Annotated in this window: 43 protein-coding genes and 2 pseudogenes; 18 read left to right on the top strand and 27 right to left on the bottom strand. The window is 51.2% G+C overall.

All coding sequences use genetic code 11. From position 1 onward, the window contains the following. The first annotated feature begins 452 nt into the window (after window positions 1–452). The gene (locus tag C2M29_RS13375) at window positions 453–911 is read left to right on the top strand and encodes an RNA recognition motif domain-containing protein (RefSeq protein ID WP_105190276.1); all 459 of its coding nucleotides are present in this window, start codon (window positions 453–455) and stop codon (window positions 909–911) included. A gap of 50 nt (window positions 912–961) precedes the next feature. Here the strand turns inward: C2M29_RS13375 and C2M29_RS13380 are convergent, their stop codons facing one another. The 5 genes from C2M29_RS13380 to C2M29_RS13400 form a co-directional block, all read right to left on the bottom strand. Continuing rightward, on the bottom strand, window positions 962–1,702 hold the full coding sequence (locus tag C2M29_RS13380; RefSeq protein WP_105190277.1) for a phosphoadenylyl-sulfate reductase: 741 nt from the start codon (window positions 1,700–1,702) through the stop codon (window positions 962–964). A 21-nt stretch (window positions 1,703–1,723) separates the two neighbouring features. After that, on the bottom strand, window positions 1,724–3,439 hold the full coding sequence (gene cysI, locus C2M29_RS13385) for an assimilatory sulfite reductase (NADPH) hemoprotein subunit (RefSeq protein ID WP_105190278.1): 1,716 nt from the start codon (window positions 3,437–3,439) through the stop codon (window positions 1,724–1,726). Between the two features lie 33 nt (window positions 3,440–3,472). Next, on the bottom strand, window positions 3,473–5,284 hold the full coding sequence (locus C2M29_RS13390) for an assimilatory sulfite reductase (NADPH) flavoprotein subunit (protein WP_105190279.1): 1,812 nt from the start codon (window positions 5,282–5,284) through the stop codon (window positions 3,473–3,475). 325 nt (window positions 5,285–5,609) lie between these two features. After that, window positions 5,610–5,990 carry a hypothetical protein gene (locus C2M29_RS13395; protein WP_105190280.1) on the bottom strand — a complete coding sequence of 127 codons (381 nt, stop codon included), beginning with the start codon at window positions 5,988–5,990 and terminating at the stop codon, window positions 5,610–5,612. Window positions 5,991–6,186: 196 nt separating this feature from the next. Beyond that, complete coding sequence (locus tag C2M29_RS13400; RefSeq protein ID WP_105190281.1) at window positions 6,187–7,071, bottom strand: LysR family transcriptional regulator; 885 nt, start codon at window positions 7,069–7,071, stop codon at window positions 6,187–6,189. Window positions 7,072–7,197: 126 nt separating this feature from the next. On the opposite strand from C2M29_RS13400, the gene C2M29_RS13405 reads away from it, so the two are divergent. Continuing rightward, the gene (locus C2M29_RS13405; RefSeq protein ID WP_105190282.1) at window positions 7,198–7,767 is read left to right on the top strand and encodes an NADPH-dependent FMN reductase; all 570 of its coding nucleotides are present in this window, start codon (window positions 7,198–7,200) and stop codon (window positions 7,765–7,767) included. Here the strand turns inward: C2M29_RS13405 and C2M29_RS13410 are convergent. Genes C2M29_RS13410 through C2M29_RS13420 form a run of 3 tightly spaced genes read right to left on the bottom strand, consistent with a single transcriptional unit; the run spans window position 7,756 to window position 9,341 of the window. Further along, window positions 7,756–8,253: a YgjV family protein gene (locus C2M29_RS13410; protein WP_105190283.1), complete on the bottom strand. Its 498-nt coding sequence runs from the start codon at window positions 8,251–8,253 to the stop codon at window positions 7,756–7,758. The genes C2M29_RS13405 and C2M29_RS13410 overlap by 12 nt on opposite strands. Window positions 8,254–8,308: 55 nt before the next feature. Further along, on the bottom strand, window positions 8,309–8,872 hold the full coding sequence (locus C2M29_RS13415) for a Crp/Fnr family transcriptional regulator (protein WP_105190284.1): 564 nt from the start codon (window positions 8,870–8,872) through the stop codon (window positions 8,309–8,311). A gap of 10 nt (window positions 8,873–8,882) precedes the next feature. Then, window positions 8,883–9,341, bottom strand: a complete 459-nt coding sequence (locus C2M29_RS13420; RefSeq protein WP_105190285.1) for a tellurite resistance TerB family protein — start codon at window positions 9,339–9,341, stop codon at window positions 8,883–8,885. Between the two features lie 69 nt (window positions 9,342–9,410). Between C2M29_RS13420 and C2M29_RS13425 the strand changes: the two genes are divergently transcribed. After that, window positions 9,411–9,755 (top strand): hypothetical protein, encoded by a 345-nt coding sequence (locus tag C2M29_RS13425; protein ID WP_105190286.1) that lies wholly within the window; start codon window positions 9,411–9,413, stop codon window positions 9,753–9,755. On the opposite strand, the gene C2M29_RS13430 is transcribed toward C2M29_RS13425, so the two are convergent. The 6 genes from C2M29_RS13430 to fabR all read right to left on the bottom strand — a co-directional run bounded on the left by C2M29_RS13430 (window position 9,752) and on the right by fabR (window position 16,084). Continuing rightward, window positions 9,752–10,348 carry a hypothetical protein gene (locus C2M29_RS13430; RefSeq protein ID WP_199774885.1) on the bottom strand — a complete coding sequence of 199 codons (597 nt, stop codon included), beginning with the start codon at window positions 10,346–10,348 and terminating at the stop codon, window positions 9,752–9,754. The genes C2M29_RS13425 and C2M29_RS13430 overlap by 4 nt on opposite strands. Window positions 10,349–10,418: 70 nt before the next feature. Then, window positions 10,419–11,018, bottom strand: a complete 600-nt coding sequence (leuD, locus tag C2M29_RS13435; RefSeq protein ID WP_105190287.1) for a 3-isopropylmalate dehydratase small subunit — start codon at window positions 11,016–11,018, stop codon at window positions 10,419–10,421. Continuing rightward, on the bottom strand, window positions 11,015–12,418 hold the full coding sequence (leuC, locus tag C2M29_RS13440; RefSeq protein ID WP_105190288.1) for a 3-isopropylmalate dehydratase large subunit: 1,404 nt from the start codon (window positions 12,416–12,418) through the stop codon (window positions 11,015–11,017). Before leuC ends, leuD begins: the two co-directional genes overlap by 4 nt. Before the next feature lie 21 nt (window positions 12,419–12,439). Then, window positions 12,440–13,516, bottom strand: a complete 1,077-nt coding sequence (leuB, locus tag C2M29_RS13445) for a 3-isopropylmalate dehydrogenase (RefSeq protein WP_105190289.1) — start codon at window positions 13,514–13,516, stop codon at window positions 12,440–12,442. Then, window positions 13,513–15,060: a 2-isopropylmalate synthase gene (gene leuA, locus C2M29_RS13450; RefSeq protein ID WP_105190290.1), complete on the bottom strand. Its 1,548-nt coding sequence runs from the start codon at window positions 15,058–15,060 to the stop codon at window positions 13,513–13,515. The genes leuB and leuA overlap by 4 nt, the downstream gene beginning before the upstream one ends. 409 nt (window positions 15,061–15,469) lie before the next feature. After that, window positions 15,470–16,084, bottom strand: a complete 615-nt coding sequence (gene fabR / locus C2M29_RS13455) for an HTH-type transcriptional repressor FabR (protein ID WP_105190291.1) — start codon at window positions 16,082–16,084, stop codon at window positions 15,470–15,472. A gap of 98 nt (window positions 16,085–16,182) precedes the next feature. Here fabR and C2M29_RS13460 point away from each other — a divergent pair, with 98 nt between their 5' ends. The 3 genes from C2M29_RS13460 to C2M29_RS13470 all read left to right on the top strand — a co-directional run bounded on the left by C2M29_RS13460 (window position 16,183) and on the right by C2M29_RS13470 (window position 20,276). Beyond that, a complete protein-coding gene (locus C2M29_RS13460) occupies window positions 16,183–17,313 on the top strand; it encodes an acyl-CoA desaturase (protein ID WP_105190292.1) in 1,131 nt (376 codons plus the stop codon). Between the two features lie 24 nt (window positions 17,314–17,337). Next, entirely contained in the window at window positions 17,338–18,768 is a 1,431-nt protein-coding gene (gene sthA / locus C2M29_RS13465) for a Si-specific NAD(P)(+) transhydrogenase (protein WP_105190293.1), read from the top strand. Between the two features lie 131 nt (window positions 18,769–18,899). Beyond that, complete coding sequence (locus C2M29_RS13470) at window positions 18,900–20,276, top strand: TonB family protein (protein WP_105190294.1); 1,377 nt, start codon at window positions 18,900–18,902, stop codon at window positions 20,274–20,276. 72 nt (window positions 20,277–20,348) lie between these two features. Here the strand turns inward: C2M29_RS13470 and hemE are convergent, their stop codons facing one another. Beyond that, complete coding sequence (gene hemE, locus C2M29_RS13475; RefSeq protein ID WP_105190295.1) at window positions 20,349–21,413, bottom strand: uroporphyrinogen decarboxylase; 1,065 nt, start codon at window positions 21,411–21,413, stop codon at window positions 20,349–20,351. 438 nt (window positions 21,414–21,851) lie between these two features. On the opposite strand from hemE, the gene rsd reads away from it, so the two are divergent. Beyond that, window positions 21,852–22,319 (top strand): sigma D regulator, encoded by a 468-nt coding sequence (gene rsd / locus C2M29_RS13480; protein ID WP_105190296.1) that lies wholly within the window; start codon window positions 21,852–21,854, stop codon window positions 22,317–22,319. 98 nt (window positions 22,320–22,417) lie between these two features. Here rsd and fkpA read toward each other — a convergent pair whose 3' ends face one another. Beyond that, complete coding sequence (fkpA, locus tag C2M29_RS13485; RefSeq protein ID WP_105190297.1) at window positions 22,418–23,170, bottom strand: FKBP-type peptidyl-prolyl cis-trans isomerase; 753 nt, start codon at window positions 23,168–23,170, stop codon at window positions 22,418–22,420. 227 nt (window positions 23,171–23,397) lie between these two features. Here fkpA and C2M29_RS13490 point away from each other — a divergent pair, with 227 nt between their 5' ends. Together C2M29_RS13490 and C2M29_RS13495 are read left to right on the top strand one after the other, a co-directional pair. After that, window positions 23,398–24,384 carry a WD40 repeat domain-containing protein gene (locus C2M29_RS13490; protein WP_105190298.1) on the top strand — a complete coding sequence of 329 codons (987 nt, stop codon included), beginning with the start codon at window positions 23,398–23,400 and terminating at the stop codon, window positions 24,382–24,384. Then, a complete protein-coding gene (locus tag C2M29_RS13495) occupies window positions 24,381–24,593 on the top strand; it encodes a SlyX family protein (RefSeq protein ID WP_105190299.1) in 213 nt (70 codons plus the stop codon). The genes C2M29_RS13490 and C2M29_RS13495 overlap by 4 nt, the downstream gene beginning before the upstream one ends. A gap of 12 nt (window positions 24,594–24,605) precedes the next feature. Here C2M29_RS13495 and C2M29_RS13500 read toward each other — a convergent pair whose 3' ends face one another. Then, entirely contained in the window at window positions 24,606–24,806 is a 201-nt protein-coding gene (locus C2M29_RS13500) for a YheV family putative zinc ribbon protein (protein WP_105190300.1), read from the bottom strand. 121 nt (window positions 24,807–24,927) lie between these two features. Here C2M29_RS13500 and C2M29_RS13505 point away from each other — a divergent pair, with 121 nt between their 5' ends. The 8 genes and pseudogenes from C2M29_RS13505 (at window position 24,928) to C2M29_RS13535 (ending at window position 30,434) form a co-directional block, all read left to right on the top strand. Next, entirely contained in the window at window positions 24,928–26,841 is a 1,914-nt protein-coding gene (locus C2M29_RS13505; RefSeq protein WP_105190301.1) for an ATP-binding cassette domain-containing protein, read from the top strand. Beyond that, window positions 26,828–27,301, top strand: a complete 474-nt coding sequence (locus C2M29_RS13510; RefSeq protein ID WP_105190302.1) for a TIGR02444 family protein — start codon at window positions 26,828–26,830, stop codon at window positions 27,299–27,301. The genes C2M29_RS13505 and C2M29_RS13510 overlap by 14 nt, the downstream gene beginning before the upstream one ends. An 85-nt stretch (window positions 27,302–27,386) precedes the next feature. Then, window positions 27,387–27,533, top strand: a complete 147-nt coding sequence (locus C2M29_RS16615; RefSeq protein ID WP_158677986.1) for a DUF3149 domain-containing protein — start codon at window positions 27,387–27,389, stop codon at window positions 27,531–27,533. Between the two features lie 181 nt (window positions 27,534–27,714). Then, entirely contained in the window at window positions 27,715–28,689 is a 975-nt protein-coding gene (locus C2M29_RS13515) for a hydrolase (protein WP_199774432.1), read from the top strand. Then, the gene (locus C2M29_RS13520; RefSeq protein WP_105190304.1) at window positions 28,686–28,949 is read left to right on the top strand and encodes a YheU family protein; all 264 of its coding nucleotides are present in this window, start codon (window positions 28,686–28,688) and stop codon (window positions 28,947–28,949) included. Before C2M29_RS13515 ends, C2M29_RS13520 begins: the two co-directional genes overlap by 4 nt. Window positions 28,950–29,067: 118 nt before the next feature. Then, window positions 29,068–29,385 (top strand): antibiotic biosynthesis monooxygenase family protein, encoded by a 318-nt coding sequence (locus C2M29_RS13525; RefSeq protein WP_105190305.1) that lies wholly within the window; start codon window positions 29,068–29,070, stop codon window positions 29,383–29,385. Between the two features lie 27 nt (window positions 29,386–29,412). Next, a complete protein-coding gene (locus C2M29_RS13530) occupies window positions 29,413–30,075 on the top strand; it encodes a hypothetical protein (RefSeq protein WP_105190306.1) in 663 nt (220 codons plus the stop codon). Window positions 30,076–30,218: 143 nt separating this feature from the next. Beyond that, window positions 30,219–30,434, top strand: a pseudogene (locus tag C2M29_RS13535) (antibiotic biosynthesis monooxygenase family protein). Between the two features lie 8 nt (window positions 30,435–30,442). Here C2M29_RS13535 and C2M29_RS13540 read toward each other — a convergent pair. Then, a complete protein-coding gene (locus C2M29_RS13540; protein ID WP_105190307.1) occupies window positions 30,443–30,658 on the bottom strand; it encodes a TIGR02450 family Trp-rich protein in 216 nt (71 codons plus the stop codon). Window positions 30,659–30,887: 229 nt separating this feature from the next. Here C2M29_RS13540 and C2M29_RS13545 point away from each other — a divergent pair, with 229 nt between their 5' ends. Beyond that, entirely contained in the window at window positions 30,888–32,081 is a 1,194-nt protein-coding gene (locus C2M29_RS13545; protein ID WP_105190308.1) for a dipeptidase, read from the top strand. A gap of 75 nt (window positions 32,082–32,156) precedes the next feature. On the opposite strand, the pseudogene C2M29_RS13550 reads toward C2M29_RS13545, so the two are convergent. The 9 genes and pseudogenes from C2M29_RS13550 to C2M29_RS13590 all read right to left on the bottom strand — a co-directional run bounded on the left by C2M29_RS13550 (window position 32,157) and on the right by C2M29_RS13590 (window position 42,592). Continuing rightward, a pseudogene (locus C2M29_RS13550) lies at window positions 32,157–33,586 on the bottom strand (protein adenylyltransferase SelO). Between the two features lie 8 nt (window positions 33,587–33,594). After that, window positions 33,595–34,290 carry a DNA-3-methyladenine glycosylase I gene (locus C2M29_RS13555; RefSeq protein WP_105190309.1) on the bottom strand — a complete coding sequence of 232 codons (696 nt, stop codon included), beginning with the start codon at window positions 34,288–34,290 and terminating at the stop codon, window positions 33,595–33,597. Window positions 34,291–34,386: 96 nt separating this feature from the next. Then, window positions 34,387–35,331 carry a hypothetical protein gene (locus C2M29_RS13560; protein ID WP_105190310.1) on the bottom strand — a complete coding sequence of 315 codons (945 nt, stop codon included), beginning with the start codon at window positions 35,329–35,331 and terminating at the stop codon, window positions 34,387–34,389. Further along, the gene (locus C2M29_RS13565) at window positions 35,328–36,395 is read right to left on the bottom strand and encodes a vWA domain-containing protein (protein ID WP_105190311.1); all 1,068 of its coding nucleotides are present in this window, start codon (window positions 36,393–36,395) and stop codon (window positions 35,328–35,330) included. The genes C2M29_RS13560 and C2M29_RS13565 overlap by 4 nt, the downstream gene beginning before the upstream one ends. Window positions 36,396–36,400: 5 nt before the next feature. After that, window positions 36,401–37,171, bottom strand: a complete 771-nt coding sequence (locus C2M29_RS13570) for a MotA/TolQ/ExbB proton channel family protein (RefSeq protein WP_105190312.1) — start codon at window positions 37,169–37,171, stop codon at window positions 36,401–36,403. A gap of 133 nt (window positions 37,172–37,304) precedes the next feature. Next, window positions 37,305–39,293, bottom strand: a complete 1,989-nt coding sequence (locus C2M29_RS13575) for a PEGA domain-containing protein (protein ID WP_105190313.1) — start codon at window positions 39,291–39,293, stop codon at window positions 37,305–37,307. Window positions 39,294–39,298: 5 nt separating this feature from the next. Continuing rightward, window positions 39,299–40,759, bottom strand: a complete 1,461-nt coding sequence (locus tag C2M29_RS13580; protein ID WP_105190314.1) for a hypothetical protein — start codon at window positions 40,757–40,759, stop codon at window positions 39,299–39,301. Between the two features lie 42 nt (window positions 40,760–40,801). Further along, window positions 40,802–42,052, bottom strand: a complete 1,251-nt coding sequence (locus C2M29_RS13585) for a hypothetical protein (protein WP_105190315.1) — start codon at window positions 42,050–42,052, stop codon at window positions 40,802–40,804. 15 nt (window positions 42,053–42,067) lie between these two features. Next, window positions 42,068–42,592, bottom strand: a complete 525-nt coding sequence (locus C2M29_RS13590; protein WP_105190316.1) for a hypothetical protein — start codon at window positions 42,590–42,592, stop codon at window positions 42,068–42,070. Window positions 42,593–43,036 lie beyond the last annotated feature (444 nt).

The following is a 43,036-nucleotide window of genomic DNA, read 5'->3' on the forward strand; positions in this document are numbered from 1 at the left end:
TGCCCACACAGATGATTGCTTCATATTTTTAAAGAACGTTGCGACTCGTTGTCGCTGCGGCTTTCACCGCGTTAGGGCTGCGCATTCTACTCAACCCTGATTTTTTGTCAACACTTAATTTTGAGAAAGTTTAATGTTTTTCAAAACTCAGTTTTACTTGACTCAACCTTCACTTCGTATCGCTTGTTTGTAAGCAGTCCGCCGTGTCGGTGGATGCGCATTATAGGGAGATCGAAATTGAGATCAACACTTTTTTTAAAGATCTTTTCCGTTCGCTCAAAATATAAACAAACAACAGTTTTTTGCTACTTAAATAAGCAAATATTGGCCGCTTTAAGGGAATATAAATGAAGATCCTTCCTTTAAATGTTGCTATGTGAACTAATCTGGTTAAGATAAGGCTTTTCGTTTTGTTAAATTAATGTTTATTCCATGTATATTGGTAGATCACAATGACATCAGCTAATCTAAAAACAATTATAATCACCGTTTGTAGCGCGGTTTTAGGCTACATTCTTCTCGCTTTCGTTTTATCTACGTCCTCTTTATCTGCACCTCTGGCGTTTGCTTTGGGTGCAGCGATCACAGGGATCTTATTGCTTGTACTAAATGGCAAAGGCGATGTTGCGGCGACAGGGGATGCTGCAGCAGACACAAAAACACTTTATGTCGGTAACCTTCCCTACCGTGCCAACGAGCATATGGTTAAAGAACTATTCGAACAACACGGTATGGTATTTAGCGTACGCTTATTAAAAGATAAGCACACGGGTAAACGCCGTGGCTTTGGTTTTGTTGAGGTCGCGTTAAAAGATGCCGATACCATGATCAGCCAACTTAATGATAATGAATATCAGGAAAGAACGCTTAAGGTGAGAGAAGCGAAACAAAAACAAGATAACGAAGAATAAAAAAAGAGGGCTAAGCCCTCTTTTTTTATTCTTAACTGAATTCAAGTTAGTTAGATGCCATCACCATCTATATGCAAACCACACTCTCGACTTAAGCCAAAAAAGCGTGTTTCTTCCTCGGTCATCCCCGGCTCAAGCTTACGCGTGGTATGGACATCCCCCATGGATACGTAACCCTGCTCCCATAAGGGATGGTAAGGCAAGTCATGCTTGCTTAGGTACTGATAAACATCCCGGTTATCCCACTCTATGATCGGATACACCTTCACAGTTCCCCTGCTTATTTCGACAATGTTCTTGTCTTGGCGCGTGCTTGACTGCTGACGGCGCAAACCACTGAACCAGGTTCCCGCTTCAAGCTCCTGCAACGCCTCGGTCATGGGCTCTACTTTATTAAGCTGGTTATAGAGCTTAATGCCGCCTTCACCCTGCTCCCACAATTTACCGTACTTTGCTTCCTGCCAAGCTGGGCTCAATTGCGCCTTATACACCTTTAGGTTCAGGTGCAAACGCTCGGTAAGCTGGTCAATAAATTGGTAGGTTTCCGGAAACAGGTAACCCGTATCGGTGAGGACCACAGGAATATCCTTCTTAACACTGGTCACCAAATGCAACATCACCGCGGCTTGAATGCCAAAGCTAGAGGACAAAATATGCGTATCCGGCAAATTTTCCATCGCCCACAGCACCCTTTGCTCGGGTGTTTTATCGGCTAAGATGGTATTGATATCCACTAACAGACTCTGCTGCTCGGCTTTATCAAGCGTTAAAATATGGCTAAATGCGCTCATTAACTTGTCCTCGCGGTGCGATTAAGCGTGAAAGTCTGTTTTTGATACCTTGACCTCGGCGACGATCCCTTGGCGGATCACAAAATCACCGAAGCCTTCCGCATCATTGCGTTCACTGGCCCAGCGGCCAATTAGTTCATCAAGGGCGTTGAGATATACCTCTTCACCCACATTCTCCAAATAGAGTTTGGGTATACGTGTGCCTTCGCGGTTACCACCTAAGTAAAGGTTGTATTTACCTGGGCCTTTACCGACCAAACCGGCCTCAGCCAACATGGCACGGCCACAACCATTAGGGCAGCCAACCACGCGTAAGATAATGTGATCGTCGGCAACACCATGCTTGGCCAAGAGCGCTTCCGTCTTTTCAATCAGATCCGGCAAGTAACGCTCGGCCTCGGCCATGGCTAATGGGCAGGTAGGCAATGACACACAGGCCATTGATGCCTTACGCTGCTCGGTGTGGGAATCGTCAATTAAGCCATGTTCGCGAGCAAGCTGTTCAATCACCGCCTTTTGATCCGCAGGAACACCGGCAATGATCAGGTTCTGGTTAGCCGTCATGCGGAAATCACCTTGGTGGATCTCGGCAATTTTGCGACAACCGGTTTTTAAGGCCTTATCAGGGAAATCTAGAATACGGCCGTTTTGGATAAACACGGTGAGGTGATGTTTACCATCGATGCCCTCAACCCAACCGAAGCGATCGCCACGGTGAGTAAATTCATACGGACGGCTTGGTGCAAACTTCACACCGGCACGTTTTTCAACTTCTGCCTTAAAGGCATCGCTGCCAAAGGTATCCAGCGTATATTTGGTCTTGGCATTTTTACGGTTCACTCGGTTACCCCAATCACGCTGCACAGATACAACGTGCTCGGCAATGGCCAGGGTGTGCTCAAGCGGCACATAACCAAAGTCATCCGCCTTACGCGGGTAAGTATTTACATCACCATGGGTCATTGCCAGGCCACCACCAACCAAGACGTTAAAACCAACCAACTTACCGTTTTCGGCAATGGCCACAAAGTTCAAGTCATTGGCATGCACATCCACTTCGTTGTTCGGTGGAATGGTCACGGTCGTTTTGAACTTCCGCGGCAAATAGGTTGAACCTAAGATGGGCTCTTCGGTGGTTTCCGACTTTTCACCGTTTAACCAAATTTCCGCATAGGCTCGGGTTTTTGGTAGCAAATGCTCAGAGATCTTCGCCGCCCACTCATAGGCTTCCTGATGGAGTTCCGACTCCACCGGGTTGGTGGTGCACAGTACGTTACGGTTTACATCACCGGCGGTAGCAATAGAGTCGATGCCAACGCTGTTAAGCATCTGGTGCATGTCTTTAATATTCGGCTTTAAAACACCGTGAAACTGGAATGTTTGACGGGTAGTTAGTCGAATCGAACCGTACATGGTCTTTTCTTCGGCAAATTTGTCGATGGCTAACCATTGCTCCGGCTTGATGATGCCGCCGGGCATACGGGCACGCAGCATCACATTGTGTAAAGGCTCCAACTTTTGCTTGGCACGCTCGGGACGAATATCGCGGTCATCCTGCTGATACATGCCGTGGAAACGGATCAGCTGGAAGTTATCGGCGGTAAAGCCACCGGTGATCTGATCCTTAAGATCCGCTTCTATGGTGCCGCGTAAAAAGTTACTTTCGGTTTTTAAACGCTCGTTGTCAGCAAGTTTGGCCTGGGGATCATGCTTGCTATTTGGCTTGTAATCGCTCATTTCAATTCCTACATTCGGGGCGCTGACGGGCGCTTAATAAACATCTTTTTGGTAACGGTTAGCGCTGCGTAGCTCTTTCAAATATTGCTCGGCGCTCTCATCATCTTTGCCACCCTGGGCCTTGATCACATCAACTAAGGCCTGGTGTACGTCTTTGGCCATGCGTGAGGCGTCACCACAGATATACACATGAGCGCCCTGCTCTAACCAGGCAAACAGCTGTTCGCCCTGCTCACGGATACGGTCTTGTACATATACTTTCTGCGCCTGATCGCGGCTCCAAGCCACATCAACCTGAGTCAGCAGACCCGACTTCAAGTAGCCTTGAATTTCGGTTTGATACAAGAAATCCTGAGTAAAGTGCGGGTTGCCGAAAAACAGCCAGTTATTCCCTTGTGCATCACGGGCTTCACGCTCTTGCAAAAAGGCGCGGAAAGGTGCAATACCCGTACCCGGCCCTATCATAATCACTGGCGTATTATCGTCAGCGGGAAGACGGAAGTTGTCGTTGTGCTCGGTAAATACCTTAATGGTCGCGCCTTCTTCGGCAAATCGGCCCAGATAACCTGAGCAACCACCCAGGTGCTGCTCGCCAAAGCCGTCGAACTCAACCACGGCAAGCGTCAGGTGCACTTCGTCTTCCACTTCGGCCTGGCTTGAGGCGATAGAGTAAAGACGCGGCTGCACTTTGCGCAGGCTATCGACCAGCTCCTGAGCGCTCACCTTGGCTGGGTTTTGGAAAATAACATCATAGGTTTGACGCGCTTCTATGTACTCGCGCATCGCCGCCTTATCTGCAACCATAGCGAGTAACTCTGCGTTCTCGGTCACAGCCGCGTATTTTTCGACGAAGCCAGGGTAAGACTGCGTCAGCTCTAGGCGCTCGATTAATGCATCACGTAAACTTAAAGCTTCATCGCCCAAGGTTACCTGAGTCTCGCCATCTAGCTCTAAGGTCGCTAAAACCTTATCGACCTTGGCTTCATCGTTAAGGAAATACACGCCCAATGAATCTCCAGGTTGATACTGGATATCAGAACCCTCTAAAGAGATCTCGATATGGCGCACATCTTTTGTTGAGTCGCGACCGGTGATCTTCTGCACCGTCACCAACTCGGCGGCAAAAGGGTTTTGCTTGTTGTACTGACTTGTCGCTGCCGCACCAGCGGTCATTGGCATGCTCACCACATTGGCATTGGCTTGCTGAGCTTTAAGATCGGGTTCGAAGGCATCCAGGGCACCATTAATCCAAACCTCACTGTGATCTTCATAATCGACATCCAGGTCCGCACGTTGATGGATCACCTCGGCCCCTAGCTTGACTAAGCGCTCCTCAAAATCTTTTGCGGTTTGGCAGAAGAACTCATAGCTGGAATCGCCTAAACCCAACACGGCAATTTTTACACCCGCTAATTTCGGTGCTTTTTTTGTGCTTAGGAATTCATACAGGGCTTCGGCATCTTCGGGCGGCTCACCCTCACCGTAGGTGGATACCACTATGCTAATAAACTGCTCTTTTTTTAGTGCCGTTGGCTTGTAGTCGGCCATATTCACCAGGTTTACCGCCAGGCCGCGCGCTTGGGCCTGCGCTTGCAATTGCGTGGCTACGCCCTTGGCATTACCGGTTTGTGAGCCGTACAAAATGGTCAGAGTTGCTGCTTCTGCGACATTGCTTGCCGTAGTAGCCATACCACCAGCTAGGGCGGCACTGTTAGCGCTGGCGGCAAGGTAACCACTGACCCAGGCTTGCTGAATTGGATTTAACTCGGCCACCAAACCTTGGAGCTTTTGCACCTGCTCCGGTGTAAGCGGGCTGGCTGCCGCGTTCAGCTGGTTTAACAACATCTTTTTTCCTCTAACCCAAAGCTGCATCGCCTACCGCCATGCAGTGTAAAATTCGTGTTTGCCCGGTCACTCCTAAGGTCAATACCAGGCTATGGTGAGCCTGAAGCATACCTAGGTGCGAAGGCAGGAAAAAAGAATAGAATCTGCTTTGTTATTCCAATTGGTTATTAATTTCGTTTTTTTTCAACAAAAACAGTTTAAAAGAGAGGCTTGGATGGGAAGTACTGCGTATTAAAGCGAGAAAGCCCGTTGTTGGCTTGGAAAAAGTGCACTTAACAAAAAGGCGCCACTGGGCGCCCTAAGTCGGATGGTCTGTTGACCCTTACTATTCTTCCACGGCATAGATGGTCACTTCTATGCCGGCACCAATGGCGGAAATACGCAATAAGGTATCGGCGCTGATCGCTTCATTAAAACATTTCGGTGAGTGCCCCGAGCTAAAGCCCAAGTCAAAGGTACGGCGCGAACAACCTAGCCATTGCTTTAACGCCGCCTTAGAGCAAGACTCAATCAGCTCACACAATTCATTAATGGCTTTATCCGGGCTGATCGCATCGCTGTTGGCTTCAAAACGTGCCAGCTGGCGGGTATCGTCCTTGTCATAGTGCAGCACCACGGCGCGCTTATCCAGGTCGGCAACCAGGGCACTGATATCCTGTTGCGATTCCAGCTCTAGGTCAACGTTAAGAAATTGAATGTCTGCCATGTACTCTTGTGCTCCCGTTTGCGCCACAGGCCGGTTAAGTTTGAATCTGCGTCATTGTGTCATATTGACCATGAATAACAAGGGCGTACACCGGGGTTATCGCCATCTTAGGCAATAACAGGATGAATAAACACCTGTTTAAACATAGTTGAACAATTCCTAGTAGGCGTCTGTTTATCCGCGTCGTGTCCTTGTGCTAGGAACGAAAGTGCTGCTTTAACAATTGCGCAAAGGCTTGAACCTTGGCACTGCGATGCATTTGGTGATGGGTCACCAGCCAAATATCGTGCTGCCAGTTCAGCTCTTTCGGCAACACAGGTCGCAATTGTGGATACAGGTGCGCCACCTCCTTTTGCATGCCACCAATACCCAAGCCATTAACCACGGCACGATTAGCATCAGAGGTTTCCGACACCCGCAAGGTAATTTGCGAAGGGGCAATATGCTCATCGACCCAGGCAAAATAGGGAACCCGACTATTAAACCCGGCCACCCCGGAAATAAAATGATGTTGTTGCAACTGACTGAGAGACTGAGGTTCTCCCATGCGCGCCAGATAACGCTCATGAGCAAAAAGTCCCGAGTCCTTGCTGCACAGGTGTTGGGCAATGTAGTCCCCTTCGTCCGGGCGCGGGCCAGCTCGCACGGCGATATGCGCCTGACCATGGTCCAAGCGTAAGCGCTTTTGATCTAAGAGGATCTCTAACTGCACCTGAGGATGACGCTGCTGAAAAATTTCACACACAGGCGCCAGAATATCGATAAAGCCACTGACCGTGGTCAAAAGCAGGGAGCCACTCAAAGTGGTATCTGCCGCCATAATACTGCTGTGCAAGGATTCGAGCTGCTCGTTGATCTGCTCGGCACTGGCAAACAACTTAGCACCGGTTTCGGTGACCGTATAGCCTCGGGCATGGCGATGGAACAAACGGGTATTGAGACTTTGTTCGAGGTGGTTAATACGCCTCAGCACTGTGCTGTGATGCACTCCTAAGGCTTGAGCCGCAGAGGTTAAGGTGCCGCGGCGGGCAACCTCAAAGGCCACCTTAATATCCTGCCAATCGCTAAATTCGCTCGCCATGGGCTTTTCCTAATGTGTATATATGCACATAAGCTTTGCGTTTTTTATGCTTTTTTGCAAGCCGATTTTCTTTTAAAGTGACCACCAAGCATACAGCACACCTTGCCAAGCATAAGGATCACCACCATGACTAACGCAAAAATTATCGCCCTAGCGGGCAGCCTACGTAACAACAGCTTTAACCACGCCGTTATCGCCCATGCCGCCGAGCTGGCAAAACAACAAGGTGCCGAGGTAGAGGTGCTCTCTTTGGCCGAACTCGACCTGCCTATGTTTAACGAAGACATCGAAGCGCAGGGAACGCCCGCAAGCGTAAATATTTTGAAAGACAAGCTACGCTCTGCGGATGCCATCTTGTTGGCCAACCCGGAATACAACGGCTCTATCACCGCGGTATTAAAAAATGCCATCGACTGGGCCTCACGCACCGAGCCAGGCGCCACACCGGCTTTTCGCAATAAGGTCGTGGCTTTATTTGCCGCTTCACCCGGTGGATTAGGTGGTCTGCGTGGCCTTAACCATGTTCGTGATATCCTCAGCGGTATCGGCGCCCTGGTACTAGGCGATCAGCTTGCCATTGGCGGTATCCACACACTGGTTGACGAACAGGGAGGCATTACGGATGCCGCCACCAGCGAGAAAATCAATGCCCTGACGGCACAATTGGTTTACGTCACCGAGAAGCTAAAGGGTTAAACTCGATCGAAACCGATACAGGCCAATAAGATTGCTGGTTAGGAACAAGGCCTCCATCACCATGGCGACCGGTGAGCCGGCAATCACCGCAAAGGCCAACCAAAAGCAGGTGCCGAACAACATGCTGACTCGCATACGCACCTGCTGCCCCTGAAAGGCCGCATAGGTTTGTAAACAACTGCCTGCCACCGCCAATAATGACCACCAGGAATCCATCACCAAGACGCCAAGAGTTAGGGCGCAAAGGATAAAAAAGCGCATCAGCTGGCGACGCTGATAGCGAATGCTGATGGCATAACGTATCGAGGCCAGCGCCATCAAGGCCGCTCCAGCCGGTTGTTGTAATAAGACATAATGAATAGACGTCAATGCCGTCGAGACCACCAAACAGGCCAACACATAGTGGCGGCGGTAGAATTGAAACGACATTAAGTCGAGCGCCACAGCAATGGCGGCGAGCACTTGTGAGATCAAATAATAGGTCATGCTTCCTCCGTGCGCCGATAATGAATGGGCGACGGAAAAAACGCCTTAACCTTTGTTAATTGATCCCTAATCGAGTCCGAATACGTGACAGGCTAACCGCACTGATCCCCAGATACTTGGCCACCTGCTGTAAACTCAGCTGTGTCAGCCAATGGCGGCGATGGTGATAAAGGTACTGATAGCGCTGCTGGGGTGTTTGCAATAGCAGAAAGGCCTCTTTCGCTTCTTTATACAACACCTGCTGTTTTAACAGGGCCAGCACCAAGGCTTGCCAGTCAGGCTGCGATAAGACACCGATAGGCACACGCAACAGCTGGCTCGGTTTGAGCACCTCAATATTATATTGAGCGGTGCTTTGTTTAATCCAGGCGCTGTAGAGAAACACCAGCTCCCCGGCAAAATAAAACTCTTTATAATGTTCGCCGCCCGCTTCATCTAGATGGGTCGCCACCAGCACACCAGAAACAATAAAGTAGGCGTATTCCTGTATCTGCCCCTGGCTAAGCAAACGTTGCCCCGGCGCCATATCAAGATAAGACTTATCCGCTGTCGCTTCTATCTGCGCTTGCAGCTGCCGGTTGAGCTCAAGGTTGACCTCGCCCAGTCCCTCGTAGGCCATGTCGGTTCCTTTAACTTGCCGACTGGCTCGCCGATTGGGCCGCCAATTTGGCTTTAATAAAGTCGTTGTGGGTGACATAGAGCAAGTCGGCCACACGGCGCACCACATGCTCCTCATGTTTATCCAGCTCGTTGTCGGCATAGGCCAGTTGCCACAACAGTTGCACTATTTCCACCCTTTGCTCGGCACTGGTGTGGTCATTGATCTGCTTAGAAAAGCGAAAATAGTCGATGGCCTCGTCCAGGTCTAGGGTGGCGGCCTGGATCAGGGTGCTGACTTGCGCTTGGTCCAGGGCAAAGTACTTTTGCAATAAGGCCTGTAACACCTCTTGCTCTTGCGCCTGTAGTTCACTATCGGCACGCATTACCTCAATTAACAGCGCGGCCACCGCGATTTTAAAATCCGGTAACTGCGGCTGATCATGGGTTGCCGCTAGGGAAGTAAAAAACAGCTTAATATGTTCTAACATGGCAGGGCCCTCGGTAAGTGTTACACTCACTGTAAAGGATACATGGCGTACAAACAACAGGGGCCGTTAATGACACTTATGACTCGCCTGCTGGCAAGCATGTCGATCTTGCTGGCAACCAGTAGCTACGCGCAAGCGCCCGAGGGCAAGCACGAAAAGCTTTATGACTTCGACGAAAAGGTTCATTACTACCAAACTAAGCTGGCCGATAAACGCTATCGCCTGGAAGTGGTGGCCGATGACTACCAGCATTTTCAACGCCAAAGCGTGTTTCTGCTGCGTCACGCGCGCAAACTCTGCCGCGCCGGCTCATTCAAGATCCAGGTGTTTGAGGGCGTGCAAGAATACGATCGCTTCCCCACGACGCCCCGGGCCTATGAACCCAATCTACTTACCGAAGTACAGTGTGACTAGTCACTATATCCCCAAGGCGCGGCTGGCGCTGCAATGGGCTTGGTCAGGTCAAAATCAACACGGAATTCACGTCCCTCTCTTACTAAGCGGTAAGTGAATTTCTCAGGGTAAACGTACATTTGCCAGGTATTACCCATTGACTGGGGAATGCCCTGGGCAACAAACAACTCCTTGGAATATTGATCCGCCGGAAAAGACTGCACATTGGCATAACCGGCATCCAGAGTATGACCACCGTACATGGTCGATGCGTCATCGGTGCCATCTTCATGGCGGTGATCATGCTTCAGACTCAGGCCACTGCCGGTCTTGGTAATAATCCAGGTGCGCGACGCATCATCGCCAACATGAAATGGGATTTGTAATTCGCGCTCAGTGCAACGACGAACATGCATCACCAATTTAGCCTCGCTAAAACTGCTTGGACCGGCGTTATCAACGCTCACCTGCCCCTCATACGCTTTGCCACAATGCGCCTTAATCTTGTCAAAAAATGCATCATGGGTAGGGATAGACACTAGAGGAGCTGGGCGTGCAACAGCTATTGTACTCATACTTAATACGGCCGCACTAATGGCAAGGGTTAATTTCATGATGTTCGTCCATTACAAAAATAAAGCGCCATAGTAGCGCTTTAATTAAGGGTATGGCGAGTTTTTGAGATTATTGCCAAGGACGCTCGGCCTGCAACTGCTGCTCAAAAGCCTCGATTTGTGGATTAAACTGCTCGGTTACCCCGATAAAGTCCAGGCCGCTGAGCAAGCGCTCCTTAATATCGCCGCGCACCTCAAAGGCAATGGGTGCAAAGGATGCGCTTAGCAACTGCTGGTTTTGCAAATCGACATCGATCTGCAAGGGCGCGTCGCCCTGCGCCAGGGCAAACAAGGCATCGAGCTGGTCGCTGGGCAAGGTTATGGCCAGCATCTGGTTATTGGCACAGTTATTAAAAAAGATATCGGCAAAGCTTTCGGCAATGATCACGGTAAAACCATATTGTTTCAATGCCCAAGGCGCGTGCTCGCGAGATGAGCCACAACCAAAGTTATCGCGACTAAGCAGTACACTGGCGCCCTGGTATTGCGGATAATTAAGCACAAACCCCGGATCCGGCTCGCCGTTTTCAAGGTAACGCCAGTCGTAAAACAACGCCCGATCAAAGCCATTGCGACTGGTGGAGGTCAGAAACTGCTTCGGAATAATCTGATCGGTGTCGACATTGTTTTTATCCAAAGGGGCAACTAACCCGGTGTGAAAATGACTCATGATGTAACTCCTTGAATATCGACGAAGTGACCGGCAATGGCTGCGGCGGCGGCCATGGCGGGGCTGACCAAGTGAGTGCGCCCACCTCGACCCTGGCGGCCTTCAAAATTACGGTTAGAGGTGGAGGCGCAGCGCTTACCCGGCGCTAAGCGATCGTCATTCATCGCCAGGCACATGGAGCACCCCGGCTCACGCCATTCAAAACCAGCGGCCTTAAAGATGTCCGCCAAGCCTTCTTCTTCCGCTTGTCTTTTCACTAGCCCAGAGCCAGGCACGATCAAGGCTTCAATACCAGGCGCAACCTGCTTACCGGCGACAATCTCGGCGGCGGCGCGCAAGTCTTCAATGCGGCTATTGGTACAGGAGCCGATAAACACGGTATCGACACTGACCTCGCTGAGCTTTTGCCCGGGCTGAAGATCCATGTATTTCAGGGCGCTGCGAATGGCATCGGCCTTAATCAAGTCGGTTTCCTGCTGCGGATCTGGGACAGGATCGTTAACCCCGATCACCTGCTCCGGGCTGGTACCCCAGGTGATCTGCGGTTGCACTGAGGCGGCGTCGATTTCGATGACCTTATCAAATACCGCATCGGCGTCACTGCGCAAGGTCTGCCAGTAGGCAACAGCGGCGGCAAAGTCTTCGCCGCGCGGCGCGAAAGGACGCCCCTCAAGGTAGGCATAGGTTTTTTCGTCCGGGGCGATTAAGCCGGCCTTGGCTCCCATTTCTATACTCATATTGCACAGCGTCATGCGCGCTTCCATCGACAGTGCTTCAATGCCGGTGCCGCAAAATTCGGCCACATAGCCAGTGCCGCCGGCGGTCCCCAATTGACCAATCACCGTCAAGATTAGATCTTTTGCCGTCACCGTCGGGCGTAAAACGCCATTAACTTGAATTTTTAACGACTTGGCTTTTTTCTGCTGCAAGGTCTGGGTGGCCAGCACATGCTCAACCTCAGAAGTACCAATGCCGTGCGCCAGGGCACCGAAGGCACCGTGAGTTGAGGTATGACTGTCACCGCAGACTATGGTGGTACCGGGCAAGGTAATGCCCTGCTCGGGCCCCATGACATGGACGATACCCTGATTAATGGAGTTAAGATCGTACAAGACTATGCCGAAGTCTTTGCAGTTTTGCGCCAAGGCCTGCAACTGGTTACGCGACACCTCGCTGGCGGCATCTAATGAGCGGCTCCTGGTCGAAACGTTATGATCCATGGTGGCAAAGGTCTTTTGCGGACAGCGCACCGGGCGGTTTTTTTCACGCAGGCCGGCAAAGGCCTGAGGCGAGGTCACCTCATGCACCAGGTGACGATCGATATAAAGCAAATCGGTTTGTTCGTTTAAGTGGGCAACACAATGCGCCTGCCAAATTTTGTCGTATAGGGTCTGGGCCACTTGCTGGTTCCTCATTCTCGGTTAAATACGCTCAACAATGGCCTTGGCCACATCTTTGGTGCCATAGCCCGCATGGGGGAAGATATCAGGAGTGCCGACACCGGCGGCCACCGCTTCGGCCACTGCTTTTTCAATGCGTCGCGCCGCCTCGTCCTGGCCCAGGGAATAACGCAACATCAGTGCCGCACTTAAAATCTGCGCTATGGGGTTGGCAATGCCCTGACCGGCAATATCCGGGGCCGAGCCGCCGGCAGGTTCATACAGACCAAAACCGGATTGATTCAGGCTTGCCGACGGCAGCAAGCCCATGGAGCCGGTGATCATCGCACATTCGTCGGAAAGAATATCGCCAAACAGGTTGTCGCAGAGCAGCACATCAAACTGGCTCGGTTGTTTAACCAACTGCATGGCGGCGTTATCTATATAGATGTGATCTAGGGTGACATCCGGGTAATCGCGGCTGACCTCGTTGACCACCTCACGCCATAGTACGCTGGTTGCCAACACATTGGCCTTATCCACCGACGTCACGTGATTTCGACGCAGGCGGGCGGCATCAAAGGCAAAACGGGCGATGCGCTCAATTTCTTCACGAGAATAAGTCTGGGTGTCAAACGCTGCTTCCGACGCTCCCTTGCCACTGCGACCCTTTTCGCCAAAATAAATACCGCCTGTTAGCTCACGCACACACAAAATATCGAAGCCGTTGGCGCTGATGTCCTGACGCAACGGCGAGGAATGGCTGAGCGCTGGCAGTAGTTGCGCCGGGCGCAGGTTACAAAACAAGCCAAAGTGTTTGCGCAGCGGCAACAAGGAGGCTCGCTCCGGCTGTTGCTCCGGTGGCAGGCCTTCCCATTTGGGGCCACCAACGGCTCCAAACAAAATGGCATCGGCACGCTCGCAAGCAGTCAGGGTATGAGCCGGTAAGGCTTCGCCAAATTGATCTATGGCACAACCACCTACGGCATGGTGATCCAGGGTTAAGGCAAAGCCAAACACCTCACTGGTTGCCGCTAAAACCTGCTCGGCCGCCGCCATCACTTCAGGGCCTATGCCGTCACCCGCCAGTACGGCGATTCTATAACTTTGTTGACTCATCCTGCTTTCCTTTGTTGCTTTAAGCTCGAAACCTGCTGGGCCCGATGAATAATGTTGTAAACACGCACCATGGCATGCACCGAGGCTTCGACTATGTCTGCCGCCAGGCCTGCGCCGTGATAGGTACGCCCTTGATATTTAGCGATAATATCCACTTGTCCTAGAGAGCTGGCGCCCTGACCTGTGGCATCCAGGTTGTACTCGATCACGTCCACATCCATGCCGGTTAAACGGGCCAAGGCGGCGAACGAAGCCTCAACAGGCCCATTCCCCGTGGCGGCTTCTTGCTTTTCTACACCGGCCACACTTAGGCCGATAGTCGCGCTGGCAACGGATTGAGAGTTAGAAGTGGAGTTCACATATTGCAGCTGGTAATGGTCGTCCTTATCGCGAATTTGGTTAAAGTAGATCATCGCCTCCAGGTCATAGTCGTACACAGTGCCCTTTTGGTCAGCCAGCTCCAAAAAGCTGGTATACAAGCCGTCCATATCATAGTCGTCGTTATGATAGCCAAGCTCGCTTAAACGGTGCTCAATTACATGGCGGCCGGAGCGTGAGGTCATATTTAACTGGTTGCTGGGTACACCAACGCTTTCCGGCGACATGATTTCATAGGTGTTTTGTGCTTTTAACACCCCGTCCTGATGGATACCCGAGCTATGGGCAAAGGCGTTTTCACCGACAATGGCCTTGTTCGGTTGCACCGGCATATTGCAGATTTTCGCCACCTGACGAGAGGCCCGATAAATCTCCTCGCTGCGAATATCCGTATGCACCTTTAGGTGGTCTTGGCGCATCTTTATAATCATCGCAACTTCTTCTAACGAACAGTTACCGGCGCGTTCGCCGATACCATTGACCGTGCATTCGATTTGTCGTGCCCCCGCCTGCACCGCAGCGATGGAATTGGCGACCGCCAAACCCAAATCGTTGTGGCAATGCACACTGAGGCGCGCCTTATCTATATTCGGCACATTATTCATTAAATGATGGATCATCGCCGCATACTCATCCGGAGTGACGTACCCAACGGTATCCGGCAAGTTGATGGTGCTGGCACCGGCGGCAATGGCCTGCTCGACGATACGACACAGATGATCATGGGGCGTCCGCCCGGCATCCTCACAGGAAAACTCAACATCGTCGGTGTAGTTGCGGGCCTGCTTTATGGCTTTCACCGCCATGGCGGTGGCATCGTCCAATGACATGCGCAACTTGTGCTCTAAATGCAATGGACTGGTGGCGATAAAGGTATGAATTCGCCCCTGCTGCGCCGTTTTTAAGGCCTCGCCGCAGGCTTCAATGTCTTTAGCCACCGCTCGCGCCAGGCCGCAGATCACAGGCCCTTTAACTTCGCTGGCTATGCGCTGCACGGCACGAAAGTCCGCGGGACTAGAAACCGGAAAGCCCACTTCCATCACATCAACATTAAGACGGCTGATGGCATGAGCGAGTTGCAGCTTGTCGTCTTCGGTTAAACTTGCCTTTAGTGCTTGCTCACCATCGCGTAGGGTGGTGTCAAAGATCCAAACCTTGTCTTGCATTATGTGTCCTCATCCTCAGTGCCCAATGCCAAAATATCAATGCTAGAAATAAAAAAACCCCGCAAGGTGCGGGGTCTTATTGAGTTTCTGTGTCACACACAGCCAACACGCTACGCCCCGCTAATTTGCTCTAGGAGCAGCAGAGTGAGTAGGCGAGAAATTGACTGGTTTGTGTGCATCATGGGTATTGATTCATTATTAGTAAGTTGGCTAATTTTTAACACTAACCCAGGTGCCCAGGCAAGCATAAAAAATCCAAAAAATGCTAAAGCAAACCCTTTTTAATGAAAAATACTTCCAACAATCAAATGAAATTAGAATATAAAAACCAGAATAGGCGTAGGTAGCACAGAGACTAGCTCCGTGCAGTGGGATCCCTGCGTATATTATTTTATTTTAAGAACAGGGCTTATTTGCTGTTTTTTTGCGCATAGTGATAACCACCAAAGGAAATATACCTAAGTTGCCATTGCAAACGCTCAACCAGCTCCTCACGGGATTGCCCCTCCAAATCCAGCGCTTCCGCACCCGAGGTAAAGACTATGGTGACCATGGCCTCGGCCTGCATATAGGCATGGTGACTATCGCACTGAGTTTCCCCTTCTAAATAGTGAGCCAGTTCGAGAATAAAGTGCTTAATCTCGCGCGCCACCGCGGAACGAAACGCTTTCGAGGTACCCGAACGCTCGCGCAACAGCAGTCGAAACTGATTGGGCTGGTTATCGATAAACTCCATAAAGGTCAGCACAGAGGTAGAGATCACGCTGCCACCACTGGCAATACGGCGACGTGCCTGGCGCATCAATTGACGCAGCGTCAGACCGGCCTCGTCAACCATGGTCAAACCCAGCTCATTCATGTCTTTAAAATGGCGATAAAAGGAGGTCGGGGCTATACCGGCTTCACGGGCTACCTCGCGCAAACTGAGATTAGAAAAACTATGCTCAGCGCTCAATTGGTTAAAGGCCGCCGCAATCAATGCTTGACGGGTTTTCATTTTTTGCTGGGCGCGAACTCCGGCCATGGTGCCACCTAAGCTGATAAAAACTCAAGTCTAATACTTGACGCTAAGAGATTGAACCTCTATTTTAGCGTACACTTGTACGCTGAGATTTTTTATTCATGAATAAACCTCCTATTTTATGGCTTAATGTGCTGTTTTTCAGCCTGTCCTTTTTAGCCGCAATCACCTTGGTTCCCTGGTACGGGATCGCCCATGGATACAGTGCTTCCCACTGGTTGGCCTTTGTTGCTTGTATGTTTTTTGCCGGCCTTTCAATCACCGCCGGATACCACCGCCTATGGGCCCACAAAGCCTATGAAGTTCATCCCGTTATTGAGGTTATTTTTGCACTAGGCGGCGCATTTGCTATACAAAACAGTGCCCTGCATTGGAGCAGCGATCACAGGGTGCACCATGGTCAGGTCGACGATCCGGTAAAGGACCCCTATGCTGCTACCCGAGGTTTTTGGTATAGCCATATAGGCTGGATGCTGCGCGATTATCAGGGCGAAGCCTATGGCAACTACAGCAATGCCCGCGACCTGCAACGCAATAAGGTGGTTATGTGGCAACATAAACATTATATGAAACTGGTGGTGTTGATGAACTTAGGCCTCCCCCTGCTGTTAGGGGTTATTCTTGGCGACATCATCGGCATGTTGTTACTGGCGGGTTTACTGCGCCTGGTGTTATCACAGCACTTTACCTTCTTTATTAACTCCCTCGCCCATATTTGGGGCTCGCGTCCGTACACACAAAAAAACACCGCCCGTGATAATGGCTTGCTCGCACTGCTTACCTACGGCGAGGGTTACCACAACTTCCATCATATTTTTGCCAGCGATTATCGCAACGGTATCCGTTGGTGGCACTACGACCCCACCAAGTGGATGATCCGCACCTTTGCCTATCTGGGGCTAGCGAAAAAGCTTAAGCGCACACCCATAGAGCGCATCGAACAGGCCAAGGCGCAAACCCTGCTGGCTAAAACCAAGGTCGAACTTGCCGCCAAGGAAGTCGCTCATGATAAACTAGCGCTACTGCAAAACGAGTATGAAATATTGCTGAAAAAGCTGCAGCATTTTTGCCAGGTACAGAAGCAGGTACTTGAAGCGAAAAAGAATTCGATGCTGCAACAATGCGAAAAATCCGCTTTAATGAAGCAATATCATGATTTAGAAGATGCGTGGCAAACGCAAAAGCAGGCTTGGTTAGCGTTAAATGCACGCTTGCTAAAGGCGTATAGCTAGGCATCAAAGGGTAAAGGAGTGAGCGTGGCTAAACAAACCACAAGTAAGAAGAAACCCGAGGCGTCATATCAGTATGACGCCATTATTATTGGCACCGGACCGGGGGGCGAAGGCACCGCCATGAACCTGGCCAAGAGCAATAAAAAGGTAGCGGTGATCGAACGCCAGCGTGCCGTCGGCGGTGGTTGTGTGCATTGGGGCACCATTCCTTCCAAAGCCCTGCGTCACTCGGTCAGCCGTTATATCGAATACAAGGCCAACCCCTTATTCAATATCTCCGAGCGCCCTAGTCGCCTGACCTTTGGCGATATCTTGAGTCATACCAGTGCGGTGATCTCCAAGCAGTCGAACCTGCGTAGCAGCTTTTATGAGCGCAACCGCATCGATCTCTATCAGGGGGATGCCAGCTTTATCGATAAGCACACGGTTCAGGTACAACACCTGGACGGAACAATAGAGCAGTTGAGCGCACCGACCATAGTGATCGCCACCGGCTCGCGCCCATATCGTCCAGCAGATATCGACTTTAATCATCCCCGCATCTATGACAGCGACACAATTTTAAACCTGCAACACGATCCACAACGCATCCTGATCTATGGTGCCGGTGTAATTGGTTGTGAGTACGCTTCTATTTTCAAAGGATTAGGAACCAAGGTCGATCTGGTTAACACCCGAGACCGATTGCTCGCCTTTATGGATGACGAAATCTCCGATGCCCTGAGCTATCACTTTTGGAACAGTGGCATCTTTATTCGCCATAACGAAGAATTCGATCGCGTCGAAGCGCGCGACGACGGCATCATTATGCATATGAAGTCGGGCAAACGCGTTAAGGCCGATTGCCTGCTCTTTGCCAATGGCCGCACCGGTAACACAGATACCTTAAATCTAGGCGCGGTGGGCTTAAAGGCCGACAGTCGCGGCCAACTTAAGGTCAACGAAAGTTATCAAACCGAAGTCGGTAACATTTATGCGGTCGGTGATGTGATAGGCTACCCCAGCCTAGCCAGCGCCGCCTTCGACCAGGGCCGTATCTGTGCCGATGCCATAGTCAAAGGCGAATGCAACGAAAAGCTGATCATCGATATCCCCGCCGGTATCTATACCATTCCGGAAATGAGCTCGGTGGGCAAAACCGAGCAGCAGCTTACCGCCGCCAAAATTCCTTACGAGGTGGGCCGCGCCCAGTTTAAACATTTGGCGCGGGCGCAAATTGCCGGTACCGATGTGGGCAGCCTGAAAATTTTATTCCATAGCGAAACCAAAGAAGTATTGGGTGTCCACTGCTTTGGCGAGCGCGCCTCGGAGATAGTGCATATCGGCCAGGCCATCATGGAGCAGAAAAATGGCGGCAACAATGTTGAGTATTTCGTCAACACCACCTTTAACTACCCGACCATGGCCGAAGCCTACCGGGTGGCGGCATTGAATGGTCTTAATCGCTTAGTTTGATATAGATTAAGAAAATACTCTCTATAAACACCAAAATGGGCCTTGTGCCCATTTTTTATCATTCAGCCCTTGTTCAACTGTAAAATTCTTGTAAACTCGATGATATAAGAAGAAAAAGTTAGGGAAAGGGAATGAAAATACGTGCATTTGGTCTTTGTGCAGCATTAAGTCTGGCAAGTTTCGCCACATTCGCCGATTATTCCAGCGCTCAGAAAGATCTCAAAAATGAAGATTACGCTGCGGCCTTCACTGAATTTAAGAAGCTCGCCGAGCAAGGTCACCCGCAGGCTATGTTTGAACTAGCCAAGCTCTATGAGCAGGGCCAGGGTACCGACGCCGACATCTACAGTGCTTTTTCTTGGTACATGCTTGCCCTCGATTACGGTAACGAAGATGCCAAAGATCGCTATCGTGAAATCCGCCGTGAAGTGCCTTCTCGTAAAGATGGTAAAGACCACTACAAGGCGCTTTCATATAAATTCGGCTTTGAAGAGCATCAACGCACCCTGGCTCCGATAAAAGATAAATCCGGCCACGATGCCCGCTATATCACTGTTAAACAAAAGGTTAACCCTACCTATAACGACGAGGCTGGCATTCAAAGCGCATGGGCGACGGTCAGTTTTGACGTTAATCAGCAGGGTAAAGTAATTAACGAGCGGGTGATCGCCTCTTTCCCGAAAGGGGTTATCGATGACGCCGCCTTAGAAGCCATCGCTCAGTGGCAATACAATGTGCCTAACGACTACAGCGGTGAACCGCAAGCGGTGTTCGATCTAACCCATACCTTCGAGCTGCAAAGCAACAAGAGCAATTACCGCCGCGAATATAAGTCGCAATTGGCGGAGTACTCACAAAAACTTAAAGCGCTTGCTGATAAGGGCAATAATTACGCCCAGGCTCGTTATGCCATGATGCTGGAAGCCGACTTGGTGGAAAACAGCAAAGAGCATTACCTGGACTGGTATTACCGTGCCGCCATTAACGGCAACTACGATGCGCAATTATGGCTGGTACGCTGCTTCGAATATGGCACCGCTTGTAAAGCCGATAAGAAAAAGGCGTATAACTGGTTGGAAGTGGCCAGCCACAGTGGGAACGAGCGCGCCCAATATCAGTTGGCCAGCAAGTTGCTCGACTATGAGACGGTTCATTATGACCTGGATAAAGCGGCAAAAATTCTTAAAAAAGCCACGCATCAGCAGTATCTGCCGGCGATGATCGCCTACGCCAAACTGCTGGCCTTTGCCGATAAAGAATCGATCCGCAACTATGAAGAAGCGGTCAAATACGCCGAACTTGCCCGTGCTGAAGCACCGGATAACCCGGTCCTGCTTTCGGTGTTGGGTGTCGCCTACAGCGAACTGGGTCGCATGCAGCAAGGTGAAAAATACCTGCGCCAGGCCTACGATGAAGCCAAACGCCGCAACTGGCCAACGCAAAATTACCTAGAGCTGATGGAAGGCCGCGCCTCAATGATGGCCAACGGCACCAGCCTGATTTACTAACGGCTAGGTTATAAAACGACAGACACAAAAAAGCCCGCTACTGCGGGCTTTTTCTTTTTTATCTTTAAATGCTTACTTATGGTATTGCGCGCTCAGCTCATGCACGGCGTTGATAAAGGCACCGGCGTGCTCAGGATCAACATCCGGAGTAATACCGTGGCCCAGGTTAAAGACATGACCACTGCCATGGCCAAAACCGGCCAGAATAGACGCTACTTCTTCGCGAATGCGCTCAGGCGAAGCATGCAGCATAGACGGGTCCATATTGCCTTGTAGTGCCACCTTGTCGCCTACACGGCGCTTAGCATCGGCAATATCTATGGTCCAGTCCAAACCAATGGCATCACAGCCGGTCGCGGCAATCTTCTCAATCCACTGACCACCGCTCTTAGTGAACAGGGTGACCGGCACCTTACGACCATCGTTTTCACGAATTAGGCCATCAACGATCTTGTGCATATAACGTAATGAAAACTCTTCATAGTCACGCGGGCTTAATACCCCACCCCAGGAATCGAAGATCATCAAGGATTGCGCACCGGCTTTTACCTGAGCATTCAGATAGCTGGTTACCGAGTCGGCAAGCTTATCGAGCAACAGGTGTAGAGTTTTTGGCTCGGCAAAAGCCATTTTTTTAATCTTGCCGAAAGTCTTGCTTGAACCGCCCTCAACCATATAGGTCGCCAGCGTCCAAGGAGAGCCAGAGAAACCGATTAAAGGCACTTCGCCCTTGAGTTCGCGACGAATGGTGCGTACGGCATTCATCACATAACCTAGTTCATCTTCCGGATCGGGAATGGCGATCTTGGCCACATCCGCGTAACTCGTTACCGGACGCTCAAATTTAGGGCCTTCACCGGTTTCAAAGTAAAGCCCTAAGCCCATGGCATCGGGAATGGTAAGAATGTCGCTGAAGAGAATCGCTGCATCCAAAGGATAACGACGTAATGGCTGTAAAGTTACCTCACAAGCGAGCTCGGCATTTTTACATAAGCTCATAAAGTCCCCGGCCTGGGCGCGGGTAGCGCGATACTCTGGCAAATAGCGACCGGCCTGACGCATCATCCATACCGGCGTCTTATCGACGGGCTGTTTTGCTAAAGCACGTAAATAACGATCATTTTTCAATTCGCTCATGGCGTAACTCTTTCGGTTCTAAATTAGTTGCCCAAGATTCTACCATAACCTGAATTCACTATGATGAAATAGATCATTGAAATGCACATTTGTGCCTCAGCAAATGTGAATGTTGATAAAAAAATGTTAACTTTTTATCAAAAGAGCTTGCAACGCTTATACGACCTTGGTATAACTAATGCCGTTCTAGAGAATAATAATAAAAAGTTAGAACAAACATAATAAAAAGAAGCTCGTACAACGAGACTGCTAAAGAAATTCGGCCACCCTTGCGGTGGCTTTTTCTTTTCTAGCGCCCTAATTATCTAAGCTGCCGATTGCAATCATCCGACCTCCGCCCTGTAATAATCTGAAATAATAATTCTTAAAAATAGGTTGACCTTTGCCTCAGATTTCCTTTTTATAGGAGGTAACGCCAGAGAGGTTAGGAGAGCAGTGATGTTATCGCAATTGGAAAAAGCACAACAAAAATGGGGCGGTAGCCATAGCGTCATCGATAAGTGGTTAACAGACCGCCAGGAGCTATTAGTTCAGTACTGTGGCCTAGCGGGCCCGGTACACCATGGTAGGCATGATCAGGCACTACCGGAGCAGGCCAATATCCAGAGTTTTTGCCAATTATTGATGGACTATCTCTCAGCCGGCCACTTTGAAATCTACGACGATATTGTTAAGCAGTGCGAAAGCCGCGGCGAAGACAGCCTCAAACTGGCGCGCTCCCTATATCCTCAAATTTCCGCCACTACGGATATCGCCCTCGACTTTAACGATAACTACGCGGAAACCAAGAACGACGATTTACTGGAAAACTTCGATAAAGACCTGTCGAAGCTGGGCGAAGCTCTAAGCATTCGCTTCGAGTTGGAAGATGAGTTGATCCATAACCTTTACACCAACCACACCTGATTCAATACACAAAAAAGCCCCGCTCGATGAGCGGGGCTTTTTTTTGCTTTGACGCTTGTGCGCGGCGGTACTGACCACCGCGCAACAACCAACCCTGATTACTCAGCGTCAGTTTTTTCCGCTTTAACGATCTCAAGTAGCTCAACTTCGAATACAAGCGTTGAGTTAGCAGGGATCTTACCTAGGTCACGTTCGCCGTAAGCAAGCTCTGAAGGAATAGTGAACTTGTACTTAGAACCAACAGGCATAAGTTGAAGACCTTCGGTCCAGCCTGGGATTACGCGGTTAAGCGGGAAGCTGGTAGGTTCGTTACGTGAGTATGAGCTATCGAACTCGGTACCGTCGATCAAGGTGCCCTTGTAGTGTACCTTAACCGTATCGGTTTCAGCTGGCTTGTCGCCTTCAGCAGCGGTGATCACTTCGTACTGTAGACCAGACTCAGTTACCGTCACGCCTTCTTTCTTAGCGTTATCGGCTAGGTATTTTTCACCTTCTTCTTTGCTTTTAGCTGCGGCTGCTTTCGCTTGCTCTTGCTGCTTAGTACGTACCGACTCATCAAGAGTAGTGAGTACTTCACGAATTTTCTCTTCGTCTAGCTTGGCTTCACCGGCTAGCGCATCTTTAAAACCACGTAGCATTAGCTCTTGGTCAAGTTCAATACCCAGCTCTTTTTTGTCGGCTAGATCTTTATTTAGGAAAGTACCCACAGAGGCACCAATACCATAAGCTTGTTGCTGAGCTTCAGTTTCTAGTTTTACTTCTTTTACTTCTTGCTTAGCTGCTTCTTGGTTACACGCTGTAAGGGCTAGTACTGACGCCGCTACAAGCGATAGTTTAATTGTTTTTTTCATATCTATCTCCAGCAACATAAGGTTGCCATTTTAAGGTTACAAAACTAAATTTTGATTAACGGACCTTAGCGCGTAAGGCCTAATTTTCCAACTCCAGCATGAGGCTGTTTTTCTAATTACTTTAATGAAATAATTAGAAAAACAACCTAGAGTCGCGATTAAACAAAAATCAATCGACCCTAGTCTAACTGCTTGAGGCAACAGAGTTAAGGGACACTTGCAAATTTATGATAATAATTCGCACACTGCTCGTTACGGCCTTGTTAACCCTGATTGTCGCCTGCCAGCCACAGCAATCGGATGCCGTTAAATATCACCCTCATGCCGCTGCCGGCGCCTATGACGCCGCTATTTCAGAAGACGGCCGCTTCAGCCTGGTGTCAACAATAGAACATGGTGTCGCCGCTTGGGACAATCAAGTCAATGCGCTGAAATTTCAATGGTACTTGAGCGAAGATGAACAGAATCTGGTTATCGCCCTGGATATCGCCGCCGATAACAGTACCGCGGTCACCGCCACCAAGGATCAGTTTGCGCTGTGGGATATGAACAGTGGCGAGAACCTTGGCTATTACCAAATCAAGCAATCCCATATTCGTGATATCGCCCTAAGCAAGGGTGGCCGCTATGTGCTGTATGGCCGTGCCGATGGCGTTGCCGTACATATCGATTTACAGACTGGGCGCCGTCTGGAATTTCTCGGCCATCAGGAAAAGATCAATGCCGTGGCTATGTCCCCCAACGGTCACTATGCCCTAACCGGCGGTAATGACTACAGCGCCTATCTTTGGGATACCCGCAGCGGTCAGGTGGTATACCGTTTTAATCATGCCAGCCGCGTTACTCAGGTGGCCTTAGACCCAAAAGGGCGTTTTGCCTTTAGCGCCGGCAGTAAACGCCAAGCCACAATTTGGGATCTGACAACAGGTGCACAGCACAGTAATTTGCAGTATATTGCCCGCCAGAAAATTTTCAGCGCGGTACGCTTTTCTGCCGATGGCCAGTGGCTCGCTACCGGTTCACCGAGTCGTGAAGTGGCGCTGTGGAATACCAGCAGTGGCAAACGCGTGCTGGATTATCAGGTTGCAACCAGAACCAATAGCCAGCCAAAATCGGCGGTGGTCTTTGCCGTTGCCTTTAGCGAACAGAATCAACTGATCACCGAAAGTTCCAGTGGTCTGTCTGAGTATTTTGAGATTAAGAGAGCCCCATGAACCACTTAGAAGCACGTATTGAAAGTCTTGAGGCCAAGGTGGCATTTCAAGACGAGACCATAGATATACTGAATGAGGAGCTTAAGGCGCACCAACAGCAGATGGCAAAGATGCGCCGACAGATGGAGCTATTGGGCGAGAAGTTCCGCGAGGTGCAAAGCGGCTCGGTGATGCCACAGGAGCAAGAGCCGCCCCCGCCGCATTACTAACAGACCCTAAGTTTACTCTGGTTTGAAGACGCCGATCACCTGCTCAAACTGACGCGTTGAGGCTTGTACGGCGTTTTCCGGCTGGGTCATGATATGACCGCACTCAACACATTGTACTTTTTCCACATCATGCTCTTTATACAGCATCATGGTATCCATTTGCTGACACTCGGGACAACTGGCCCCGGCAATAAAACGCTTTTTCTGTTTCATACTCTCAACCCCTTGGCCGAAAACACCCGGCTTTAAAGCGCCAGTTTATCATAAAAACTTTCCCGCTTGGGCAAGGACTCCATGATATGATGTGCTCCATTATTAACACCATGCAGTAACTATGATTCAAATCAGCGACATCGAGCTTTTACGCGGCCCAAAATGCCTGTTAAAAAATGCCAGTGCCACCTTGTTCCCACAACATAAAGTGGGCTTAGTGGGCAGTAATGGCTGTGGTAAATCGAGCCTGTTTGCCTTGCTTAAAGGCGAACTGCAACTCGATGCCGGTGAAGCCAAAATTCCCAAGGAATGGTCCATTGCCTCGGTCAAGCAAGAAACTCCGGCCCTGGATATCAGCGCCCTTGAGTATGTGTTGCAGGGTCACCCCCAGTATTATGCGCTGCGCACCGAGCTGAAAGCGGCGGAGCAAAGCGGCGATGGTGACACTCAGGCCAGGGTGCACCAACAGCTGGAATTGATGAAGGGTTACAGCATTGAGGCCAAAGCCGGAGAGCTGCTGCATGGTTTAGGCTTTACCAGTAGCCAGATAGATTATCCGGTCAGTGACTTTTCCGGGGGCTGGCGTATGCGTCTTAACCTGGCACAGGCGCTGATCCGCGATGCCGACCTGCTGTTGCTCGATGAACCGACCAACCACCTGGATCTGGATGCGGTGTATTGGCTCGAGCGCTTTTTGCGTGCCTACAGCGGCACCCTGGTGCTTATCTCGCACGACCGAGAGTTTCTCGATGCCGTGGTCGGTGAAATCTGGCACATAGATCAGCAATTGATCAATGTGTACAAGGGCAATTACTCCCAGTTTGAACGCCAAAAGGCCGAGCGTTTGGCCCAGCATCAGGCGCAATTTGTTAAACAACAGGAACAAATTGCCCATTTAGAAAAGTTTATCGCCCGCTTTAAGGCCAAGGCCAGCAAGGCCAAACAGGCCCAAAGCAGGGTTAAGGCCTTAGAGCGCATGGAAAAGCTGGCCCCAGCCCATGTCGACTCACCATTCGACTTTAGCTTTGCCGAGCCCGATGCCCTGCCCAATCCGCTGATCGCCCTTGATGGCGCCCAGGCCGGCTATGGCGACACCACAATTTTGCACAGCATTAAGCTCAATTTGGTACCGGGCAGTCGCATTGCCTTACTAGGTCGCAACGGTGCCGGTAAATCCACACTGATCAAATTACTGGCTCAGGAGATCAAACCCCAGGCCGGTGAGGTGTTTTATCACCAAGGTCTCAAGGTGGGTTACTTTGCTCAGCATCAGTTGGAAGCCCTGGATCTAGAGGCCAGCCCGGTGACCCACCTGCAACGCCTGGACCCTCAGGCCAGCGAGCAGTCGCTGCGCGACTTCCTTGGCGGCTTTGCCTTTATCGGCGATAAGGCGCTGGAGGCGGTGGCGCCTTTCTCCGGTGGCGAGAAAGCCCGCCTGGTGTTGGCCATGCTGGTCTATCAAAAACCGAACCTGCTGTTACTGGATGAGCCGACCAACCACCTGGACTTGGAAATGCGCCATGCCTTGGTTATGGCATTGCAAGGTTTTGAAGGCGCCATGGTGACGGTATCGCACGACCGCCACCTGTTAAAGAACACCGCCGATGAGTTCTACCTGGTCGACAGCGGCGAGGTCAGCCAGTTTGGTTATGATCTCGATGCCTATTACCAATGGCTGCTTAAGGCCAATCAGGCGGAAAAGCCTGCACAAAACAATGAAGATAAGGCCCATTCCAGCGCCAACCGCAAGGAGCAAAAGCGCAAGGAAGCCGAGTTCCGCAAGCAGGTGCAGCCGCTGAAAAAAGCCATTGAGAAGCTGGAGAAGCAGCTCGACAAGCTCAGCCCACAGCTAAGCGAGATAGAGCAGCAACTCAGCGATAACAGCCTGTATGAAGAGCAGCATAAGGAAAAGCTCAAGCAACTTCTGGCACAGCAAACCGAGGCGGCAAAACAGCAGGAGCAGGTGGAAGAAGAACTGCTGGAGCTGATGACCGAGCTCGAAGAACAAGAGCAGGCCTTTTATGAGCAAGATTAGCGCCGCAGAGTTTTGGCGCTTTAGCCTGACGGTGTACGCCAACCCCCAGGTGCAAAAAGCCCTGTTGCAGTGGCAGGACGAGTACGACCTGAACGTCAATCTCTGCCTGCTGCTGGCCTATTTAGACTGCCACCAGCAAGCCCTGGACTCTTCCCAGTTGCAAGCGCTGCAAACGGCCATAGCGCCCTTTAACCAGCTTGCCCTTAAACCCCTGCGCCAGGTGCGCGCCGAGGTAAAGGCGCAGCAGGGGTCACTGCCCGACTACCCGGCGCTGCGCCAGCAGTTACTCGACCTCGAACTGCAATTTGAACGCCAGCAGCAAATGCAGTTGGTACAGGCCTGTAACACCCTGAAACTGCGCTCTGAGAGTAAGGTCAACAACCTGGCTTTGTATCTACCCAGCTCCCTACTGCCGCTAAATGCTGATCTGGATCAAGCTCTGCACGCAATCACAGACTAACCCTAAAATAACCTTGATCTAGGTCATATTGCCACCGGCTCGGCTCTCCTACACTAGCCATATCAAAGGAACAGGAGACGCCATCATGCAAGTATTCTTTCGCGACTTTTTCTCAGACCCGGTGCTGTTTATGTCTTTTGGCATACTGACTGTAGTGATTTTACTTTGCTTGTTCTATGTGGGCTATTTCGTGAAGAAAGTCATGGACGCCGAGGTTCCTGAAGGAAACTAATTACCCCGCCACGGGTCAAGCTTATACGCCCTTGGCTACCAACCAAATTAAGCACGACGCACAAAGCCTCCTCTAATCTTGCATTAGCGGAGGCTTTATTTTTATGCGATAAAAATGAGCATGTCGCCAAACTTTGTTACTATAGTGCGCGATGTATTCTGATTTTGTTGGTAAATATTCAGTGAGTAACCACTTTACCCCTGCCTGGTGGATGCCCGGCCGCCACCTGCAAACCATTTTACCGCGCTTTTTTCGCCCCGGTTTTAAGGTGAATGTCAGCCGCGAAATCATCACCACGGAAGATGATGACTTTCTCGATCTTGCCTGGGCACAACCGGCCCAGCCGGATAAGCCACTGGTGATCATCCTCCATGGTCTGGAGGGTAATATCGACAGCTTTTATGCCAAGGGCATGATGCTGGCGTTGCAAGCGACAGGGATGGATGCGGTGCTGATGCATTTTCGCAACTGCTCCGGCGAACCAAACCGACAAACCCGCGCCTATCACAGCGGCGAAACTCAGGATTTAGGCTTTTTTATCCGCACTCTGCAGCAACGTTTTCCCGGACGTGCCTTAGCGGCGGTCGGCTTTTCACTCGGCGGCAACGTCCTGGCCAAATACCTGGGTGAGCAGCGCGAGCACAGTGGTCTTAAGGCCGCGGCGGTGATCAGCGCCCCTCATGATTTATCCAGCTCCTGTCAGGTGATCCGCAAAAGCCTGGGCAAAATTTATCAGCACTACCTGCTTGGCCGCATGAAAAAGTCCATGACCCGCAAGCTGCCGCACTTAAAAGGCGCGCTTGATATGAGTGCCGAGCAGCTCAACAGCATCAATGACCTGTGGCAGTTTGACGATATGATCACCGCGCCCCTGCATGGTTTTAACGGCGCCGAGGATTACTACCAAAAAAGCAGTGCCAAGCCCTATCTTAAGCATATTGCCACCCCGACCCTGATAATTCATGCCGAAGACGACCCCATGCTGGCAACGCCGGCGGTACCGCGTCCGCAAGATGTCTCCGCCGCCGTTGATTTACGCGTATCGGCCAAGGGCGGGCATGTGGGCTTTATCAGTTGCAGCGGCTGGTTTAAACCGGAATTTTGGTTAGAGCAAACCGTACCCCAATACTTCTTAGAGCAATTAGAAAACGCATGATCATTCCCTACCAAGAATTAAGTAAAGAAGCACTTACCAACCTCATAGAGCAATTTATTCTTCGCGAAGGCACCGACTATGGTGAAACCGAGGTGGACAAGGAAACGAAAATCGAACAGGTGCTTGGCCTGATAAAAAGCGGCGAGGCACTGATCGTTTACTCGGAACTCCATGAAGAAGTAAACATTATGAGCGCCCAGCAGTTTAAGCAAATGCAGGCCGAGGAAGGCGACTATCACATTGATAGGGATGAGTTTTAATCGGGGCTGGCAAATACCAGCCCGTACCACTACCAGCATTTTTCGCTAACCAAACTCACCCGCGGCTGTTATGCTGATCACCTAAAGCAGCAGCCCACTCAGCCAACAAGGAATGTGTATGCCGTTAATCGCTCAAACCCCTGAACCGCCCTACTACACGGTTATTTTTACCTCGGTGCGCACCGAGATAGATGAAGGCTATGGCGACACCGCCACCCGCATGGTAGAGCTGGCCGAGCAACAGCCCGGCTTTTTAGGCGTCGAATCTGCTCGCGAGGAAGTGGGCATCACCGTCTCCTACTGGGCCGACCTGGAATCGATAAAAAACTGGAAGCGCAATATGGAGCACCTTGCAGCGCAAAAACTAGGACGCAAGAAGTGGTATGCCTCGTTTAAATTACGGATCGCCAAGGTAGAAAGGGATTATGGCATGTGAGTAACTACCTCAAGGATTGGATTAAACATGGAAGTAAAAACAAAACATCACCAAAATAAAGCGATGGCAATAACGTTACTCACCCTTATTATTGTAATATTGTGGCTGGTAGTTTTCCATTTTACTGCAAAAGTGCTCGTTCATGAACACATTGCACGTCCACTTGCGTGGCTGAGCATTCCACTTATGCTAGCCCTGATAGCACTACAGACTTACACATTCTTCAAAAAGGACTCTCAACTGCGCTATCAATTAGCACGTGGGCAATTTAAAAGTCCATGGATGCAATATGTCGCTTATATGCTTATGTGCCTTTTTGGAATTCCTGGCTTTGTATTCATTGCTGTCTCTTTAGGTATCCCAACAACGCTGCATTATCTTAGCTACTCCTTGGCGGATGACGCGACTATGGTTGTTACAATTGAGAAAAAAAGCAGCTCCTATAAGCAAAAGCATTGCAATGGCTCCGTACTGATTAAAGAATATCAGCTGCTATTCAATAACAGTCTTTGCGGCTTAAGTTCTTTTGATTGGCATTGGGTTTCGCCAGGTGACAAATTAACTCTCCATGGTAAACAATCCATTTTTGGATTTTCTTATGATGGCTACAAAGTTCATACGGTGAATGGTATAGACATACCTAAACTGCTAAGTGGCCAATCTAAAGAGCCTAAGGTGAAAGTTGATTAGCTTTTGCTTTCAAATTCATAGCCATACTTCACTCCTTTACTTTGCAATCTTCTCCCCAAGCGATAGAATCACGCCGTGTCGATAATGGCACGTTTCTTCAGGGCGGGGTAGAAGATGAAGGCTATGGTGATACCGCCGCACGAATGGTTGAGCTGGCCAAGGAACAAACCGGCTTTTTAGGCATTGAATCCGCTCGTGAAGAAGTGGGGATCACGGTTTCTTAGTGGGCTGATTTAGCCGCAATAAAAAGTTGGAAAGCGAATATGGAGCACCTTGAAGCGCAAAAAAACGGCCGTAAAAAGTGGTATTCGGCGTTTAAATTGCGCATCGCTAAAGTCGAACGGGATTATGGCATGTAGGTGTCACCCTACTTCCAACCTTGCTGCCATCGGCTGGTATCTTTAAGCTCAGTCCAATCGATTGCATATTCATTGCGCGAGAGGATCGCCTCCAAAGTACACGAAAGCACCGTGCCGTCCTCATCATATTCCACCTCAGTGACTAAAAAGTGCTTTTCTTTATTTCGCGGCTGAGTGGCTGTCCATTTACTATTACTTAGTTTTCGTGGGTTTATTCTATTCATCAAATTGCTGATTCACTGTTTGTCGCGATTTTGTTGAAGGTGTTTTACGGTACAACAATACGTATGGATTGGTATCCGCCTTGATTTATACTCTTTTGCCTTGCCGCTCTACTCTGTGTTTATGAGCACCTTATTGCGTGCCTGCACACTTTAATCTCATATCCTTGTCATACCCCGCAAATGTCGCCACAATGGGCCTTTAATTCGATAATAATAATGAGCGGCTACTATGAAACTCACCACCCTTGGGGCAGCGCTGGCAATAGCACTGGGCAGCACCAGTGTTGCAGCACAGGATGACTACCACGCATCAGAAAAAGCCATTAAACTGGCGCAAGAAAACATCCTTATCGATACCCATATCGATGTCCCTTACCGCATTCATAACAAATGGGATGACGTCAGCAAGGCCACCGAGCGCGGTGATTTCGATTACCCTCGCGCCATTGAAGGTGGTTTAAACGCCCCCTTCATGTCTATCTATATTCCAGCCAACTTGGAATTCGAAGGCAAAGGTAAAAGCTATGAACTGGCCAATCAGCTGATCGATATGATGGAAGCGCTGGCCTATCGCGCCCCCGATAAGTTCGCCATTGCCGACTCGGTCGCAGATGTGGAAAAGCAATTTAAAGACGGCGTGATGTCGCTGGCCATGGGTATGGAAAATGGCTCCCCCATCGAAGGCGAGATTAAGAACCTGCACCACTTCTATGAGCGTGGCGTGCGTTATATCACCTTGGCGCATTCGCAAAGCAACCATATTTCCGACTCCAGCTATGATATTCGCCGTAAATGGAAGGGCCTAAGCCCATTCGGTAAAGAGCTGGTCTCCGAGATGAATAATATCGGCATGCTGATCGATGTCTCGCATATCTCGGATGCGGCCTTCTATCAGGTGATGGAGCTGTCTAAGGTGCCCGTGATTGCCTCACACTCCTCGCTACGTAAATACACGCCGGGTTTTGAGCGCAATATGGATGACGACATGCTGTTGGCGCTGAAAAAGAACGGCGGTGTGATCCAAATTAACTTCGGTTCCAGCTTTGTGACCAGCAAGGCTAATAGCTGGTACGACCGTCGTGATGAGGCCCAGGATAAGGCCAAAGAAGCGGGCAAAGACACCACCGACTTTAAGGCGGCCTACCTGAAGAAGAACCCCTTCCCATTCGCCAGCCTGGAGCAGGTGTTAGATCATATCGACCACGTGGTGAAACTGATCGGCATCGAGCATGTGGGCATTGGCTCTGACTACGATGGTGTGGGTGACTCACTACCCGTGGGCCTTAAAGACGTATCCAGCTACCCTAACCTGGTACAAGGTTTATTGGACCGTGGCTATAGCGATGCGGATATCAAAAAGATCCTCGGCGAGAATATGCTGCGCGTATGGCGTCAAGCAGAGGCGTTTGCCCAGGCTAACTAAGCCTTCTCATTTTACTAAAAAAGCCCGGGCAATTGCCCGGGCTTTTTTATTAGTTTCGCCAAAGGACGATGGCCACTAGGTACCACAAAAGGTTTGATAACTATCGTCTTCGCCCTGCTCTGGCGGCTGCTGTAAATATGCATGCTCGGGGTCAAGGCAATAAGGGTTACGAATGGCCGCCAGCAGCGGCGCCAGCTTGTCGCTGTGACCCTGACGCTCAAAGTCGGCGATCACCTCTTCCACCCTGTGATTGCGGGGGATCACCTGCGGATTTGCCGCACTCATCAACGCCGCGCTTTGCTCCTTGTGCCCGGCTATCCGCGCCTGCCAGCGCGCCAGCCAATCTCCCAAGGATGAGGCCAGGGGCTCGGGCACCTCGGTGCCCTGATGGCAATAGGCGGTGAGCGCCGCAAAGGTATTGGTGTAATCCAACTGCTGTTGTTGCATCAGCCCCAGTAGCTCATCCACCAGCGCCTCAGCCTCGTTATCTTCGGCCAGGAGCCCGAGTTTTTGTAGCCACATGGCTTTAAGGGCGGCATTAAACTTGTCGCCGAAGGTGTTAAGCACCTGGGTTAACTCGGCCACCGCCTGGTCGCGCTCTACGCTAAACAGGTCAATCAGGGTTTCCGCGAAACGGGCCAGGTTCCAACTGGCGATCTGCGGTTGATTGCCAAAGGCTAACGACCGGTGCGGTCGATGGAGCTAAACACCCGGCCAAAGTCAAAGCCGTTCAACATGGCGCAGGGGCCATAGTCTATGGTTTCGCCGCTCACCAGGGTATTGTCGGTATTCATCACCCCATGAATAAAGCCGATGCGCAGCCAGTGCACAATCAGTTCGATTTGCTTATCCATTACCGCACTAAAGAGTGCCAACAAGCGCTCATCCCCGTTCAGCGCGGCCAGCTCGGGGTAATGACGCTTGATGGTTAACTCCACCAACTGGGCCAGGCCTTGCTCATCCTGCTGCGCGGCTAAAAACTGAAAGCTGCCAACGCGAATATGGCTGCTGGCCACCCTCGTCACTATGGCGCCGGCGCTGGGCTGTTGTCGCATCACCGTCTCGCCGCTCAGCGCTACACTTAAACAGCGCGTGGTAGGCACCTTTAATGCCGCCAATGCTTCGCTCATAATAAATTCGCGCACCGCTGGGCCAATACCACAGAGGCCATCGCCACCGCGGGAAAATTGGGTTGCTCCTGAGCCCTTTAATTGCACATCCCAGCTCAGCCCCTGAGGATCGGTGACGGCACCAAGCAAATGAGCCCGACCGTCGCCAAGCAAGGGCACGTAATTGCCAAACTGGTGGCCGGCATAAGCCAAGGCATTAGCATCCGGATAAGACTGACCACTGGCAAGCTGGGCTTTAGTGGTGTCGTCCTCGCTCAGCCCCAGCGTTTTCGCCAACGCACTATTCCACAGCAACAACTGCGGCTGACTAAACTGACGCACCTGGGCGCTGTGACTCAGGGCACCAATATGGGCATAGGGGTTATCTAGCTTCATAGCTATCCTTAGTTGGTTTGCATACCAACATAATTGTCGCCAATGCTAAAGGCGATAAGCTGGCTTAGCTCCGTTAAGGAGCGGCCACTTTGCTGCTGCAGCTCATTAAACATGCCTTGTATGGCCTGCAGGGAGCGCTTTGAGTGCAGACCGCCGTCGATCACCTCATTAGCACGGCAATAGGCTTCCACATCGCGCGACAACATAAAGGTGTCTTTACCTAAAGCTCGCAGGGCAAAAGCACCGGTATTGCCACCTAAGCGGGCTCCGTGCTTTTTCAAATACAGCCAGAGGCCGATAATGTCCTCGCTCGGCCACTGGGCAACAAAGTCGCTAAAGCTGCCATGCTCTTGTGCTACTTCATGGATCATTAGACAATTAATAGGCAAGGTTTGCACTTTTTTAAAGTTGCGCACGATACGTTCATCGCTGGCCTTCTGCTCCAGCATTTCCGGCGCCATCATCAGTAGTTTCTCAACGCTAAAATCCCAGAACACCTCGCGAAAGCCCGGCCATTTGGCATTGATCACCGCCCAATAAAAGCCACTTTGAAAGATTTTTCGGGTGAACTCTTCTAACCAGATATCGTCGGTTAGTTGCTTTAATTGCTCGGTGGTTTTTGGCTTACTGAGTAAGGCTTCCAGTTGCGCCTGTGAGCCCTTGCGCTCAAGCGCACGCTGATAAATAGATTGATATTTTTCCATCTGCTGCTGGGTCTTTTTAGTGTGAGGGAGACATTAAAACATGCTTTGTACAATGACAAAAAGGGTTATACCCAATGCGCCCACCTGAAGATCAAACTAAAGCCCCATAAAGGTGCCGTTATTTTGCCGTGCCACCTCACGCATCAGGGTGGAAAACTTCACCATATCTGGTGACGCGCCCATATTGCGCTTAAAAGCGATGCCATGAATACGGGCGATGGGCGTACCGCCGGTACTGCGATTAAGCCGGTTAATTTGCGCTAGGGCATCGTCGTAACTGGTGCCGGTAAAGTCATCACCAAAGACATAAAGCGCGAGGTCCCCCTGGTAGCGGGCATAGGCCTTGAGGCTGGCGGCTATCCCCTCCACCGGCGAGCTGTTCGAGCTGCCATGCCATTGTTGTAAGCCACGTAGCACCCCGGCGCGCTGCGCTCGACTGTCGCTGCGCCAGGTACCAAGGGAGCGCCCACCCAGCACCTCTCCATTGTCGGACAGCACCTGAAACCCCTGTACCTTGGGATGATTATTGAGCACCTCGTCCATGGTTCTCAGCACCCGTGGCCACATGGTTTTCATTGACCCCGAGGTATCGATAATAAAAACCACATAATTGCTGTCGACGGGAATACCGCCCACCTCGTCATCGCGCACCGTGGCACGCGGGGCATTGATGGCGGCACGCTGACGCTCCACCAGGGTTTGCTCCAAACCGGATGCCGCATCGGTCAGCTGCTGCACCTTATCCTTGGCTCGTGCCAGTTGTGCCTGCAAGGCCATCTGCTGCTCGGCATTACTGGCCCCCTGCGCCTCGGCGGCCGCCAACTGCTCCGCACCCTCGCTCAAGGCCTGCTGTAATTGCTGGACGCTGCGCTCGGCCCCGTCCAAGGCTCGAACCAGGGTGGCAATTTGACTGGCGTCATTAAACTCACCCTGATCGCCATTTTTAGCCAGCAGGATCAGCATCACCACGGCGCCAAACGCACAGGAAATAATGTCTAAAAACGACAGGCTAAAGATTTCTACCGGTTCACGCCGCTTCATGGCCAGCTCCGCGCCGGGGCGATCATCAAACCGCCGGTGTTATTGGCCCAGTTCCAGTAAAGCGCCGGCGCCAGCGGGTCTCCTTCCAAGGGCAGCAAGACAATGTGGGTCGGTACCTTGGGGGCGGCTTGGGCGATGCTGAACTGATGGATTCGGGCACGACAATCGCCATCTATGGTTTTCATATTACCGCTTATTGGCTGACAGTGTTTTGTTTCGCGAAACCCATGAGCGCCCGACATCATGGTCGGCAAACCATCGGTGATAATGTAAAGCGCATCCATATCCGCAAAGGTGCTGTTGATGGTGCTCAGGGCGGTATATAGGTCGGTGCCATTTTCCGGCACCAGAGCGTCAATATCCTTAACCAAGGCCTGCATGCTGGCCTCCACCTTGGCCGAGTTGATGGCTCTGCTACCCAGCACCTGGGCGCTAGAATTAAAAGCGACCACGCTTACCTGCGACTGCTTTGGTACCCGTGCCAGCAACCATTTCGCTACCCGCTTGGTACGCTGCCATTTTGGCCCCTGTTGCTTTTGCTGTGCAGGGCCGAGCTTACGGCGTATCACCTTAATAAGCTGCTCGTCCGTCATTGAGGCACTGTGATCGATCAAAATACCTATGCGCTGGCCTTCAACCTTGAGACCCAATAAGTAGTTCTCCTCGCCACCACCCTTTAGCTCAATGGGGTCATCCGCCTGTTTCGGCGCCGCAGCTGCTACCGACTGCTGTAACTGCGCCACCACCGCTTGTTGGTCTTGCAATGCCTGCCTGGCCGCTTGCTGCATAAGTTTTAACGCGGCCACGCGCTCGTCGTTGTCACTGTTTTGCGCCTGCGCCGCGGCCAGCGCTTGCGCTACCTCCTCCAGCTCCTGCTGCAAGGCACTGGCCTGCTCCTCGGTGGCGGCGAGCTTTTGCTGCAGTCGCTCTATTTCGTTACTGGGCACCGAGGTTGAGGCCTGAAACTTGATGACGATCAGGATCATCAACACCGCCCCTAAACCACAGGCCATGACATCGAGAAAGGACAGGTTTAACCCTTGTTCGCCGCGCCGCTTCAACATCTTGGCTACTTATGCAAATGGGTTAACAAATGGGTTTCACAGTTGTTCTTGGTTTTCAGCACCATTTCATCCTGGCGGTTATTAAGGTGAAAAAGCACATACATCAAGAGGATAGAAAGCAACAGCGAAACCAGGGTCGAGTTAAAGGCGACCCCAAGCTTATCCACCATACCGGCGATATCACCGGCCACCGCCTCCTCGGCCTTGGCCAGGGCCGAACCGATACCGCGCACGGTGCCAACAAAGCCAATGCTGGGAATGGCCCAGATAAAATAACGAATGGTGGCGTTACCCGCCTCCAGCTGCGCCGCCAGAGATTCGACGCTATCACGAATGGCATCGGCGGCATGCTGCACATTTTGGGTATTTTTATAGCGGCGTAAGCAATTAATCCAGGTGGCCACCGAGCTGTTCTTAGCGCTCTCCCCCTCCTCTAAAAATGCCAGGGCGTCATCCACATTCAGCGCTTCCTCCTTGGGAAAAGTGCGCAGGTAGTCATAGGTGAACACCGGCTCTTCCTTGGTAACAATGCGATAATACTTGTAGCCCATCAGGATCAGACAGAACAACCCCAAGGTCATACAAGCCTGCTGCTCGGCGTCTTTTAAGATCACCCAGATATTAGTCGTCGCGCCACTGCCATGGGCGGCAATCGCGGCCTCCGCCGCGGGGCGGATCATGCCTTGATACAACAAGTGCACTACAACGACGGTGGCGATAAAGACGCCGATAGACACCAGCGGCGGCAAATTCATGCGAGTATTGTCGGTTGGCATAACGCGCTCCTTAAATATCCACCGGGAAGGTAGCCGGCGAGTCCAAACTGATTTTCGCCGCCATCGCGACCGAAGTTAATGCGCCGACCAGGAGCAACGCCACTATCAAAAACATGCCTTTACGTTTCATAACTTACCTCTCATAGCGGGCGATGCGAAAACCTATGGTTTCACTGGGGCCGTCGGCAACGATTTTTAGCGCCGCCCGTAAATCCTGCAGTCGCCCTGACTGATAGTTGCCGCCCTTGGCAATATGGTTACCTCCACCCGAGGGACCCAGGTAATCGCTGTGCACCCGGGACAAGTCCGGGGTGACATAGGAGCTGACATCGAATACCCATTCACTGACGTTACCTGCCAAGTCATAAAGACCGGCCTTGTCGGCTCGGTAACTGCCTACCGGCGCCTTGCCTGTATGACTGTCCTGATAGTCGCTCAAGTAAAATGCCTGCTTGCCCTTGAGACCGACATCGGCGAAGTTACCGGCGTCACGGGGCACTCGCTCGCTGTCGCCCCACACATACTTGGTGGCGCGGGCGCGCTTGGCTTTTTTCGCCAACCATTCCCACTCCGCCTCACTCAGCAAACGATAGCCCCGTGCCTTTTTATTGATACCCGCAAACTGGTTATTAACGATACGGTAATAGGGTTCAAGGGCTTCTTGTTCACTGAGCCAGTTGCAGTATTGTGCGGCAGTCAGCCAACTGATGTTGGTTACCGGTAGTTGGGATTTCGGCACCCGCTTATCGAAGGCGTGAAACTGCGCCTCCGTAACTTCGTGCTTAGCCACCCATATCGGCCGGCTAAAATCGACCCGCACTTGGAACTCGTTGCGCTGACGGCCAACTTCATTGGCCGGTGAGCCCATAGAAAATGGCGTCATATTAAATAGTTGTAATTCCATGCCCAGGGTGGAGACAAATAGGGGCTGGCCTTCTTGACGACGGGCTTCAAACTCCGGCAGTAAAGTAACATTCACGGTGGAGTCGTGTTTGGCACTCGGAGTAATAGTTTTAACAACGCTCCGATACCCGGGTTTCGTCACCTTTATTTCATGGGCGATGGCCGGCAGGGTTTTATTTAACGGTGTATTACCGCGCGAGCGGCCATTAATATACACCTCGGCCTCTACATTGCTGCGCACACTAACCTGGCCTTGCTCCGGCTTTAAGGTAATGGCATAGAACTTCTGTTCCTTGGGCGGCAAGATCACCTTGCTGTCGAAACTGTAAAACCCAGGTTTGTCGTAACGCACCCTGTGCATGGTATTGGCATCCACCGCTACATGCCCCGGTGCCACCTTTTGCCCGTCAATAAACAGGCTGCCACCCTCGGGCGTCAGGGTGATCTCTAAATAGGCTTGCTCGGGTTTGAGCTGGTATTGACGTGTGACACTCGGATACTGCTCGGTGATCTCGACATTCTCAACACTCGCCTGATAGCCCGGCTTATGCAGCTCCAGCGCATAACTACCTCCCGTCAAGGCTTGTCTTAGTGGCGTTTTACCCATACTTTTTCCATCGACATACACCTCGGCGCCGCTGGGAATAGACGCCAGTTCTAAGACTCCGTCGACCGGGGTTAACTCGGCGACCACCTCGGTCGTTTGCGTACGCGCCACTATCAATGTCTGTTGCTGGTTTTGATAATAGGGGTTTTCGATGGCGAGCCGGTACTCGCCTTCGGCCAGTGGCTCGCTAATATTGGCTCCCTTGGCCAGTAAGCGGCCGTCAACAATCCAAAGGGTTTGCTCGCCGTAGGGCTGAGTAAACTTGCCAACCAGAGTACCGGGACGGGGTTTGAGCTCCAGGGTAACGGCTGCTGGGCTTGAGTCGGTGAGCATCTGCTCCTGGGCAAAGAAGGTTGGCGACGACACCTTAATTTTTACATCGCTGGCAAAGCGATACACCAACTCGTCGGTGACAAAGCCGAAGCCGGAGACAATCTCGACCTGGGCGTGCTCTTGAGCCTCGGCTGGCAATACCTTAATGGCATGGCCCTTGGCGATAAACAGATAGATCACTATGGCCGCCACACTGAGCAGCGCCAAGCAGGTGGCTATCAACAAGGGCAGCAGACTGCTTTTTTGTCGTTGTTTTAATTGCGCATCTAGCTCTGACATAAACACTAAATCCTTTGTGTGCACGCTATGGTAAGTGTAATGGGTGTGTCCGTTGCGCTCACCTCCAGCTCATATTTGACGCTGACATAACCCGCTCGGCGCCCTTCCAGGGTATAACTCCCGGGTAAGAGCATCACCTGCTTCTGGGCAAACTCCCCTAGCTGTTCAACGCCATAGATGTGCACCTGAGTTTGCTTATCAGAAAGCAGGGTCACTGCTATGGGGGTACTGAAGTGGCGAAGGTGCTGGTTGAGCTCGGCAATGCTATTGGCCAGTTGCTGCGAATAAGGCGCATAGATCTCGGCCTTTGTCAGCGCCGCCTCGGCTTGTGCGCGAATATTACTGTCGCTTAAGCGCTTGGGTCGCGCCGTGTAATTGCTTAAAGCGCGCTGCGCCGCCAATACCTGCTCAGCACGGGCTAACAAGCGAGTAATGGTGCTATCGCCCGGTGCGCGCGCCAGATACTGCTGTGCCAGGCTCTCCACCTGTTGCCACGCTTGCTGCTCGCTGGCGCTCAGCACCAGGGCACGGGTGCGCTCGGTGCTAAGCTGGCGCTGTTGCTTGCTAAGTTGTGCCCGCAGCAAGCCCAATGTGTCGCCGTCGGCCTGTAAACGCTGCAATTGCGTGATGGCCCGCTGCGCATCGATAAAGTTTTGCTGGGCCAGCGCCTGCTGCGCCTCTTTTACCCTCTGGGCAATACGCCGTTTGCGGATGGTTTCCTTGGCCGCGTTCAGTTTATCCTGTAACTCCTGGCGCTGAGGTTGTAGCACCACTAACTGAGTTAGCAGAGCCGCCTGTTTATCGACATCGCGCTCAGCCACGGCCCCCTGATAATCACGCCATAGGCTTTGCTGCTGTGCAAACGTTTGGATCCGTTGCTGCAATTCGTCAATGCGCTCATCCGCCTGATTGAGCGCGCGCATCTTATCCACATAAAGCCGCGCTTCTTGCGGGCGCTGGTCGTTGAGCGCCAGCAGTGCCTGTTGATACCAGCTATCTATTGCTTGTTGCCACTGCCGGGCTAGTCGTGTTGCCAGCCCATCACTCTGCTGTAAACGCTCCTGAGCCTGGCGAAACTGACCCTGCGCAAAGGCCTGCAAGGCTGCGTCAAAGGCGCTGCTCGTCTGCTGCTGTAACTCGGGGGCAAAGGCAATAACCTGTTCATTAGTGAGCAGCGCCTGATGCTGCTGCTCAAAGGTTAAAATGGCCTGTTGAACCTGCTCACGCAACGCCTCGTTCAAGGCGCCCCTAGCGGCTATAGCCATTTCGCTGTCTGCTTGCGGCTCGGCCTTCGCCGTGGACTCGGTCGCCGGAGCACTACTCACGGCATGCCAAACAATGGCCAACAGTACCAAGGCCAGGGTTATTGCCGCAACCAGAACATAATTTCTGATCTGCGAGCCCCGCACCAGGGTTTGTTGCTGCAACTGCTGATCTAAGCTCACCTTCTTATTATCATCACCCACAATTAATACCTTGTACTTGCTATCCAGGTGAATGGCACCCGCTTAATTGGCACTGGTTTCAAGATGGTACATCTTCCTTAAATGGGCTTTCCATTGTTGGTACTGCTCTGCGGCGGTACCGCTTAATTCAACTTGCTGCTCGTTAAATTCCATCACCTGCGGGCTTAGGGTTAAATCCAGACCTTGACCCATTTCATCAATCACCGCCGATGCGACCCTAAGATTTTGATTGGCTTGATAGGCATCCTTTAACAACCAAACGCTACCCAGGGCGCCTGCGGTTTTTGCTACCGAGGTGGAGGTTGAATTACTGTTATTACCCAACGCCAAGGCAGCAATAAAGCCCAAGGCACCGACCACGGCCTTAGTATTACGCTCGGCTCGAGCCTCTCTCGCTCTTACCGCCTCGGGCAAGGTTTCACGCTGCCATTCATGATACGGGTCATCGGTACTTTGTTGGAAAGCATCGAACTGATCCTGCAGGCGATCGACAAACAGCATTTCCTGATTACGTAATACCTGGATGCGTTGCAGCATGGCATCGTCTGTAGCCGGCATACCCTTAAGCTCATACTTGTAATAACGGGTGCCGTTTTTACGGTCGATAGATACCTCGAGGTAATCGTTAAAGGCCTCGGGAGAGTAATAATGGGCATAACGTACCAGGCTGGTGTTTTTCAGCCTTTGCTTTTCTTGCTCGGACAGAGCCATCAACAGCCCATAAACATAGTCGGCCACCTGATCGAACACCGGCTGGTACGGGTCTTTACCTTTATTTAAGGCATCGCGGAAATAGCTTTTCGACACCTGATGTTCAAACTCCTCGCTATCTATGGGCTCGCCGCTGCTATCGACCACGGTGACCTCAAGACGAACAAACTCGGAGTCGGAGTGCAATACCGTACCAAGCACGTATAAATCGGCACTGGTATTGGCATCGGGTACCACCGACACCGAGCCAAAAGCCTTGGTCGCGGCAATAGCGCGTTTGGTCTGTACCGCAAAGCGCTTAGCCTCGGCGCGACGCAGTTGTGGCCAAATATCCATTTCGTCCAGCTCGTCGTAATCAACCTTGTTGCCGTCCATGGGGAGGCCGGGGTCAAATACAGGCACAGCCACATCCAGAAAAATATCGCTCTGGGGAATGGCCTTAGTCGCGCCATAGGGGTCTTGCCCGATAGCGTTTGGGCCGACCGCAAGTGGCGCATTACGTGTAGACGTAGATTGGCAGGCACTGAGGGTGAAAATCATGAATAACAGTGTCACCAGTCGATAAGCGTTCTTTAATATCATGGGCCGATACCTCTATTACTTAGTGCAATTGTAGTCTTCATATTGCTTAATTAACGCCTGCTTAGTCGCTTCGTTCGTTTCCTTGGTGATCTCTTCGTACAGCATAGTGCAAATAATGGAATCATTATCCTTGGGTTTCACTACTTGTTGCGCCCGACCACCGCCGGATTTCATTTTTTCTTGCTCCTTGGTAGGAGCCGGATCTTGGGTTGATAAGGGTAAGTCCTGGGTCACTTGTTCTGCGCTGGTCCCTTGCGAATGGGCCTGGGCATCTTGCTGTGTCTGCCCTTGTGCTGTAACACTCGCCTGCGCTTGTTCACTGGCCATTTGCTGCTGCACCTTATCTAAGCAGGTACTGTATTTATTCACCGAATCAAGCAAGGCATTCTCCATTAACTTAATGCGCTCCTGTTTAGTCAATGTAGCGGGATCGATTTCATCAATTTCCACGGCGCTACAGTCATAAGCGGTTTGTGTGGGGGCTTGCGAGGCAGCGAGGGGTAAGCACGCAAGCAACAAGAATAAAATGACAACACGCATAGGCGCTCCCTTTAGCAAGTTGGCGAAGAATTACCCTAATTATTACCTATATGTATCGGTTTTTCTGTTATTAAGGCAACCAATTGATTGTAAGGTTTTGTTAGACGAGGTGTGACCGACGATTAAGTATCGTCGCAGCGCGAGGAGGTGACAAATCTGTCTGGAACAGATTTGAACAGCGTTTGCTGGCCCGAAGGGGTGAGTACAGGATGTATTCAATACTGCATGGCTGAAAGTGGAATTAAGTAAGTGAACAGTTTCACTCATGCCACTTGAAGGTGACGAGGTCTGCGAAGAGGGGGACGACCGAGGTAACCAAGCTACAAGGGACGTATAGTTGAAACCACTCTTAAGCGTGCCACCTCTTATATAACAATAAGGCTCAGCTATTCGAGTGTTATAGCTTGGTATAAACTGCTTTGAATAGATTGGTCAAAAGTCAGA

The organism is Pseudoalteromonas sp. T1lg48, from assembly GCF_002964785.1.
GTDB lineage: Bacteria > Pseudomonadota > Gammaproteobacteria > Enterobacterales > Alteromonadaceae > Pseudoalteromonas.

What these genes read in the sequence shown, in the direction of transcription:
- C2M29_RS13470 (WP_105190294.1), top strand. Translation starts at nt 18,900, where the DNA reads ATGAAAATACGTGCATTTGGTCTTTGTGCAGCATTAAGTCTGGCAAGT.
- fabR (WP_105190291.1), bottom strand. Translation starts at nt 16,084, where the DNA reads ATGGCCGGAGTTCGCGCCCAGCAAAAAATGAAAACCCGTCAAGCATTG.
- C2M29_RS13510 (WP_105190302.1), top strand. Translation starts at nt 26,828, where the DNA reads ATGAGCAAGATTAGCGCCGCAGAGTTTTGGCGCTTTAGCCTGACGGTG.
- cysI (WP_105190278.1), bottom strand. Translation starts at nt 3,439, where the DNA reads ATGAGCGATTACAAGCCAAATAGCAAGCATGATCCCCAGGCCAAACTT.
- leuB (WP_105190289.1), bottom strand. Translation starts at nt 13,516, where the DNA reads ATGAGTCAACAAAGTTATAGAATCGCCGTACTGGCGGGTGACGGCATA.
- C2M29_RS13545 (WP_105190308.1), top strand. Translation starts at nt 30,888, where the DNA reads ATGAAACTCACCACCCTTGGGGCAGCGCTGGCAATAGCACTGGGCAGC.
- C2M29_RS13460 (WP_105190292.1), top strand. Translation starts at nt 16,183, where the DNA reads ATGAATAAACCTCCTATTTTATGGCTTAATGTGCTGTTTTTCAGCCTG.
- C2M29_RS13555 (WP_105190309.1), bottom strand. Translation starts at nt 34,290, where the DNA reads ATGGAAAAATATCAATCTATTTATCAGCGTGCGCTTGAGCGCAAGGGC.
- C2M29_RS13380 (WP_105190277.1), bottom strand. Translation starts at nt 1,702, where the DNA reads ATGAGCGCATTTAGCCATATTTTAACGCTTGATAAAGCCGAGCAGCAG.
- C2M29_RS13525 (WP_105190305.1), top strand. Translation starts at nt 29,068, where the DNA reads ATGCCGTTAATCGCTCAAACCCCTGAACCGCCCTACTACACGGTTATT.
- C2M29_RS13395 (WP_105190280.1), bottom strand. Translation starts at nt 5,990, where the DNA reads ATGGCAGACATTCAATTTCTTAACGTTGACCTAGAGCTGGAATCGCAA.
- C2M29_RS13565 (WP_105190311.1), bottom strand. Translation starts at nt 36,395, where the DNA reads ATGTTGAAGCGGCGCGGCGAACAAGGGTTAAACCTGTCCTTTCTCGAT.
- C2M29_RS13505 (WP_105190301.1), top strand. Translation starts at nt 24,928, where the DNA reads ATGATTCAAATCAGCGACATCGAGCTTTTACGCGGCCCAAAATGCCTG.
- rsd (WP_105190296.1), top strand. Translation starts at nt 21,852, where the DNA reads ATGTTATCGCAATTGGAAAAAGCACAACAAAAATGGGGCGGTAGCCAT.
- leuD (WP_105190287.1), bottom strand. Translation starts at nt 11,018, where the DNA reads ATGAGTCATTTTCACACCGGGTTAGTTGCCCCTTTGGATAAAAACAAT.
- C2M29_RS13570 (WP_105190312.1), bottom strand. Translation starts at nt 37,171, where the DNA reads ATGCCAACCGACAATACTCGCATGAATTTGCCGCCGCTGGTGTCTATC.
- C2M29_RS13530 (WP_105190306.1), top strand. Translation starts at nt 29,413, where the DNA reads ATGGAAGTAAAAACAAAACATCACCAAAATAAAGCGATGGCAATAACG.
- C2M29_RS13560 (WP_105190310.1), bottom strand. Translation starts at nt 35,331, where the DNA reads ATGAAGCGGCGTGAACCGGTAGAAATCTTTAGCCTGTCGTTTTTAGAC.
- leuA (WP_105190290.1), bottom strand. Translation starts at nt 15,060, where the DNA reads ATGCAAGACAAGGTTTGGATCTTTGACACCACCCTACGCGATGGTGAG.
- C2M29_RS13400 (WP_105190281.1), bottom strand. Translation starts at nt 7,071, where the DNA reads ATGGCGAGCGAATTTAGCGATTGGCAGGATATTAAGGTGGCCTTTGAG.
- C2M29_RS13495 (WP_105190299.1), top strand. Translation starts at nt 24,381, where the DNA reads ATGAACCACTTAGAAGCACGTATTGAAAGTCTTGAGGCCAAGGTGGCA.
- hemE (WP_105190295.1), bottom strand. Translation starts at nt 21,413, where the DNA reads ATGAGCGAATTGAAAAATGATCGTTATTTACGTGCTTTAGCAAAACAG.
- C2M29_RS13575 (WP_105190313.1), bottom strand. Translation starts at nt 39,293, where the DNA reads ATGTCAGAGCTAGATGCGCAATTAAAACAACGACAAAAAAGCAGTCTG.
- C2M29_RS13430 (WP_199774885.1), bottom strand. Translation starts at nt 10,348, where the DNA reads ATGAAATTAACCCTTGCCATTAGTGCGGCCGTATTAAGTATGAGTACA.
- C2M29_RS13390 (WP_105190279.1), bottom strand. Translation starts at nt 5,284, where the DNA reads ATGTTGTTAAACCAGCTGAACGCGGCAGCCAGCCCGCTTACACCGGAG.
- C2M29_RS13425 (WP_105190286.1), top strand. Translation starts at nt 9,411, where the DNA reads ATGACACTTATGACTCGCCTGCTGGCAAGCATGTCGATCTTGCTGGCA.
- C2M29_RS13520 (WP_105190304.1), top strand. Translation starts at nt 28,686, where the DNA reads ATGATCATTCCCTACCAAGAATTAAGTAAAGAAGCACTTACCAACCTC.
- C2M29_RS13500 (WP_105190300.1), bottom strand. Translation starts at nt 24,806, where the DNA reads ATGAAACAGAAAAAGCGTTTTATTGCCGGGGCCAGTTGTCCCGAGTGT.
- C2M29_RS13410 (WP_105190283.1), bottom strand. Translation starts at nt 8,253, where the DNA reads ATGACCTATTATTTGATCTCACAAGTGCTCGCCGCCATTGCTGTGGCG.
- C2M29_RS13415 (WP_105190284.1), bottom strand. Translation starts at nt 8,872, where the DNA reads ATGGCCTACGAGGGACTGGGCGAGGTCAACCTTGAGCTCAACCGGCAG.
- C2M29_RS13590 (WP_105190316.1), bottom strand. Translation starts at nt 42,592, where the DNA reads ATGCGTGTTGTCATTTTATTCTTGTTGCTTGCGTGCTTACCCCTCGCT.
- C2M29_RS16615 (WP_158677986.1), top strand. Translation starts at nt 27,387, where the DNA reads ATGCAAGTATTCTTTCGCGACTTTTTCTCAGACCCGGTGCTGTTTATG.
- C2M29_RS13490 (WP_105190298.1), top strand. Translation starts at nt 23,398, where the DNA reads ATGATAATAATTCGCACACTGCTCGTTACGGCCTTGTTAACCCTGATT.
- C2M29_RS13375 (WP_105190276.1), top strand. Translation starts at nt 453, where the DNA reads ATGACATCAGCTAATCTAAAAACAATTATAATCACCGTTTGTAGCGCG.
- C2M29_RS13420 (WP_105190285.1), bottom strand. Translation starts at nt 9,341, where the DNA reads ATGTTAGAACATATTAAGCTGTTTTTTACTTCCCTAGCGGCAACCCAT.
- C2M29_RS13405 (WP_105190282.1), top strand. Translation starts at nt 7,198, where the DNA reads ATGACTAACGCAAAAATTATCGCCCTAGCGGGCAGCCTACGTAACAAC.
- C2M29_RS13540 (WP_105190307.1), bottom strand. Translation starts at nt 30,658, where the DNA reads ATGAATAGAATAAACCCACGAAAACTAAGTAATAGTAAATGGACAGCC.
- fkpA (WP_105190297.1), bottom strand. Translation starts at nt 23,170, where the DNA reads ATGAAAAAAACAATTAAACTATCGCTTGTAGCGGCGTCAGTACTAGCC.
- C2M29_RS13585 (WP_105190315.1), bottom strand. Translation starts at nt 42,052, where the DNA reads ATGATATTAAAGAACGCTTATCGACTGGTGACACTGTTATTCATGATT.